Below are 57,671 nucleotides of genomic sequence, written 5' to 3'. Positions count from 1 at the left end.
GTCCTGCGCCAGCGAGATAGAACTGTTCGGCCGGGGGGAGAAGATCGTGGCCGACCTGGACTGCAGCCCCTGCTGGAAGAGATCCTGCGACAGCCTGGAATGCGTAAAAGATCTGGACCTGGGGGCCATTTTCAAGGCGGCCAAGAAGGGGTATAATCATCTTAAACAATCCAGGATTTAAGACCAAACATTATCACTGCGTCATCCTGAATCCGGCTTTTATCTTCCTGGTGAAGGATCTGTTCCCAAAGAGGATTCTTCATGGGCCAGGCAGGGTGCTCAGGCTCAGACGCCGTGCTGAGTATGGCTGATTTAGGGCTATCGAAGCAATGACGAAGGTAATTTAAAACATCACCGATTTGTCTGATAGAACATATAAAAACATACTGCTGGTAAGGACCGACCGGATCGGGGACGTGGTCCTGTCGCTGCCCGCCGCCGCTCTTTTAAAGGATCTTTATCCCGGCTGCCGGATAACCTTTCTGGCCCGGGAATATACCGCCCCGCTGATCGCGCTCTCAAGATCGGTCGATGAGGTGATCAATGACGATCCAGCCTTAAGCGCCCGGGGATTGGCCAAGATCCTCACGGCCCATGCTTTCGATGCGGCCATAGTGCTGCACCCCACCGGCCGGCTGGCCTGGGCCCTGCGGCTGGCCGGGATCCCGGTCAGGATCGGCACGGCCTACCGGTGGTACAGCCTGCTGTTCAATCGCCGGGTGAAACAGCACCGCAAATTCAGCCTGAAGCACGAGCTGGAGCATAATCTGGACCTGGTGAGAACCGGGCTGGGCTTGTCTTCCGGTGAGGGCAAAGAATATCTGCCGGAACTGGTCATCCCGCCGGACCTGAAGGAGCAGACGGCCAGGAAACTGTCCGGGATCCTCGACATCAACCGGCCGTTCATGGCCATACATCCCGGCAGCGGGGGGTCGGCCAGGGATTGGCCGCTCCAAAAGTTTGCCGAGCTTATTGATAAAATTAAAATTTCAAATCTCAAGGCTCAAAATTCAAATATAGTCGTTACCCTGGGGCCGGGGGAAGAACACCTCAAAGAAAAACTGCAGGCTCATCTTACGACCCAGCCAGCCTGGGTGGCGGGATTGTCCCTGCCGGAGCTGGCCGCCTTTCTGTCGCAGGCCGAATTGCTCATCGCCAACAGCACCGGGCCTCTCCATATTGCCACGGCGGTGAAGACCAGGGTGATCGGCCTCTACTGCCCGATGATCCCCTGCCATCCCAAACGCTGGGGGCCTTACGGCCCGGGGCATGAGACCCTGGTCCCGCCGGTTGAACTCTGCCGAAAATGCCTGGGCCGGAAATGCCCCCAATATGATTGCATGGAGAAGATAACGGTTGACGAGGTCTATTCGAAAATAAACCCGGTCATTGACCGAAAACGATAATAGAGAATAAGCGTTGCATTATGAGATCATCAAAAGGCATTGGTACTTTACTCTGTTTGATAACGTCCCTGGGCCTGTCAAATATAGCCTGGGCAGGCCTGCCGGTGGCGGATACCCTGAGATCCACCATCACCGGGAAAAAACTCAAGCGCGGCGAGAAGATGACCTTTTCCATCGAATGGAAGGGGGCCGGCATAACCTTCATCAAGGCCGGCACCTCATACATGAGGGTGGACAGCGAGCTGACCTGGGCCCGGGAGCGGAGGGCCTATCACATCGTCAACGAGACCTGGTCCAATCCCACCTTCTCGTTCTTCTACCGGGTGCACGACCGGATAGAATCGTTCGTGGACCATGAGAAGCTGTACTCCCTGCGTTACCAGAAGATGCTCAACGAGGGCGGCTATCACCATCAGGAATCGGTGGAGTTCGACCAGGAGAAAAGAAAGGCCGTTTACAGCACCGGCCAGGAGGTGGATCTGTTCCCGGAGGCCAAGGACATACTGATCTCCCTGTACTGGGCCCGGCTTTTCCCGCTGGAGGTGGGGAAGTCGATCTACATAGACAACCACACCGACAAGAAGAATTATCCCCTGGAGGTCAAGGTCTACAAAAAGGAGAAGATCAAGACCATCTTCGGCAAGGTGGAGTGCCTGCTGGTGGAGCCGGTCCTGAGGACCGCGGGGCTGTTCGAGAACCAGGGCCGGCTGCTGGTGTGGCTGACCAATGACGAGCGGAAGATCCCGGTGCTGATGAAGAGCAAGATCCTGATCGGCTCCATCAACGCGGTGCTCAAGGAATACAGTCCCGGCATCACCGAAAAATAATAATTATTTCAGGAACGATATGGGAAGATACCCCGAGGCCGACCTGACGAAGGTCAAGCGGTATTCCATTGCCAAGCGCAAAAGCAAGGTGGGCAAGGGCAATCTGGCCGGGGTGCCAGATCCCGCCAGGCCGCTGGAGGATTTCATCAAGGGCCTGCCCGATATCCTCAGGGCCCGCGACCTGCGGGAAATTGCGGCGGCCGTAAATACGGCCCGCCGCAAAAAGCGCCCGGTGATCCTGATGATGGGGGCCCACCCCATAAAATGCGGCCTGAACCCGGTGATCATCGACCTGATGAAAAGGGGCTTCATCACCGGCCTGGCCACCAACGGGGCCGGGGCCATCCACGATCTCGAGCTGGCCTGCTGGGGGCGGACCTCGGAGGATGTCCAAATAGGGCTGGAGGACGGGTCCTTCGGCATGGCCCGGGAGACGGCCGACCTGATCAACGGTGCGGTGATCCAGGGCGATGCCCAGGATCTGGGCTTCGGCGAGACCCTGGGGCTGATGCTGAACGAGGGGAGATTCCCTTTCATCAGCCACAGCCTGCTGGCCGAGGGCTACCGACTGAAAATACCGGTTACGGTCCATGTGGCGCTGGGCACCGACATCATCCACCAGCATCCCTCGGCCGACGGGGCCTCCATCGGCAGCGCCAGCCACCGTGATTTCCGGATACTGGCGGCAGAGGCCGGCAAACTGTCGGGGGGGGTGGTTCTCAATCTGGGTTCTTCAGTGATATTGCCGGAGGTGTTCTTAAAGGCCCTGACCGTGGCCCGAAACCTGGGGCATCCGGCCAAAAACATCACCACCGCCAACTTCGACATGATCCAGCATTACCGCCCCAACCTCAACGTGGTCCGCCGCCCGACCTCCTGCGGCGGGAAAGGATATTCCATCACCGGACATCACGAGATCATGCTGCCCCTGCTGGCGGCCATGATAAAGAGCCAACAAATCAGCGGAAAGGTAAAATGAGCAACATCTATGCCGTGGTCCTGGCCGGGGGCAAGGGAGAGAGATTCTGGCCCAAAAGCCGGGAGAACAAACCCAAACAGCTGCTGGCCCTGGCCGGCCAGAACAGCATGCTGCAGGAGACCCTGGACCGGGTGGAGCCGCTGACCAGCCGGGAGCGGCAGTGGGTGGTGACCAGCGCCGACCTGATCGATCCCATCAGGCAGAGCGGGATAAGGGAGGTCAGGCTGATCGGCGAGCCGATGGGGCGCAACACCGCCCCGGCCATCGCGGTGGCGGCGGCCGAGGTCTTCAAAGAAGACCCCTCCGGGGTGATGATGGTGCTGCCCTCGGACCACCACATAGGGGACCTGGAGATGTTCCGCCAGGTGCTGCTGCAGGGGGTGGAGCTGGCTGAAGAGGGCTTCCTGGTCACCATCGGGCTCAAGCCCGACCGGCCAGAGACCGGCTACGGATACATCGAACGGGGGGAGGTGCTGCCGAATTGCCGCATCCCCTGCTTCATGGTCAAAAGCTTCCGGGAGAAGCCGGATACCGAGACCGCCCGGAGATTCTACCGCAGCGGATATTTTTACTGGAACGGCGGGATCTTCATCTGGAGGGCGGCCGCCATCCTGCAGAGCTTCAAACAGCACATGCCCAAACTCCACGGGCAGCTGATGGAGTGGCAGGCCCAGGGCGGCCTGGCGGCCGGCCCGGAGAAGTTCGCCGAGTTCTACCAGGCGGTGGAGAAGATATCCATCGACTACGGTATCATGGAAAAGGCCGGCAAGGTGGCGGTGATCAAGGGCGACTTCGGCTGGGACGACCTGGGATCGTGGGAGGCCCTGGAGAGGTTCCATCCCCGGGATGATCAGGGCAACATAAAACTGGGCCAGGTGGAGATGCTGGATTGCCGGGACAATATCGCCCTGTGCGATGAGGGCCTGGTGGCGGCGGTGGGGGTCAACGACCTGATCATCGTCAAATCGGGGAACGCGGTGATGGTCTGCCCCCGGGCCCAGGCCCAGGAGGTGAGGAAACTGCTGGAGCAGGTAAGGGCCAACCAGGAACTTAAGGATTATCTATAAACAATTTTCAAGGGCGAAGGAGGCCAGAATGAAGTTCAAACATTTATCAATTGTCCTGATCCTGGCGGCGCTGGCAGGATGCTCCGCCCAAAAACCAGCGGTCCAGGAGCCGGTCAAGGAACCGGTGGTGCAGGAGCCGGCCAAAGAGCCGTTCACCGAGGTCACCCCAGCCGCACCGGCCCCGGAGGCCCCGGAGGGCCAGTATGTTGGCAGCAAGGGGGCGGTCCAGAGCGTCTGGGGTTGGAGGGTCCAGATATTCGCCTCGGCCACCCTGGAGAACGCCCGCAAGGTGGCCGAGGACGCCCGATGGAAGTTCGGCGACCAGCAGATCTACGTCTCCGAGGCCGAACCCTATTACAAGGTCCAGGTGGGAAACAACCTTACCCGCCAGGATGCCGATAATCTCAAGAGCCGGGCCAGGGCCCTGGGATATAAGGGGGTCTTTGTGATTGAGGTCAACCTGGCCCAGTGAGCCGGATCCCAAAAATACTGCTGTTGGGGCTGGCGGCAGGGCTTTTTTCGATGCCGCTGTGGGGGGCCGATCACCGCATCAGCAAGGCGGTGGACGCTCTGGGCAGCGATGTCTCCGGCGACCGCCAGGCGGTGACCATCGGGAAGCCGGCCGGCCATCCCCTGGTGGTCCAGATCACCGATGCCCGGGGCCGGCCGGTGGCCGGGGCCAGGGTGGTCTTCCTTCCGGTGGGGGAGGGCACCGCCCAGCTGGAACCCGATACGGCGGTCTCCGACCTCAAGGGCAATGCCATCTCCCGGATCGTACCCCAAAGGCAGCTGGGGAACATCTACGTTCAGGCGCAGCTGGCCGCCGACCCCAGAAAGGCGGTCACCTTTTCTTTCAACTCCTACCAGAACCACTGGTGGCTGATATCATTGCTGGGGGCCGTCGGCGGCCTGGTGCTCTTTCTGTTCGGCATCAGATTCTGCTCCCGGGGCCTGCAGAAGGCCGCCGGCACCAAACTGAAGCAGATGCTGTGGAGCCTGACCGACAACCGCTTTAAGGGCCTGGGGGTGGGGATACTGGTGACGGCCATCGTCCAGTCCTCCACCGCCACCACCGTGATGCTGGTATCCTTGACCAACGCCGGGTTGATATCCTTAAGCCAGGTGCTGGGTGTGATCCTGGGGGCCGATATCGGGACCACCATCACCGTTCAGCTGATCGCCTTCAAACTGTCCGACTACTGCCTGGCCCTGGTGGTGGCGGGATTCCTGGCCATGATGCTGGCCGGAAAGCGGCCCTGGAGATATTATCCCCAGATAGTGTTCGGCTTCGGCCTTATTTTCTTCGGCATGAAGCTGACCGCCGATTCGCTGCTCCCCCTGAAATCCATGCCCTGGTTCCTGGCCCTGTTCGCCGGGATGGGCTCCCTCCCGCTGCTGGGGGTGCTGATCGGGGTGATGTTCACCCTGCTGGTGAGATCCTCGGCCGTCACCATCGGGATAATGCTGACCCTGGCCTTCCAGGACCTGATAGCCCTGCCGGCCGCCATGCCCATAATCATCGGGGCCAACATCGGCACCTGCGGAGCGGCACTGATGGCGGCCTGGGGCGGCAATCAGGAATCGATCAAGGTGGCCTGGGGCCACACCATCTTCAAGGTCCTGGCCGGGATCGCGGCCCTGATCTTCATCGCTCCTTTTATAGCCCTGGTCCAGAGGTTCGGGGGCGATGCCGCCAGGCAGATAGCCAATGCCCACACCATTTTCAACGTCCTGGCTTCGCTGCTGTTTCTGCCCTGGCTTAAGCCCTTCGGAAAATTCCTCAACCGGATGATCCCGATGGTCTCACCCGAGCAAAAAACATTTGCCCCGAAATATCTTGACGACCGGGCCCTGGAGACGCCATCGCTGGCCATCGGCCAAGTATCCCAGGAGCTGCTGAGGATGGCCGACCTGGTCAGGGATATGCTGGTCCGCTCCTGTGAGGTTCTGGAGAAGAACGATATCAGCCTGAGAAACCAGCTGGTGGCCGACGACGACAAGGTGGACCTGCTGGAGGAGGCCATAACCCCCTTCGTGGTGAAGATAACCCAGGAGGACCTCTCCGGCGACCAGTCCAGCCGCGGGGTGGAGCTGCTGTATATCGTCAATGATATCGAGAACATCGGCGATGTCATCAGCAAGAACATCATGGGACACGCCGCCAAGAAGATCGAACAGCACCTGGCCTTTTCCGAGGAAGGGCTGGCTGAGATCAGATCGCTCTACCGGGAAACCCTGGCCACCCTGGACCTGGCCATAGGGGCTTTGGCCTCCGGAGACCTGGAGCTGGCCAGAAATGCCCATAACCGCAAGGATCAGGTGCTGGCCCTGGAAAAGGAGCTGTACAAAAAGCACCTGGGAAGGCTGCAGGCGGGATTCAAGGAATCCCGGGAGACCAGCACCATGCACCTGGACCTGCTGAGCGATTTCGAACGGATAAATTTTCATGCCAGCCAGATAGGGGCCGCCCTGCTGGGCCGGGCCAAATAAAAACAAAAGGAGAGACCGATGGCAAAGCTCACCAACTATACCGAAAAGCTGGTAAAAGAGGAGCTGAAAAATGTATTGCTGGCCCGGGGAGACCTTTGCCACTGCCGCACCTGCCAGCTGGATATAATGGCCTTCGCCCTTAATAAACTACCGCCCCACTATGTGGCCAGCGAGGGGGGGCATATACATACCATGGTCAATATGTCCACCTCCCAGTTGAAGGTGCAGGTCATTGCCGCCCTGGTCAACGCCATAGGCGCCGTGGCCAAGCATCCCCGCCACAACAGCAAGAAAGGGCTTAATACCGTATCCCGGCAGTAAAGCCTCAGTGATACCGGATCACGGCCAGGTTGACAATCGGCTGCTTTTCGGGTAACATTAGGCCAGCACCGTTCACATCATCGAGGATATAATGACCTATTTCAAAAGCTATAGCAGAAATACCATCGGTTTGGAGAAGGACTGGGGCGATCTGTTCGAACTGCTTTCCAGCCTGGACAGCTCCGAGATCGAGGCCTGGTTCGAGAGCCGTTCTCAGAGCGGGTTTGCCCTGGAGGAGTTCGTGCATTTTTTGAACAACCTGGAGCACGAGGAGGTTCAGGACTGGCTGTGGATGCACCGCCAGGAGTTTGCCTCGGTGCTGGCCCGCCCGTCGTTCAATTTTGACAACAGCCAGATCATCGATTCGGACGATCGCTGGCAGAAGGTGTTCTTCCTGTCGCCCAATAACCGGGGGGATATCAAGGAATGATCAAAAAGATCATCATAGTGACAAGCTTTATTTTGGCCGCCGCCCTGCCGGTCCGGGCCGAGGACAGCGGGTTCTTTTTCCTGCGGGTGCCGGTCAAGGCCCTGCCGGCCTCGCTGGGCGAGGCCACCGTGGCCATGGGGGGCGACGCCTCATGCATTTTGTACAATCCGGGGGCCCTGCCCTACTGCAATGCCCAAAAGATCTCGGCCGGATATGTCAATTACATCGCCGGCATCCAGATCGGCAATATAACCTATATCCATCCCTTAAGGGAGAGATCCACCGCCGGACTGTCATTGTCCTACCTGAACAGCGGGGATATCAAACAGACCACCCTTTTGGATCCCACCGGAGCCGGACTGGGAGATTTCAGCTACTCGTCCTTTGTCCTCCAGGCCAGTTATGGCCGGGAGCTGCTTAAGGATTTTTACGCCGGCGCCAGCCTCAAGGGCATCTACGACCGGACCCTGGATTATTCGGCGGCCGGCGGGGCGGTCGACCTGGGCTGCATCTACCAGCTGGACCCGGCCACGGTGGCCCAAAAGATTTTTATGGCCAAAAAGAAACGGAACTACGGGACCAGCCTGAAGCTGGGGTTGTCGGTCAACAACCTCGGAATGGCGGCCAAGGCTTTCGTCGCCACCAAGGAGAAGATGCCTTTGACGGTGCGGGCCGGAATGGAGTACCGGCCGTTCTCCGACCGGCTGGTCATTTTGCTGGCCGGCAACAAGGCCGTTGACAATCACTTTAAAATGAATTTCGGCACGGAGCTGAACTTTGTGAAACATCTGTCCCTCAGGCTGGGATACAACGGGAGCCTGGGGAACATCCAGAACGGGTCGGATCTGGACGACTTTGCCGGCCTGGGCGCCGGCTTCGGCATCAGATACAAAAAATATTCCATAGACTATGCCTATACGCCCTTCCCCGGCCTGGGCCATCCCATGAGGCTGGATCTGTCGCTGGAGATCTAGAAGGTCCTGATCACGGGGCGGCTTTGACCGCCCGTTTTTTATTTAAACTTAACAAGGGAAGATCAGGTCGCATGAATGTAGACCTCATCAACGATCAGCCGGAACACAGCGGAGCCGGGGTATATGCCTGGAATCTTTACCGGGCATTACAGGACCGAACCGGCCCAAGGTTCATCCATTACAATTACCAGGGCGGCTCCTGTGATCTTTACGGCAAAAACGGTCTGGACAGGAGGCTCAAGGTAGCCAAATCAATAGCCAAGCCCCTTTTCTGGAAAAATTGCAGCCGGGCCTATGCGCCCGGCGAAAATATCCATATCCTCAGCCAGAACCTGTCCTTTCTGAATACCGGCCAAAGACGTATAATAACCTGCCTGGACCTGATCCCGCTGATAATGCCGGGCTCGCCCTTGGAAAAATACTGGCGCCGGATATTATATTCCGGCCTGAAAAAAGCCGATCACATCATCTCCATCTCCCAGGCCACCAAGGATGACCTGGTCAGGATCTACCGGATAGATCCTGATAAGATCACCCCCGTCATGCTGGGGGTCTCCCCGGAATACCATCCCCGGGACAAGGCAGAATGCCGGCATAGGCTGGACCTTTCGGTCAAGGATAAAATCATCCTGCATGTCGGCACCCCGGCCCCCCGGAAGAATTTCATTACGGTATTGAAGGCCTTCGATCAAATGGTAAAAGACCGGCAGGATTTAATCCTGCTTAAGGTGGGCCGGATATCGAAATCGGATCAGGCCTACGTGTCATCGAATGATCTGTCCGCCAGGGTCCTGGTCAGGGATGATATCCCGGGAGAAGACCTGCCGCTTTATTACGCCGCCTCGGATATCCTGGCCTTCCCTTCGTTATACGAGGGATTCGGCCTGCCGGTGCTGGAGGCCATGGCCTCGGGCTGCCCAGTGATAACCTCCAACACCACCTCCCTGCCCGAAGTGGCCGGGGATGCCGGTTTGTTGATCGACCCTATCGACCATGTGGCCCTGAGGAATAAGATGGTGGAAGTGCTTGAGAGCGGCCAGTTGTCGGAAGAATTGACCCAAAAGGGACTGTCCCGGGCCCAAAGGTTCAGCTGGGGGAAAACCGCGGAAAATACTCTGGCGGTTTATAAAAAAGTCTTCGGATAAAAAAATATCTTTTTTGCTTGACAGAGGCTGTCATTAGGGGTATAGTTTCAATGTAAATGTCTATACTCGGGAAAATATTACTAGGAGCAAATCGATGAAAAAGATAGCAGTAATAATCATTATGGCCTGTCTTTTTGTAGCCGGGCAGAGTGTATGGGCCGGAACCTGGCGCGAGGCCAGCCAGGCCGATTTCGCCGATGGGGATTTCAATGCCAATGTTTTCACCTCCACCGACGGATCCGACAGCGGATGTTTGAAATCAAATCCCGGCGCGATATACGATCTGAATAAAGATGGACGCCCCGATTTGGTGATAAGCAATATGCACGATAATTCCACAAATTTTAACATCAATTCTTATGTTTATTGGGGGAAGCATGATTGGACATTTTCGGCCGACAGTTGTTTGCAGCTTCCAACGCACGGAGCTACGGGAAATTCCGTAGCCGATTTGAATAAAGACGGGAATTTGGATATAGTTTTTAGCAGCTATAATGATAATAGCAGTTGGAGCACAAATTCATTGATATATTGGGGCAGCAAAGACGGATTCCATCTGAACGATACTATGGATTTGCCGACCTTGGGTGCTCATGCAAATTGTGTGGTGGATTTGAATCACGATGGAGAACTGGATATCATTTTTGCCAACTACCGCGGGGACGATTATTCCAACAATGTCAATTCATATATTTACTGGGGTAGTAAGGATGGTTATAATGTGGGAAATCGAACAGATCTACCGACCATTGGTGCAACCGATATTGCCGTTGCTGATCTAAACAAAGATGGAAGGTTGGACATCGTTTTTACAAACAGACAGGGTGATTATGGTGGCAGTTTTACCTTCAATCTGCCATCTTACATTTATTACGGACAGGGAACAAGCAATATCACTTATGACACCAGCCATAGAGACCAATTGGAAACTCACGGTGCTTACGGTGTTTCGGTAGATGATCTAGATAACGATGGCTGGCTGGATATAGTATTCAGCAACTGCCATGATGGTGCAAGTTATAATATAAAATCATATATTTACTGGGGCTCTTCAACCGGGTTTACGACCCGGCCCCGTACGGAATTACCCACAAAATCCGCATATTGCAATGCGGTAGCCGATATAGACCATGACGGGCATAAGGACATTATCTTCGCAAACTGGTATGACCGTGACAGCTTGCCCTACACTGTTGATACCCACGATGTTCCTTCATATGTTTACTGGGGTCCCGATTTTATAAGCAAAACAGATTTACCTTCGCATGGAGCGGTAGGTGTAATAGTAGATAAGATGTCGCAAAATGGTACCAAGGATGTATTGATTACCAATGGTGTTCAGGGACCCGGTTTTTATGGTACGACTTTTAATACATGGAGTTACATTTATCATAATGTTGGCAAAACAGGCTATACCGGGTGCGATTCCATTCCATCTGTTTATGGTCATATTTCAACCAAGGACAATGGGAATGCCCATAATCGCTCAAAATCGGAAACCTATGGCTCCTCGGTTTTCGGGAATGGCACAGACATTTATGAGTGGGGTATCTGTTCCTGGGTGGCGGCTGTTCCTGAAAGCACCTCGGTAGAGGTATCAATGAGAACCGGCAGTACTGCTGTGCCCGATGATATCAATTGGTGCGGGTGGCTGCCGATAACCAAGTCCGGCTCAAAGGCCAGCGTCCCGTCAGCAAAATACGCCCAATATCAGCTGACGTATAATTCCAATAATTTCTTTGAAGCCCCGGTGATCGACGAGGTATCGCTTGATTATCAGGTGTCATCTGGGATTTCCGGAGATAAAATCACAGCTAACGATTTTGAGGTGAAAATCATATCCAGCGGCAATGGTATAAGGCTATCATATAGCTTGCCGAAGGAATCTCCTGTGGATATCGCTGTTTACAATATTGAAGGCCGGTTGGTCAGGATAATTTTCAACGGAGAGCAGAGGCCGGGGCAATATAATCTTTCATGGAACGGATTGAATGCAAATAACGCCAAGATATCCTCCGGCGTTTATCTCTGCCGGGCAAAATTCGGTTCAAAGATTTATAATAATAAGATCGTATTTGTCAAATAATAAACATTGACTTTTCTGAATATCGGGCATGTATAATACATGCCCGATATTTTGTTATTGACCTTCTTAATATATGCATGTTATACTAGCTGCAATATGTTATATAGGGAGCCGATAAATGGGTCATCCTGAGTGGGGAAAAGTATATGGCGCCAAACTGGAGCTGGGAGAGCTGATTGACCATGTATATTCCCATAAGCCGTATCTTCTGGAAATATGGAATAGCAATCCTGGGAAGATATTGGAGATCGGAGTGGGCGGCGGGTCAACCTCGATCTTCCTGTCGTATCTGGGGATAGAGACCCATGCCATAGACAACGACCCCGCCGTGATAAAAAAATCACAAAAAAACAACGAAAACCTTAAGGGCCGTTTGGAAATAAAGGAAGGGGATGCCTTTAAACTGCCTTATGAGAATGATAGTTTCGACGTCATCTGTCATCAGGGTTTTTTTGAACATTTTGAGAATAATGATATTCAGAAGCTTATAAAAGAACAATTGAGGGTTGCCCGAAGGATTGTTTTCAGCGTCCCGACCAAGTTCTACCTTTCCAATGCTCTGGGGGAAAGGCTGCTGACCAAGGGCCAATGGGAATCCATATTAAGGGATTTTAAGGTTTTAAAAAGCAGCTACTACGGACGTCCCCGCAATGAAACTTTTATAAAACGGGCAATGGCAGCCATAGGGTGGAAAAATATCTATTATTATGCTGTTATCGATAGATAAAACGGAAATGAGCAACAATATAAAGAAGATCATTAAGAATGTACTGGGAATAGCGATAATTCTGGGCATTGCCTTTTTTTTGACCAAGGTAATAGTGGTCAATTGGAATTCTTTGAAGCAGAGCCATTTGCAGTTGAATTACCGGATGTTGCTATTATCTTTGCTCCCTTTGTCCCTGTCTTTCTATCTGGGGATATCCGCCTGGAGAAACATTCTCAAAAGTCTGGGCCATGAAATAAAATGGACCAAAGCATTTTGGACCGTATCTGGCTCTCACCTGGCAAAATTCATCCCGGGACATGTCCTGGCCCTGGGAGGCAGGATCTGGCTTTGCCGCCGGGAAAAAATACCCGAATCAATCTCTGCCACCGGCATAATAATAGAAATGGTCGTTCAGCTGGCGGCATCCATTTTTGTCTTTTTCCTAAGCCTGTCATATTACAGGAGCCATCTTCCTCTGGTCATATTCTTGATAAGCGGGTTGATTTTTGTGCTGCTTATGGCTATAGTCCATCCCAAGGTACTGCCCCGGGTATGGAAGTATGTTCCCAAAATTGGGAGGTTGGCCCAACCCGATATTACATATAAATATCAAGGCATCTTTTCACTTTTATTTATTTACATTATTGCCTGGTCCCTCCAGGGAATAACTATATTCATTTTAACCAAATCACTTTATCCTGGAATAGGGACAAGCGGTTTGATGCCGGCTATCGGGGCTTACGGAGGGGCTTATGCCTTGGGCTTTGTGAGCATCATTACCCCCGGAGGGTTGGGTGTAAGGGAGGGGATATTAAGCTTTCTGCTTAAATTTTACATTCCGGCACCGGTGGCGGTCATAGTGGCAGTGCTTTCCCGACTTTGTTTCACATTATTTGATGTGCTGATGACATTATTTTCTTTGAAATTTAAAAATTCAGAGGCCAAAATTGAAGAGGATTAAAAAAACAACATCGGTTCTTATAAAAGACCAGGTGACGTTGGAAACGGGGAAGGATGTTTTTGCCAATAATAGACTGGTAATTGCAATCTACCTCATTCTGGGCCTGGTTGTGTTCAACAGATCTTTGTTTTCAGATTGCATGATATTCGGCTCGGATTTTGTTTCCGGCGCCTATATGACCTATAAATTCATCTTTGACAGCTTGAAAAACTACGGACAATTCCCATTGTGGTACCCTGGTCTTTACGGCGGGGCTCCGGTGGTTGACGCTGTGGTCTACGGACACTCATTTTACCCAATTTCCCTGATTTCCCAAAAAATGTTGGCACCGAATATCCTCAATGCCTGGTACTATTTCATCCATGTCTGCCTGGCCGGGTTCGGGACCTATCTATTCCTCCGCAATCTCAGGTTCTCCGGCACGGCCTCATTTTTGTCCGGCATCGCCTATATGTTCACCGGGGCCATGGTCAGCCTGATATATGCCGGGCATGACGGGAAGATAATCGTGTCCAGCCTGCTGCCCTGGCTGTTGCTTTTCATATACCGGGCAATAGAATCCGATGTCTGGAAAAAATGGCTGTTGTGGTCGCTGTGCTCGGCGCAGGTGATAGGATTGGCCCTGCTTTCCCCCCACGTCCAGATGACCTATTACCTGCTGATCACCGGGTTCTTCTTTGCCGTGGCCAGATTGTACTCCAGGCACCGGAACGGCCTGCCGTTTAAAAAAGTTTTATCATCCGGCCTGATCCGGGGCGCGATAATCCTTGGTTTTGGTTTTTCCCTGTATGCCGTGCAGGCCATCCCCCTGAACCATTACCTGAAATTCTCCCCCCGGGGACAGGACAAGGGATACCAATTCGCCACCTCATATTCCATGCCGCCGGAGGAGATAGTCAATATCGTCTGGCCGGAGTTCTCCGGCCTGATAGACAAGAACTCCGAACAGGGGCCCACCCATTGGTACTGGGGCAGAAGGGACCTCAAGCTTCATACCGAATTCCTCGGCGTCATTCCTTTCCTGCTGGCCCTGCTGGGATTGTTGTACAGCAGGAGAAAGAAACTTAAGATGTTCTTCCTGGGCCTGGGGGGCTTTGCCCTGATTGTTGCCTTTGGCGGATTCACTCCGCTGTATCATCTGATCTATTATCTTGTACCGGGCATGGCCAAATTCCGCAGTCCGGCCATGATATTCAATGTATTTTCCTTTGCCACCGTGGTCCTGATGGCAATGGGCATTCAGTCCCTGATCAACGGGGAATATAAGGAGAAAATGCATAATGGGCTGTTGATCTCCCTGGGAATGGTGCTGCTTTTCGGCATCATCTTCTCTGTGGCCAAGGACGGAATGACCTCAATGCTCTCCGCATTTGCCGCCAAGGGATGGGGCGCGCAGGCCCTGTGGCAGGGCTTTCCCGAGATGGTACGGGGCTTCTGGATCGCCTACGCCTTCCTGGCTGCCGGAGCTGTCCTGACGGCACTGCTGGCCAGGAAACGACTGCCCTTCAGGTGGTGGTCAATTGCAATGGCTGTGCTGGTCTTCCTCGAGTTGTGGCGGGTCGATGCCAAATTCATCAAGATAGTGGCCGGCCCGGAGGAATATTTTGTCAAGGACGAGGTGGTCCGGACCCTGGAGAAAGACGCCGGCATCCACCGGACCTGGCCCCTGCAGGTCCACCAGCAGGGCAACTACCTGTCGCTGTTCGGGGTGCAGACGGTGGGGGGGGAGCATCCCAACCCCCTGAAACGGTACAGCGAGTTCGTGGGAACGGATCCCAAAAGGCTGCTGCCGGACTTCCGCAATCTCTTCCAGGCGCCGGCATTCCTCAACATCCTGAACGTAAAATACCTGCTGATGCAGCAGCCGGTGAACCACCCCAGCTTCGTGCTGGCCGATTCCTGCTATAACGGCCGGGTGAAGATATTCAAAAATCAGGCCGTCCTCCCCCGGGCCTGGATAGTGGGACGGTATGAAAATATAGCCCAGGGCGACGGCATCCTGGAAAGAATGAGGCAACCGGATTTCGATCCCTCCAAATCGGTCATATTGGAGGAGGATCCGGCTGATTTTATTCCCTCGGAAAATTTAGTGGGCCAGGTAACCATCGATTCCTACCAGCCCAATCAAGTGCTGCTGACCGCCGAGGCCGACCAGCCCGGCATCCTGGTCTTCAGCGACAATCATTACCCGGCCTGGCAGGCCTTCATCGACGGGTCTCCGGCCAGGGTTTTCCGGGCCAATTACACCTTCCGGGCGGTCCCGGTCCCGGCGGGAAGGCACCGGATTGAATTCAAATACCATTCGAAATATTTCATATTAGGGTTAACAATCAGCATAATTTCTGCTATAATGATCCTTTCCGGGATAACCGCATTGGCGATCATTGGGAGAAAGAAATGAATTGTCTGGTGATCATTCCGACCTACAACGAAAAGGGGAACATCACCCCGATCATCGAGCAGATATTGTCGATCGATCCGATCATCAGCGTGCTGATCATTGACGACAATTCGCCGGACGGCACCGGCCAGATCGTCGATGATATCGCGGCCCGAAACCCCAGGGTCCAGGCGATCCACCGGTCTGGAAAGATGGGCCTGGGCACCGCCTACGTCACCGGTTTCAGGTGGGCGCTGGAGCACAAATTCGACCTGATCTGCGAGATGGACGCCGACTTCTCCCATCCGCCCAAGACCCTGGCGGTGTTCCTGGAGAAGATCAAGGAATACGACCTGGTGATCGGCTCCCGCTACCTGAACGGGGTGAACGTGGTCAACTGGCCGCTCAAGAGGCTGCTGCTGTCCTATTTCGCCAACATATACGCCCGGATCATAACCGGGGTGCCGGTGCGGGACCTGACCAGCGGATTCAAATGCTACCGCCGGCGGGTGCTGGAGGCCATCAACCTGGACCGGATAAAATCCAACGGTTATGCCTTCCAGATAGAGATGCATTTCAACGCCTATTACAGGAAATTCAAGGTGGTGGAGGTGCCCATCATCTTCGAGGAGCGCAAGGTGGGACAATCCAAGATGTCCAAGAAGATCATCTACGAGGCGGCCTGGATGGTATGGCGCCTGCAGCTGATCCGCCTGCTGGGCCGCTTATAACCAGCACAGCTTTCAGACAATATTTTAGAGACGGAAACATTCGTCTCTATTTTCTTTAGGGATGAAAAATGACCGAACTGAGCGTGATAATAGTCAACCGGAACGTCCGGGAGCTGCTGAAACAGTGCCTGCAGTCGGTCCGCTCCGAGTGGCCCTGGCCGGACAAGGGGCTGGAACTGATCGTGGTGGACAACGCCTCCTGCGACGGCAGCGCTGAAACGATATCGGCCGATTTCCCCGGGGTCAAATTGATCAAGAACCCCGATAATCCCGGCTTTGGGCGGGCCTGCAACCAGGGGATGGCGGTATCCTCCGGGCGTTACCTGATGATCCTCAATCCCGATACGGTCATAAGAAAGGGCCTGTTTCAATCTTTGATAGAATTCATGGATCACACCCCGCAGGCGGGACTGGCCGGCCCAAAGGTGCTGAACCGGGACGGCAGCCTTCAGCCCACCTATCGCCGGTTCCCCACCTATGCCAACATCATCTTCGCCCGTAAATCGCCCCTATCCAAGATCCTGCCGGGCAATCCCGGCTCAAAAAAATATCTGCAGAAGGAAATAGCTTTGGACCGGCCCCGCCGGGTGGAAGCCCTGGGGGGGGTCTGCATAATTCTGAGACGGGAGATGCTTGAGGAGGTCGGCAAATTCGACGAAAACATCTTCATGTATCTGGAGGATACCGATCTTTGCTACCGGGCCCATCTGCAGGGCTGGGAGAGCTGGGTGGTGCCGCAGGCCGAGCTGGTCCATCACTGGGGCAAGAGCACCGAACAGGAAAAGCGAAAAATGGCCGAGGAGCATCGCCGATCGGTATATTATTATTTCGGTAAACATTATGATCCGTCCTTCATTCAGAGGGCATATTTGAAGGCCGGGCTGTCCATACATAAACTTTTTGATTAAGAAAGGCGTCATTCCATGAGGCTCCAGGCTTTGGCTAAAAAATTCGACCCGGCGGAATATTTCCGGGAATTCGATTTCAGGGATTATCTGCGTTTTGACTTTTCCAATTTCAAAGGGGACCTGGCCGGCGGCCTGACCTCGGCCATCGTGGCCCTGCCCCTGGCCCTGGGGTTCGGCATCCTGGCCACCAACGGTGATCCCAGCGGCGCGGTGGCCGGGCTATACGGCGCGGTGTTCACCGGGATATTCGCCTCGCTGTTCGGCGGCACCCCCCAGCAGATCACCGGGCCCACCGGCGGGATGACGGTGATCCTGACCCAGATCTTCGTGCAGTTCCACGACGTCAACGCCCTGCTGCTGGCCTGCCTGATAGCCGGGATCCTGCAGATAGCGATGGGGCTGTTCAAGCTGGGCAAGTTCGTCAGCTTCATCCCCCAGCCGGTGATCTCGGGCTTCACCAACGGCATCGCCATCCTGATATTCAGCCAGCAGCTGAAGACCTTTTTCAGCGCCCCGCTGGTGGCCCTGATCACCATAGCATTCATAATAATCGTTCCCTTGATCAACCGATCGCTTCCCAAACTGTTTCTGGGCCTGCTGTTCGGGTCATTGATCACCTTTTTCCTGGGGGACCGGATGGGGGCCTTTTTGTACAGCTTCGACTGGAAAAGCCTGGCTTTTATGAGATCGCCGGCCATCGGCATCGTCGGCAGCATTCCCAACGTCCTGCAGCTTCCCGCCTGGCCCAACGCCAGCTGGGCCAGCTGGCACCGGGCCATTCCGGCCGGGTTCGCCATCGCCATGCTGGGGTACCTGGAGACCCTGCTGGCCAGTGTGGTGGTGGACAGCGTCACCAACACCGAGCATAACAGCAACCGGGAGCTGGTGGGGCAGGGCATCGGCAATTCGGCAGCCGCCCTGTTCGGCGGGATAGCCGGCACCGGGGCCATAGTCCGGACCATGATCAACATCCGTTCCGGGGGAAAGACCAAGCTGTCCGGAGTGATCTGCGGGCTGATCCTGGTGGTGGTCATACTGTCCCTGGCTCCCATTGCCGCCAGGATACCGCTGGCGGCCCTCAGCGGGGTGCTGATGATGGCGGCCATCGGCATGTTCGAATGGGAGCCGATAAAAATACTGCCCAAGACACCGCTGGCCGATTCCCTGGTCTTCGTGACCACCATGCTGGTGACGGTCTTTGCCGACCTGATCTCGGCCGTTCTGATCGGCATGCTGATGGCCACCTTCCTGTTCATCAACCGGGTGAGCCAGCTGGGCATAATCCCGGCGTTGGAACGGGACCTGTCATCCATCTCCGAGGGGACCAAAAAGATCATGCAGCGGCACAAGATCTCGGTGTTCGGGATCGAGGGCCCGCTGTTCTTCGGTGCGGTCCGAAGCTTTTCCAAAGCGATCACCAATGCCATGCCGGACACCCTGATCCTGGACATGAAGGGGGTCTCCATAGTGGACGCCTCAGGGGCCCAGGCGGTGGAGAGCATCATCCAGAAAATGAGGGCCAGAAAAAAAAGGGTGCTGATATCCGGGATGCGCCCCGAGGTCAGGAAGATCCTGCATGAGCTGGAGATCATCCAGCACATCGGCTCCGACAGTTTTCCCGACGATCTGGACAAGGCTATCGACTACGCAGTCTCCCTGGCCGAGAATCGCCAGCCGAACCTGGCCGACTATCTGAAGAACGACCTGATAATGCTGGAGGCCGAGGCTTCGGACAAGAAACAGCTGTTCGAAATGGCGGTCGATCTGGCGGTCGACGAGGGCTATGTTTTCGACCGGGAGGCCTTCCTGGAAAGCCTGTGGCACCGGGAGCAGGATTCGCCCACCACCCTGGGGCAGGGGGTCGCCATACCGCATTCCCGGTCCGGGGCGGCCACCGACGAGGTGGTGGTGATATATATATCGCTCAAGAAGCCCATACCGGGATATGTCTGCGACGACGGCCAGCCGGTCAAGATCGTTCTGATGATCTCGGCCGGGGAGAATATTCAGGGGTATCTGAAAGTGCTGAAGCTGATCGGACAGGCCATGGGCAGGGAATCGGTCCGGCAGCAGCTGAAACAGGCCGGAACGCCGGGCCAGGTGATGAATGTCTTTCACAGCGCGATGGAGTAGGGTATCTTCCAAAAGAATAGGGGAACGGCCATGACGCCGTTCCCCTTCTTATTTGCTTGCAAAATAGGCAAAAGTATGTTAAATTTGCTTGGATAAGTGTTTAAATTTTAAGAATGTTATAAGAAATCATGTTTGGCCAGATACTGACAAAAATATTCGGCAGTAAATACCAGCGGGATGCCAAAAAACTCCAGCCCAGGATCGATGAGATCAACCGGTATTTCGAGGAATATAAAGATCTCTCGGAGTCCGAGCTCCAGGGCAAGACCGCCCAGTTCAAGGCCAGGATCGTCCAGGAACGCCAGCAGGGGCGGGACGACCAGGAAATATTGGACGAGCTTCTGCCCGAGGCCTTTGCCGTGGTCAAGGAGGCCTGCCGCCGCCATACGGGAAAAAGCTGGACGGTGGTGGGCATGGAGCTTCCCTGGGAGATGGTGCCCTTCGACGTCCAGCTGCTGGGGGGCATAGTCCTGCACCAGGGCAAGATCGCGGAGATGGCCACCGGGGAGGGCAAGACCCTGGTGGCCACCATGCCGGTCTACCTGAACGCCCTAAGCGGGCGCGGGGTGCACCTGGTGACGGTCAACAACTACCTGGCCCGGCGCGACAGCCAGTGGATGGGCCAGATCTACCGGTACCTGGGCCTGACGGTGGGCTGCCTGGATGACACCGAGCCCGGCACCCAGGAGCGCCGGGATGCCTACCAGTGCGACATCGTCTACGGCACCAACAACGAATTCGGCTTTGATTACCTGCGGGACAACATGGCTGGCAGCCTGGAGCAGTGCGTCCAGCGGGAGCATTATTACGCCATCATCGACGAGGTGGATTCCATCCTGGTCGACGAGGCCCGCACCCCGCTGATCATCTCCGGGCCGGTGGAGCACTCCACCCACCGCTATGACCAGCTGAAGCGGCCGGTGGAACGACTGGTGGAGAGCCAGATCCTGCTGGTCAACCGGATCACCGCCGAGGCCGAGAAACTGCTGGCCGAGGGCGAGGAGTACCAGGCCGGCATCAAGCTGCTGCAGGCCTACCGGGGCGGGCCCAAGAACAAGAAGCTCTCCAAGCTGCTGCAGGACGGCAAGAACAAGCGGCTGATGCAGGAGGTGGAGAACGACTACATCCGGGACAAGAAGATGTGGGAGCTGGACGAGCCGCTGTTCTACTCCATCGACGAGAAATCGCACGTGGTGGACCTGACCGAGAAGGGGCGCCAGACCATTTCCCCCAAGGAGCCGGAGCTGTTCATCATCCCCGACATGTCCGAGGAGATGCACCGGATCAACAGCGACGAATCATTGAGCGAGGCCCAGAAGGCCGAGGCCCGGATCAAGCTGGAGCTGACCTTCTCCGAGCGGTCGGAGAAGAACCAGAACATCGGACAGCTGCTGCGGGCCTATTCCCTGTTCGAGAAGGACGTGGAATACGTGGTCAGCGACGGCAAGGTGCTGATAGTGGACGAGTTCACCGGGAGGATCCTGGCGGGCCGTAGATATTCCGACGGCCTGCACCAGGCCATCGAGGCCAAGGAGAACGTGGCCATCGAGCGGGAGACCCAGACCCTGGCCACCGTCACCATCCAGAACTATTTCCGGATGTATGCCAAGCTGGCCGGCATGACCGGCACCGCCGAGACCGAGGCCTCGGAGTTCTTCGAGATATACAAGCTGGATGTGGCGGTGGTGCCCACCAACAAGCCCATCCGGCGCTCCGATTACGACGACGTGATCTACCGGACCAGGCGCGAAAAATACAATGCCGTCATCGACGAGATCGAGCAGATGCACCTGGCCGGCCGTCCGGTGCTGGTGGGCACGGTGTCGGTGGAGGTCTCGGAGACCCTCTCCCGGATGCTGGCCCGCAAGGGCATCGATCACAAGGTGCTCAACGCCAAGCACCACCAGAAAGAGGCCGAGATCGTCACCAATGCCGGGCAGCCCAAGGCGGTGACCATCGCCACCAACATGGCCGGGCGGGGCACCGACATCAAGCTGGGCCCGGGGGTGGTCAAGAGCCCGCACTGCCGGCTGGTCAGCGATGACGGCTCCCCGGATCAGTGTCCGCACTATGAGACGCTGAAATGCCGGGAGAAGGTCCCCTGCGGACTGCACATCATCGGCACCGAACGGCACGAATCGCGCCGCATAGACCGGCAGCTGAGGGGCCGGGCCGGGCGGCAGGGCGATCCCGGATCGTCCCGCTTCTTCCTGTCGCTGGAGGACGACCTGATGCGGCTGTTCGGATCGGAGCGCATCGCCGGGGTGATGGAGAAGCTGGGGGCCGAAGAGGGCGAGGTGCTCACCCATCCCCTGCTGACCCGCCAGATCGGCACCGCCCAGAAACGGGTGGAGGGCCACAATTTCGACATCCGCAAGCACCTGCTGGAATACGACGACATCATGAACCGGCAGCGCGAGGCCATCTACCAGATAAGGCACGAGGCCCTGACCGACGAGAATCTCCAGGACAAGATCGCCGAGATGATGGACCGGGTGGTGGATGCCATCCTGGCCGCCGATACCGATGAAAAGGAATATCCCGAGAACTGGAACTGGGGCGGCATCAAGGACGAACTGCGCCGGCATTTTCTGATGGACCTCTCGGTCTCCCAGGACCAGTATCACGGGATGACCATAGATTCGCTGGAGAAATACCTCAAAGAAGCGGTCCGGGAGAGATACCGGCAGAAGGAGGAAAGTCTGGGGTCCGAACTGATGAGGCGGATCGAGCACTTTGCCCTGCTGCAGACCATAGACGAGAAGTGGCGGGAGCATCTGAGCAACCTGGACGCCATCAAGGAGGGCATCGGCCTGAGGGCCTACGGGCAGAAGGATCCCCTGATAGAGTACAAGAAGGAAAGCTATATCATGTTCATGGAGCTGAATAATACCATCGATTCGGCCACCATCGAACTGCTGTTCAAGGCCCACCCGGTGAACGTGGCACCGCCCCAGTCAAGGCCGATGGCCATGACCGCCTTCAAGCCGGAATTGGCCGCGCCAACGGCGGCCGGGCCGATCGAGGACGGCAGCCAGGCCCCGGCCGCCCGGAGAATGATCCCCCGCGACGAGGAGGGCCGGCCCAAACAGGCTCCGGTGGTCAAGTCCGGCCCGGACGTGGGGCGCAACGATCCCTGCCCCTGCGGCAGCGGAAAGAAGTACAAAAAGTGCTGCGGAGTGGGGAAATAGGACACGGATTCGACGGATAATTGCAGATTCACACGGATGGATATTCAAGAGGATCTAAAGTTTTTATAAACGAGATACCAAATCGGCAAATTTTGAAAGGTTAGATATATGGTACCACCGGAAGACAAACAAAAGGATGCGGGGCAGTTTAACGCCTGGCTTACTAATCTTGCTCCTAAGCCCGTAGCTAGGCCCGGCGCTCCGGGTCAAGCCCCGGCCGCCAGGACTCCGATAGGAAAGCCTGCCGGCATGCCCAGCGCCGGCGGACTGCTGGGCGCCGGTCTGGACGACGAACTGGATGATATCTTCGGCAAGATCGTGACCGATGAGGGTCCGGCCCCGGCCGCTCCGCCGCCCCAGGCTCCGGCCATGCCCAGAGCAGCTCCGCCGCCACCGCCGCAGCAAATGGCGCCCCGGCCGCCGGCACCTCCGGTCGCCAATATACCGCAACCGCCGCCGCTGCAAATGGCCCCCCGGCCGCCAGCGCCTCCGGCCGCCAATATACCGCAACCGCCGCCGCAGCAAATGGCGCCCCGGCCGCCAGCGCCCCCGGCCGCCAGCGCACCGCAGCCACCGCCCAGGATGCCCATTCAGGAAGCGCCGGCCCCGCCTCCCCTGCAAGCGGCTCCCAGGCCTGCTGCTCCGCCGGTTCAGCCGGTTGTGCCAGCCGCCCCGGCTGCGGTGCAGTCTACCTATAAGCAGATCGAAGCCGCGGTCAACGAGGTCCGCCAGGAGATGCAGGACCAGATCGATCAGCTGGAGCTTAAGCACCACAGCGAGATCCAGGGCGCGGTGGCCCGGACCCGTTCCGAGATGCAGGTTCAAATCCAGCAGATGCAGGCCCAGCGCCAGAACGATGTCCAGAACGCCATGGCCCAGGGGCGGGTGGAGGTGCAGGCCAAGATCCAGGAGATCCAGCTCAAGTACCAGGACCAGCGGCAGAAATGGGAGAAGGTCCTCAAGGACCTGAGGGACCGCAACGAGGAACTGACCGCCAGGAACCACGAGCTTGAGGAGCAGATGTCTCAGCTTCGGGAGCGCCAGCGGACGCTGATCCAGGAGTACGCCGGGATGAACGCCCCGCAGGCCCATCCCCCGGCGCAGATGGCCCCCATCCAGATAGATGAGCCCGGGGGTCCGGAGATAGTGTTCCCCTCCGAAATGAGCCAGCCGGAAACCGGCATCCCCGAAATAAAGATCGAGCTGCCTGAGTCCATTGCCGGAGAACAGGAGTCGGCCGAGGCTGACCAGGCCATCAGGGCCAGGAACGAGAATACCCTCAGCGAGGCCGATGACCTGCTGGCCGAGCTGGATGCCCTGGAGAACGATATGAAGAACCTGGGCGAGGACAGCTGAGGCCATGCCGGAACTGCCGGAGGTTGAAACGGTCCGCCGGGACCTGACCCGGAGCCTTGCCGGAAAGCGGATCGAACGGGTGGATATACTCAACGCCAGCTCGCTGAAGGGCGCAACTCCCAAAGGGTTTCTTGGCGGGATCTCGGGGAGAAGTTTCATCCGGTTCGACCGGAGGGGCAAATATCTGATCCTTCATCTGGACACCGGGAAGGTTTTGGTGGTCCACCTGAAAATGACCGGAGTGCTGCAATACCAGCAAAAAGGTGATTCTCTGCCCAGGGCGGCCAGAATCATCTTTTACTTTAGCGGCGGCAGGAGATTGGTGTTCTCCGACCAGCGCAAATTCGGATCCATCGAACTGGCCCGCGATGCCGGCAGCATCCCGTCGCTTCAAAAGATGGGGCCGGAGCCGCTGGAGAAAGATTTCACTCCCGAAGCGTTGAAGGAGCGCCTGGGCGGGCGCAGGGGGCCGATCAAGCCTCTGCTGCTGGACCAGGCCATCATCGCCGGGCTGGGCAACATCTATGCCGCGGAGGCCCTGCATCGGGCGGGCATCGCTCCCCAGCGTCCGGCCAACCAGCTGAGCGGGCCGGAAATAAAAAAACTCCATCATGCCATCTTTCAGGTCCTCGGGGAAGCCATCGCCGCCCGGGGGAGCTCGGTGGACACCTACCGCGATGGGCAGGGCAAGAAGGGCTGGTTCCAGGTCAAGCACCGGGTCTATGGCAAGCAGGGGACCAAATGCCGTCGCTGCGGCGGGACCATCGTCAAGGAGATATTCCGGGGCCGGGGGACGTATTGGTGCCCCAAATGCCAGAGATAGTCAATAGATTATAGTGAATAGATAACAGGGGAAGAAAGCTATGAAGATTGGTCTGATCTCCGATACCCACGATAACCTGGAGGCCTGCCAGAAGGCCTGCGAAGCCTTCTTCGACGAGGACGTTAAGATTGTCCTTCACGCCGGGGATTTCGTGGCCCCCTTCATCGTCCCGGTCTTTGCCAAGGCCAGGCTCAAACTAATAGCAGTTTACGGCAACAACGACGGGGAGAAGATATATCTCAAGGAACGCTTCGAGGAGGCGGGATTCGAACTGCATAGCGGCCCTTACGAGTTGAAGATCGGCGACCGGAGCATCTGCATGATGCACGAGCCACGCTGCCTGGAGAGCCTGATCAAGGCCGGGACCTACGACCTGATCCTCTACGGGCACACTCATAAAGTTGACATCTTCGAAGAAGGGACCCTGGTGGTCAACCCCGGCGAGGCCTGCGGCTATCTTACCGGCAAGCCGACCTGCGCGGTGGTGGAGCTGGACGACATGAGCGGCCGGATCATAGAGCTATGATTTATAGCTTATCCGCAAATACTCAGAAAAGATCATGGGTCTAAAGGACAAAGAGAAAAAGTTGTCATTCTTGCTCAAGGGGTACGGCAGTGTTTTGGTGGCTTATTCCGGCGGGATAGACAGCACATTCCTGGCGGCGATGGCCAAGAAGGTCATGGGTGAAGACCATCTGGCGGTGACGGCGGTCTCAGCCATACGCTCCGAAGACGAAATAATGACCGCCATAACCATTGCCAGAAAATTCAAACTAAATTTCCTGGCCATTAAAACAGGTGAATTAAAGGACAGAATATTTATATCAAATCCCCCCGATAGGTGCTATCACTGCAAGAGCCTGCTTTGGCGGGAGATGAAAAAGATCGCTAAAACAAAAGGGATATCAGTTATCATTGAAGGCAGCACCGCGGACGATCTAAAGGAATATCGCCCCGGAAAGGCGGCTTCCGTCAAATACGGCATCAAAAGCCCGCTGGCCGAGGCCGGACTGACCAAAGCAGAGATCAGGGCTCTGTCAAAAAAAATGGGCCTGCCCAACTGGAATGCCTCGTCGAATTCCTGCCTGGCCACCCGAATTCCCTATGGCCGGACAATAAAAGTTCCAGAACTTAGAAGGATCGGAAGTTCAGAGGCTTTTCTAAAGAAATTAGGTTTCAGCGATCTGCGGGTTAGACATCACGGAGATCTGGCCCGGATCGAGATCCCGGAGGTGCAATTCAATAAAGCGCTTAAATTAAAAAATAAAATCCTTGAATCCTTGCGTGAGGCAGGATATAAATTCGTGACCCTCGATCTGGCCGGTTATCAAAAGGGGTGTTACGATGACGGAAAGAAAAATGCAAAAAGAAAAACTTAACGAGTTGCTGCGAAAGTACAAGGCCGGAAAAATCTCCGAACCGGAGGTGCTGAAAACGCTGGCGGCCCTGCCCTACCAGGATATCGGCATCGCCAACATCGACACCCACCGGACCCTGCGCCGGGGGCTGCCGGAGGTGATATTCTGCCAGGGCAAGACCCCGGCTCAGGCGGCCCTGATCTTCCGGAAGATGCAGGGGCTGGTGATGGCCACCAGGGCCGATACAGCGCATTTCAAAGCGGTCAAAAAGCTGTGCCCCGGCGCGGTCTATCATCCCCAGGCCAGGATCATCACCAATGCCAGGGTCAAGAACAAAAAGAGCGGCGACTATGCCGCGGTCATCACCGCCGGGACCTCGGACATACCGGTGGCCGAGGAGGCGGCCCTGACCGCCGAGATCTTCGGGTTCCGGATGGTCAGGATGTGGGATGTGGGGGTGGCCGGGCTTCACCGCCTATTGGATAAGATCGATATACTGCGGGAGGCCAAGGTGATAGTCGCCGTGGCGGGAATGGAGGGCGCCCTGCCCAGCGTGGTGGGCGGCCTGGTGGCCTGCCCGGTGATCGCGGTGCCCACCAGCGTGGGCTACGGGGCCAGCTTCGGAGGGATCACCGCCCTGCTGGCCATGCTCAACAGCTGTTCGCCGGGGGTGTCGGTGGTCAACATCGACAACGGCTTCGGGGCCGGATACCTGGCGGCCACCATCCTGAAAGGCGGCAAGAAATGAAAACGATATTCTTCGACTGCCCCACCGGGGTCTCGGGCAACATGATCCTGGCGGCATTGATCGACGCCGGAGCCGGCAGGAATAAGATCCTCCGGGAACTGAAAAAGATCCCGGTCTCCGGCTGGGATATCCGGCTCAAACAGGTGGCCAAACAGGGGGTGGGCGGACTTCATCTGGAGGTAAGATACCGGGAACAGCCGGAGCGCAACCTTTCCCAGATCACCGCCCTGATCAAAAAAGCAAAGTTCAAACCGACGGTCGAAAAGCGGATCATCGAAGCCTTCACCACATTGGCCCGGGCCGAGGCCGGGGTGCACCGGACCGCGGTCGATAAGATACACTTCCATGAAGTGGGGGCCATCGACAGCATCATCGACATCGCCGGGACCATGCTGGCCCTGGACGATCTGGACATTGAAAAAATATATTGCTCTCCGCTCAACATAGGGAAGGGGACGGTCAAATGCCGCCACGGCCTCCTGCCGGTGCCGGCCCCGGCCACCGCTCTGCTGTTGAAGAAGGCCAAAATATACCAGAACGAACTGTCCGGCGAACTGACCACCCCCACCGGCGCACTTTTGATGACATATCTGGCCGATTCCTTCGGGCCGATGCCCCCGATGTCACTGACAGCAGTCGGCCAAGGGGCCGGCACCATGGACCTGCCGGTGCCCAATATCCTGCGGGCGATGGTGGGGGAATCTTATGCCGAGGGCAAAGATCTGGAACAAATGGTGCTTCTGGAGACCAACATCGACGACATGAATCCCCAGATCTGCGGTTATGTGATGGATCTGCTTTTCCGGGCCGGGGCCGCCGACGTCTATTTTACGCCCATCCAGATGAAGAAGAACCGCCCGGCGGTGATGCTTTCGGCCCTGGTCGACCCGTCCCAGGAAAAGAAGGCGGTGGACATCATCATGCGGGAGACCACCACTTTGGGCCTCCGCCGGATGCCGCTTGACCGTTATGTCATTTCCCGGAAGGCGGTCAAGGTCAGGACGGAATACGGCATCATTGAGGGCAAGGTGGCGGAACTGCCGGGGGGAGAGAAAAAGTTCCAGCCGGAATACGATTCCTGCCTTTCGGCGGCCCATAAGTTTAAAGCGCCCCTGCGAAAAATATTCAGCGCCGCGATGGCGGCCTACCGGAAATCAGAAAAGTAAGATCTGCCATGGATATAAACATAAAACGGATAATAGTGAAGCCCCGGCTGCCCAAGGTCATCTGGGATTTCTTCATGATAACCCTGGGGGCGGCCTTCATGGCCCTGTCCTACGACCTGTTCCTGGTGCCGCACAAGATCGTGGCCGGCGGGGCGGCCGGACTGGCGTTGATCTTCCACTACCTGTTCAAACTGCCGGTGGGCACCATGATCTTCGTGATCAACATCCCGCTGTTCGTCTGGGGGCTGATGGAATTCGGCAAGAAGTTCGGGTTCCGCACCATCTATGCGGTGTTAATGACCTCGTTTCTGACGGACTTCCTTCAGGCCACCTTCCACCTGAAGGCCGCCACCCAGAACACCATTCTGGCCTCCATCTACGGGGCGGTGCTGCTGGGCGTGGGGCTGGGTCTGGCCTTCCGGCACCAGGCCACCACCGGCGGCTCGGACATCGTGGCCCAGATCCTGGCCAAGCACACCAACTTCACCCCGGGCATGGGGATCATGATGGTGGATTTCTTCATCATCGCCCTGGCCGGTCTGACCTTCCGGCAGGTGGACCTGGCCCTGCTGGGATTCACCACCCTGTATATCTCGGGCCGGATCCTGGATGTCATATTAGAAGGCCCTTCTTATAACAAGGCGGCCTATATCATCTCCGACCACTACGAACTGATCCGGGGCGAGGTGGTGCTGGGAATGGACCGGGGCGGCACCATGTGGGTGGGCAGGGGATTCTACAAGGGCACCGAGAGGACCATCCTGTTCTGCGTGGTCAGCCGCCGGGAGCTGGCCCAGCTCCGGGAGATCGTGAAGGCCCTGGATCCCAAGGCCTTCATGGTGGTGACCGACGCCAAGGAGGTGCTGGGGCACGGCTTCACGCCCTGGAGCAAGGTGGAAAGCGCCGGAGGCTGAGGATAAATAACCGCGAAGACGCAAAGTACGCAAAGAAAATTTACTTGGAAAGAGAGGGACATACCATGAAAAAGAAAAAATATTTCGAGATAAAGGACGTCCGGTTCCGCCAGGCCAAACCTTCGGACAAGGCCACGGTGCTGGACTTCTGCCAGAAGACCTTCGGGCGGTGGGGCGATTACATCCCCGAGGTGTGGGACCAGTGGATCAAGGACAGGAAAGGGATGTTCTTTGTGGCCGATCTGCACGGCACCGCCATCGGGCTGGGCAAGATCACCGAGCACCGGCCGGGCGAGCTGTGGCTGGAGGGGCTGCGGGTGGATCCCACCTTCCGGGGCCACGGCATCGGCCGGGCCATCCAGGATTTCACCTGGGTCAAGGCCCTGTCGTTCAAGCCCAAATACATCCGCTACGCCACCGGCTCCTACAACAAGATCTCCATCCACCTGGGAAAGTCCAAGGGCATGAAGATCGTCAACACCTACGACGAGATGTGGTGCAAGGCCCCCCAGGCCAACGAGACCAAGCTGGTCCCGGCCCGGCCGTCGGAGGCCGGTGAGATAATGGCCCTGCTGAAAAAAGACAGCCGCTACAAACTCTGGAAGGGATTCTATCTGGAGGGCTGGAAGGCCATGACCCTGGACGAAAGCTTGCTGCTGAGGCTGATAAAGGAGAAACGGGTCTATGTCTATTTCGACCGGCAGGGCCTGTCCGGGGTGACCATGCTGATCCAGTCCAAGGACAAGAAATACGTGACCTTCGGCAACACCGTGGCCCGGGACATAAAAACTCTGCAGTTGGTCCTAAAGGAGGCCCGCAAGCTGGCCGGGATGCTGGAGGGGCAGAAGCTGGAGATGGTGTTCCCGCGGAACCCCTGGTACAAGAAGGTGATCAAGGGCACCGGCTGGCGGCACGACCTGCCGATCTGGATGGTGCTGCTGGAGTGGAAAAAGAGATAGCATTACCACCCCTTGATCCCCTCCTTGATCAAGGAGGGGATGTGGGGAGGTCTATAAATGGATTCCCGACTTCTCGGGAATGACAAATAAGATAATAAATGTGGATAATATAAAGGACAGAATTAAATGAAAACAATATTGACCGGGGACCGGCCCACCGGCCCCCTGCACATAGGGCATTATTTCGGGTCATTGAAGGAACGGGTGGCCCTGCAGGAGCAGTATCGCACTTTCATCCTGATCGCCGATGCCCAGGCTTTGACCGACAATTTCGAAAACCCCCAAAAGGTGCACGATAACATCATCGAGGTTACTTTGGACTATCTGGCGGCGGGGATAGACCCGGAAAAGGCCACCATCGTCATCCAGTCCAAGATTCCGGCCATCGCCGACCTGACCATATTTTTCATGAACCTGGTGACGGTGGCCAGGGTGGGGCGTAACCCCACCGTCAAGGAGGAGATCAAGCAGAAGGGTTTCGGGGAATCCCTGCCGTTCGGCTTTTACGCCTATCCCGTCTCCCAGGCGGCCGATATCCTGGCCTTCAACGCCGACCTGGTGCCGGTGGGGGAAGATCAGGTGCCGATGATCGAGATGACCCGGGAGATCGCCCGCGATTTCAACCGGATATACGGGCCGGTGTTCGTGGAGCCGGAGGCCAAGGTGGGTTCCTTCGGGCGGATCAAGGGTTTTGACGGCAACGCCAAGATGAGCAAGTCGCTGAACAACGCCATAGACATCAAAGATACAGCAGATGAGACGGCCAAGAAGATCATGAGCGCCTACACCGACCCCGCCAAGGCCCGCAAGGACGATCCAGGTCACCCCGATGGCTGCATGGTCTACGCCTATCACCAGATATTCACCCCCGACCATGCCGTGATCAAAGAAGAGTGTTTGAAGGGCGGACGGGGCTGCGTGGTCTGCAAGAAGGAGCTGATCGCCAACATGAACGGCTATTTTGCCCCCATCCGGCAGAAGCGCCTAGAGCTGGGGAATGATTTGGGTTATGTGAAGGATGTCCTGCGGAAGGGGATCGTAAAGGGCCAGGAGGTTTCCGGCGAGGTGCTGGACCGGGCCAAGACCGCCATGAAGATAGATTATCGGGATATATTGGGGTAACGGTTCATTGGGTTTAAATTATTAGTGAAGGGCGTATGTCAAGTATTTTGGAACCAAAAGAATGGCTATCTTTTATTGAACAAAAGAAGCATGAATATGACAGATATTTAAATCTAACATATATAAAAAGAGGGTTTGCCTATACCGTTGCTTTGTTTTCTTTAGGTTACTTGTATAAATTATTAATAAATATTATAGATGACTTTAGCTATATCTACGCTTTGGTGATTCTTCAGGTCATTTATATTATCATTAAAAGGATATTTATACAAATTAGTGATATTGATGATAGTCCATTAACACTACCAAATATACCACATTCAAAAAACATTGAGATAACTAGATTAGAAACTATTTCTAAATTATTTATGGAGTTTATATGTTTATTATGCGCTCTGTTTATCTATTATTATTCAAATATACTTGGGTTTTCCAATATTGCGACTATTAGTATGCTCATAATATTATGGCAAATAATTATTCTTATTTCTGGGATTGCAGCATTGTATTTTATGGGTCCCAAACTACTATTTTACGTTATGACTTATCAAAAGAATAGTTTTTATAAATCACTCAATTTAAGCAAAGTGTTTGTCTTTATTCCGGCAATTGTTTTTTTTATACTTAGTATGCATATGTTTAAAGTCAAACAAATATTCCAAATTAATACTTTATTGTGCTTCCAGATTGTAATAGTTTTAAATATTACAATCTGGGCAATACAGGCAATATATTTAAGTTATCTACAAGAAAGAAATGTGCCTGACTTTAAAAACCTTGAACAAAGGATTTTAAGGGGTGTTTTAAAAAATGCTGATGAAATATTGGATCAATACGAAAATATTATATATGGCCCCAAACCAATATCATGGGTGGATGAAAAAATATCAATGGTTGTTAATCAATTAGATATTGTGAAACATGAAACATTAAATTTCATATTAACATGTAAAAACAATGGTACCGGCGAAGTAGGTTTTAAAAAAATAAAAACCCATCAACGGAATAAGAATAAAATATTAGATAAAATAGAGACATTTATGCAAGATATTTCAAGAGCAACAAATAGTGGGTGTTTCGATAGTGAAGAGATGGACGTTATTGATTTCAAATTTATCAAAATAAAAAATCAGATAAAACGACTAAAATTATTGACACGCCAAGAAGAGAAAATAGTTAATAAAGCAAAAGGAAATATTGTTAATGAAAGACCTAGCGCAACACGCCCTTAACGTGGCCGAGCTGGCTGGGGCCAGCTACGCCGACATCCGCATCATCAACGAGGACTCCGAGCGGGTGGAGGTCAAGGACGGCCAGGTGGGCAGCATCAACCGGCGGACCTCCGGCGGCTTCGGCATCCGGGTGATCGCCAACGGGGCCTGGGGCTTCGCCTCCAGCCCCAAGACAGACAAGGCCGAGATCGAGCGGGTGGCCAAGCAGGCGGTCAAGGTGGCCCGGGCCAGCGCCCGGCTCAAGATCCGCGACCTGGAAATGGCCCCGGTGGAAAAATACATAGATAAATACGTCACTCAGCACCAGAAGAACCCGCTGGAGGTGCCCATCGAGGACAAGATCGCCCTGCTGCTGAAGACCGACCAGATCATGCGGAAGGTCAAGGGGGTCAACATCACCGAATCACAGATCGCGGCCTGGGTGGAGGACCAGCTGTTCGCCTCCACCGTCGGCTCCTTCATCGAACAGCGGATCGTCCAGTGCGGCGGGGGATACACCGCCACCGCCATCAAAGACGGAGATGTGCAGCACCGCTCCTATCCCTGCTCCCACGACGGGCAGTGGGAATCAAACGGCTACGAGATGATCGAGGCCCTGGACTTTCCCGGCCACGCCCAGCAGGCGGCCGAGGAGGCGGTGGCCCTGCTGTCGGCCGAGCAGTGCCCCAGCGGTGAGAAGGACATCATCCTGGAGGGCTCCCAGCTGTCCCTGCAGATCCACGAATCGGTCGGCCACCCCCTGGAACTGGACCGGGTGTTCGGCAGCGAGGCCAACTTCGCCGGCACCAGCTTTGCCACCACCGACAATCTGGACAAGCTTAAATACGGCTCGGATATCGTCAACATCACCAGCGATCCCACCTGTCCCATGGGGCTGGGCAGCTTCGGCTACGACGACGAGGGGGTCAAGGCCCAGAAGCATGACCTGATCAGGAAGGGCCTGCTGGTCAACTACCTGTCCTCCCGGGAGACCGCCCACAAGATCGGCAAGATTTCCACCGGGGCCATGAGGGCCGACGGCTGGGACAACATGCCGCTGGTCAGGATGACCGGCATCAACCTGGAGCCGGGAACCAAATCAACCGAGCAGATCATCTCCGAGACTGAGGACGGCATCTACATGGCCACCAACAAGAGCTTCTCCATCGACGACCGGCGCTCCAACTTCCAGTTCGGCACCGAGATCGCCTGGGAGATCAAGCAGGGCAAGCTGGGCCGGATGATCAAGAACGCCACCTACACCGGGTTCACCCCCCAGTTCTGGAACGCCTGCGACGCCATCGCCGGGCCGGGGGACTGGAAGATCTGGGGGACGGCCAACTGCGGCAAGGGCGAACCCTCCCAGACCGCCCGCACCGCCCAGGGCTGCTCGCCGGCCCGCTTCCGCAAGATCAAGGTGGGTGTGGTGCCGGGAAAGAAATGATATTTTCATTTAGGACGCTGATTAACGCTGATTTTATTAAGATCAGTTTCTTAACTCAACCAAGTGAACGGATATAAAATGATGATAGACAAGAACCAGGCCCAGGAGATCTGCCAAAAGGCCATGTCCTTCGTGAAAGAGGGGCAGGCCGAGGTGAACCTGGTCCAGACGGTCAGCCCGCTGACCCGGATCGCCAACAACACCATCCACCAGAACGTGGAGACCTCGGACATCAGCCTCTCCCTGCGGGTGGATATCGACGGCCGATCGGGGCGGGCCGCCACCAACCAGTTCGACGACGAATCGCTCAAGAGAGCTGCCGGACAGGCGACGGAGGCGGCCCGGGCCATCACCGGCCAGCAGGAGCTGCCCCCGTTGATGGGGCCGCAAAAATACAGGGATATCCCGGCCTTCGACCAAAGCTCGGCCTTCATGGAGCCGGAGCAAAGGGCGGAGATGGTGCTGAAGGCCGTCAACCTGGCCAAACAGGAGAAGGTGGAGCTGGCCGGGCTGGTCAGCAACCTGCTCTACGTGAACGCCCTGGCCAACAGCAACGGGCTGTTCGCCTACCACCGGATGAGCCAGCTGACCATGGAGATCACCGCCCGTTCCGGGATCACCGCCGGCCGCCATGCCCAAACGGTCCGCCAGGCCGGCGACCTGGACCCGGAGAAGGTGGCGTCCATCGCCATAAAAAAATGCCTGGGCGGGCTCAATGCCAAGGCCCTGGAGCCCGGGGAATACACGGTCATTTTGGAGCCGGAGGCGGTGACCACCCCGCTGATGTTCCTGTCCTTTCTTTCATTCGGCGCCCAGGCGGTCCAGGAGAACCTCAGCTGCCTGTCCGGCAAGCTGGGACAGAAGCTGATGGGGGACAACATCACCATCACCGACGATGCCTATCATCCGCTGGCCATCTGGGCCGAACCGTTCGATTCCGAGGGCATGCCCAAGAAGAAGGTAAGCATCATCGAAAAGGGCGTGGCCAAGGGGCCGGTCTACGACCTTAAGACCGCGGCCAAGGACCAGACCGAGACCACCGGCCACGGTCTGCCCCAGCCCAATACCTACGGGCCGATGCCCCGTAATATCATCCTGGAGGGCGGAAACTCCACCCTGGAGGACATGATCAAGTCCACCCAGCGCGGGGTGCTGGTGACCAGGTTCTGGTACAACCGGGTGGTGGATCGCAAGGTCCCCATCATCACCGGGATGACCCGGGACGGCACCTTCCTGATCGAGGACGGCAGGATATCAACCGGGGTCAAGAACATGCGCTTCAACCAGGACCTGGTGGAGTTCTTCAACAACGTGGAGACGCTGGGCGTACCGGAGAGCCAGGAGAACATGGTGGTCCCGCCGCTGAAGGTCAATAATTTCCACTTCACCGGGCTGACCGAGGCGTAGAGATAATGAAGGCCCTGCCCGCAGGGCCTTTGTTTGACCCCTCTCCATGCCTCTCCCCGTTGCGGAGAGGGGCCTATGCGCAGTCATTGCGAGAAGACATCAATGCCTGGCAACTGAAGCAATCCACGATATCCTGAATAATCTCCGTGCTTCCTTCGACACCGCTCAGGGCAAGTCTCAGAAAACGTAAGCAATGTGATAACATAAATTGTCACCCTGAGAGGATTTTTCATCTGACAAGATGAGTGGGTGACGGTCATCCCTCAAATTGTTCTGCTTCGATGTGCCCTCGGGATGACAAATGGTTTTATAAAATATCCTTGGTGCTCCCTTAGACAAGCTTTGTGTTCTTATTGGTTAAACTGTAAATAAAAATCTGCGTTAATCCATGTCCAAAAATAAATGAACCAGTTCAAACTAGTCTCCTCCTAATAAACCCACCGGCGATCAGGTAAAACTTAAACCTTAGGAGATAAGGAAATGGCTATACGTAAGAATGGTATTTTAATGGTGTATGTTGTGACTTTGCTAGCCAACCTGACAGTATTGTACGCCCAAAATGTGCCAGCTAATAAAAAGGCAGAGTTTGACAGTGTGTTTTACAATTCAATAATTGAGAACGGATTTCCGGTAAAAATAAACCAAGTGAGCGGCTATTTTACGGTTCGATCCCAATGCACGGTTGTCGGTGATATCAAAGGTGATGGTCGGAAGGAGATTCTCGTAAGCGGGTTGTGTTCCGGTCCGCTGTATTGCATCGGATCAGACGGCTTGGTGTTGGCTGGGTGGCCAGTGACGACTGCCAATGGAGGCGCCGCATATCCTGCCGTGAGCGGGCGAAATATTGTGCTTGGCACTGCCAATGGGGATATTGCTATGGTAGATTCGATGGGGCAATTCGTGTGGCAGTTGACGGCCGGCAATTGCGTCTCGGGACCTCCGTCGGTTGCTTATATACCATCTCAATCGATGGAATGCCTTTTTATTGGCGAGGAAGATTGGAAAATTCATGGCCGCCTTTCGTCTAGCGGGGCGGAATATTCCAGTTGGCCGTTTTATTTCCTGCAAAGCCAGGAATGGCAAACGCCTGCAGTCTGTGATATTGACCATGACGGCCAAATAGAGGTCCTTTCTATAAGCGGTACCGCAAATAGTATTTCTAAAATTATGCTGTTAAATGAAAACGGGGTGCCCGAGCCCGGTTGGGACAGCATCGAATACCATCTTGCCGATGTGGCTTTCCCGGCCATCGGTGATATCGATGGCGATGGAACGGAGGAAATAATTATACATTCAGTCGATTCAATAATGCCTTCGGTGTATTGGACCCGTATCCTAACTCCCTCAGGTATTGAGAAGCGCCAGTGGATATTGCATGGAAATATATATAACAGAATCAGCCCTGCTGTCGCTGACATGAATGGTGATGATATCCCAGATATCATTATCCAGGGTAATGATTCACTTTGCGTTACTGATGGCTTTGGGTCGGCGCTTCCTGGCTGGCCGATCCCGTTTGCAACCGAATACACCGGCAACTCCGCACCTGCAGTTGGTGATGTGGACGGTGATAGCCTCCCGGAGATAGTAGTGACAACAAATTACTCGAATTTTGGGCGCGTCCACGTTCTTAATCACGATGGATCCTATGTGAACGGTTTCCCAATGGAATTGACAATAGGTGCGGGTACTGTACCTGTCATAAGCGATCTGGACCTTGATGGACATAATGAAATTATTATTACTAGCACATTAAGTGCGGACACAAGCGGAGTTCTAGACAAAGTCTGGGTCTTCGATTTGGACCGGGACTCGGTGGGCGTGAGTCATGGTAAGATCGAGTGGGGCCAGTTCATGCACGATGAGCGGCATTCCGGCTACTATGGGGCGCCGACAACCGGGGTGACCGGGGATAAAAAGCCCTTTCCCGCGCCTGGGCTTTCGCTCGTTTGTTGGCCTAATCCCTTTATAACTTCAGCTACCATTAGATATAATTGCACCACATCCACTAAAACTGTGGTCGGGATCTATGACATCGCCGGTCGGTTGGTGGAAAGGCTCTTTGAGGGCCGACTGGAGCCGGGGATGCATACTTGGAAATGGAACGGGCAGTTACACAACACGGGTGTTTACTTCTGCAGGATATCGGCCGGGAACAGTTCTTCGGTAATAAAACTCATTCGCTTAAAATAACTATAATATCAATCTGCGACAATCTGCGTCCAAAATAAATGAACCAATTCAAATTAGCATCTGATTATAAACCCACCGGCGACCAGCCGCAGGCCATCGAGCAATTGGTGGACGGGCTGAACCGGGGCATCAATCACCAGGTCCTGCTGGGCGTCACCGGGTCGGGCAAGACCTTCACCATGGCCAATGTCATCGAGAGGATCAACCGTCCCACCCTGATCATGTCCCACAACAAGACCCTGGCCGCCCAGCTGTACGGCGAGTTCAAGGGATTCTTCCCCCAAAACGCGGTGGAGTATTTCATCTCCTATTACGACTACTACCAGCCCGAGGCCTACATCCCGTCCTCCGACACCTACATCGAAAAGGATTCCTCCCGCAACGACGACATCGAACGGCTGCGCCTGCGGGCCACTTCGGCCCTGTTGGAGCGGCGGGACGTGATCATCGTGGCCTCGGTGTCCTGCATCTATTCGCTGGGCTCGCCGGACGAATGGAAGGAGTTCGTCCTGATGCTGGAGACCGGACAGACGGCCGACCGCGAGGCGGTGATGAAACAGCTGGTGGGCATCCAGTACCAGCGCAACGACGTCAGCTTCGACCGGGGCACCTTCCGGGTGCGGGGCGGGGTGATCGAGGTCCACCCCGGAGACGAGAACATCGGCCTGCGCATCGAACTGGAGGAAGACAAGGTGGCCCGGCTGTCGGTCTTCGAGCCGCTGACCGGCAAGGTCACCGAGGTCAAGGAAAAGATCGCCATCTATCCCACCAAGCATTTTTTGGTCTCCAACCCCCGGCTGGAGCAGGCCCTCAAGGACATCGAGGAGGAGGCCAAGTGGCGGGTGGCCGAGCTGACCAATGCCGGGAAACTGCTGGAGGCCCAGCGCATCCAGCAGCGCACCAAGTACGATCTGGAGATGATCAAGGAGCTGGGCTACTGTTCCGGCATCGAGAATTACTCCCGCCACCTGGCCGGCAGAAAGCCCGGCGAGCGGCCCTTCTGCCTGATAGATTTTTTCCCCCAGGATTACCTGCTGATCATCGACGAATCGCACGTCAGCGTGCCGCAGATCGGGGCCATGTATGCCGGGGACCGCTCCCGCAAGGAGACCCTGGTGGACTTCGGCTTCCGCCTGCCCTCGGCATTGGACAACCGGCCGCTGAAATTCGATGAATTCGAATCGCTGGCCAACCAGGTGATATATACCTCGGCCACGCCCTCCGATTACGAGCTCAAAAAATCCGCCGGGGTGGTGGTGGATCAGATCGTCCGGCCTACCGGACTGGTGGATCCCGAGGTGGTGATCAAGCCCATCGCCGGCCAGGTGGACGACCTGATGGAGGAGATCCAACAGCGGGTGGAGCGCCAAGAGCGGACACTGGTGACCACTTTGACCAAAAGGATGTCCGAGGACCTGGCCGACTTCCTGGCGGCCGGCGGGATCAAGGTGCGCTACCTGCATTCCGAGATCGACGCCATCGAGCGGATCGAAATATTAAGGGGCCTGCGTCTGGGCGAGTTCGACGTGCTGGTGGGGATCAATCTGCTGCGCGAGGGACTGGACCTGCCGGAGGTCTCGCTGGTCGCGATATTGGACGCCGACAAGGAGGGCTTTCTGCGCTCCGAGCGCTCGCTGATCCAGGTCTCGGGCCGGGCGGCCCGCCACCTGTCCGGCAAGGTGATAATGTACGCCGACCGGGTCACCGATTCCATGAAGCGGGCCCTGGCCGAGATGGAGCGGCGGAGAAAGATCCAGCTGGCCTACAATGAGAAGCACGGCATCACTCCGCAGTCCATCATCAAGTCCATCGAGCAGGTGATGCTGTCCACCTCGGTGGCCGATTCCCGGCAGGAGCTGGTCAAGGAGGAGATGGAGGCCTATATCGTCTCGGGCCTGTCCCAGGAGGAGATCATCGTCCAGCTGGAGAAGCAGATGTTCGACGCCGCCTCGGCCATGGAGTACGAGAAGGCCGCCGCCATCCGGGACGAGATCCGCAAGCTGCAGGGCCAGGAGCCTTTGGCCAAGCCGTTCGGGGGAAAGCGGTCGAAGAAGAAGACCGGCCAGCCGGACATGGGAGTAACTTATACCAGGAAGAGGGGTAGGAAAAGCTAGTTAATAGTTATTAGTTATTGGTTATTAGGGGTACGGCGAATTCGTCATTCTGAGAAACACTTTTTATTGGACAAGCGAAGTATCTCTTGACAACAAAGTGCACAAAGAACACAGAGTTAAATATTTAATATAAACGGAGTTTCATCCCATGATCAACGCCCACCAGGTTCTCAAGGAGCTCAACTTCGAGCGGCTGACCGGCTCGGCCGGGGAGAAGAAGGCCATCACTGTCATCGCCAAATACCTAAAACAACTCAAGGTCAAACATCACCTGGAGCCTTTCGCGGTCAACTCCTTCGACACCGGCACCGCCTCCATCAAGGCAAAAAATCAGACCTTCAAGGCCCATCCCTTCGGGCTGTCCCACGACCACAAGATCTCCGGGGAGATGGTCTTTCTGGAGGATGCCGACATTCTGATGCGGAACAAGGGTGCCTACCAGGGCAAGATACTTTTGACCTATACCTTCTCCCGCAAGATAGCCGAGCATTTCAAACCGGCCGGGATAAAAGCCTGCATCGCCATCGGCAGCCCGCTGCGTCAGGCCCCCAGCTGGTCCTACCGCCAGAAGATGTACGCCCAGGGCTACGTTCCCTCGGTCACCGTCACCTATGAGGATGGCCTGAAGCTGTCGGCCCTGTCCGGCAGCAAAATAGAATTGGCCATCAAGCAAAGTTCCGGGAAGCGCACCGGCCACAACATCGTCATCGACATCAAGGGCCGGGGATACGACGACAACCTGACCCTGGCGGTGGGGCACTACGACAGCGTGGCCCGCTCGCCCGGCTCCACCGACAACGCCGGAGGGATCGTCACCCTGCTCAAGGCGGCCGAGCATTTCGCCAAAAACAGGCCGCAGCGGGACCTGCGGATCGTCATGTTCTCCGGCGAGGAGCTGGGACTGCGGGGCAGTTTTGCCTACGCCGAGAAACACCAGAAGGAGGTCAAGGAGCGGCTGGGACTGGTGGTCAACGTGGACGTGGCCGGCGACGAACTGGGCAAGAACGAACTGATCGTGCTGGGCACCCCGCAGCTGCAGGGCTACGCCGACGGCATCACCAAGGAGACCGGACATTATTTCCATACCGAGCTGGACATCTACAGCAGCGACTGCATGCCGTTCGCGGTGCACGAGGTGCCGGCCGTCAATATCTGCCGCTTTGGGGGACAGGCCTCGGACATGATCCACACCCCGGGCGACGACGTCAAGCATACCTCCCAGCGGGGCCTGGAGCCCACCATCGTCGCGGCTATCAATCTTCTAGATCGAGTGCTTAACTCGAAGATATATCCGGTCAACAGGGAGATCGACAAATCGCTGAGGGAAAAGATCGAAAAATATTTGTGGGGCTCGCTGATGGAGCCGCCCAAGCTGGAATGGACGCCGGAGTACAAGAAATAGTCAACATGTCATCCTGAGCTTGGCAGCTATGCTTGTCAAGCGAAGGATCTATTCACCACAAAGGGCACAAACAGCACAGAATTATCCTAATACTTTTCAGAAAGATAGAGCGGGATGAAACTCAGTATTGCCAAGGTCCGGCCCCTGATAAAGCAGGCGCTGAAAGAGGACATCGGGAAGGGCGACATCACCAGCCGATACACCATCGATCCGCAGGCCAAAGGGCTGGCCCTGATCATGGCCAAGCAGGAGGGGGTGCTGGCCGGGATCGACATCTGCCGGGAGGTCTTTCTGCAGACGGATCCCGAACTGGCCATCGAGGTCAATACCAATGATTCCCAGCCGGTCGACCTGGGCCAGGTGGTTATGAACATCCAGGGTCGGGCCCAGAGCATCCTGGCGGCCGAGCGTACCGCCTTGAATTTTCTGCAGCACCTTTCCGGGATCGCTTCGCTTACCGCCCGGTTCGTCGAAGCGGTTAACGGCACCAAGGCCAGGATCCTGGACACCCGCAAGACCACTCCCGGACTTCGGCTGTTGGAAAAATACGCCGTGGCCTGCGGCGGGGGACAGAATCACCGGATGGGACTCTACGACATGGTGCTGATCAAGGACAACCATATCGAGACGGCCGGCGGGGTCTCGGCGGCCATCCAGCTGGTACGTGACGGGGTCAAGAAGAACATCAAGATAGAGGTAGAGGTTCAGAACCTTTCCCAATTGGAAGAGGCCATCGCCCTGGCCCCGGACGTGGTGATGCTGGACAACATGAAGCCCGAGATGATGGCCGAGGCCTGCCGGATGGTGTGGTCGTCGCCGGCCCGGGACCAGGGCCGGCTCAAGATCGAGGCCTCCGGGAACGTCAGCATAGACAATGTCAGAAAAATAGCCGAATGCGGGGTGGATTACATCTCCATCGGGGCGCTGACCCATTCGGCCCCGGCCCTGGATTTTTCCCTCCGGCTTAAGGCCCTGGGTTAGATTGCCAATTTATAAACCACGGAATCACGGAAATAATGATTCTATTATTTGAGTTTTCAAGAGTTCAGTGTTTCCGTGGAAAGAAAAGTTAATTATGAATGTCGCTATTCTGGGCGCCAGCGCCAAAAAAGACCGCTACAGCTATCGGGCCCTGAGATCTTTGATCGATAAGGGGCATAAGGTATTTCCCGTCAACCCCAATCTGGCGGAAATTGAAGGCCTGAAAGTGTATCCTTCTTTGGGCTCTTTGCCCGAGAAGGCGGATACCATTACCGTCTATCTGGCGCCGTATCGGTCCGAGCCATTGACAGAAGATATCATTTCAGCCAAACCGCGGAGGGTGATCTTCAACCCTGGGGCAGAGAACCCCGGCCTGATGGAAAGGCTGGAGGTAAATGGCATCAAGGGGGTTACGGCCTGCACCTTGGTGATGCTGTCGCTGGGTAATTTTGACGATAAATTAACTTGAAAAAAAACGGGAAAAGTTGTATACTTATCAGTTAAATAATTATGTAACCATAGACTCTCAGTAATTTGGTGCCAAAACAGCGGGGTATCAAGGAATTCTGGGAGTATATTTTATTTATCTAAACTCAATTGAGGTTTCATAAAAAGATCATGTCCAACTTGGAAATCGCGCTTTTGGTGGTCTATGGTCTGTTGATGGGAGTGCTGTCGATCTATTCCTTCCATGCCTACCTGATGGTGTATCTTTACCGGAAGAACCGGGGATCTCGTCAAAAGCACCAACAAATATATTCGGAGTGGCCCCGGGTCACAGTCCAGCTGCCGATCTTCAACGAACAGTACGTGGTGGAGAGGCTGATCAAGTCTGCCTGCAGCATTGATTATCCCCGCGACAGGTTTGAAGTGCAGGTGCTGGACGATTCCACCGACGAAACCCAGGGATTGTGCCGCCGGCTGGTGGATGACTACCGAAAGCAGGGGGTGGAGGTGGTATATATCCACCGCGATGACCGGACCGGCTTCAAGGCCGGGGCTCTGCGGGCGGGCCTGGCTGTCGCCCGGGGAGAGTTTCTGGCCATATTCGACGCGGATTTCATCCCCCCGGCCGATTTTTTGAAAAAGATGATGCCCTATTTTTCCCACCACCGGGTCGGCGTGGTGCAGTCCCGCTGGGGGCATACCAATGGCAACTGTTCCTGGCTGACCAAAGGGCAGGCCATCGGGCTGGATGCCCATTTCGTGATCGAACACGGGGCCCGCAACTCTTCGGGCATATTCATGAACTTCAACGGCACCGCCGGCATCTGGCGCAAGGCTTCCATCATCGATGCCGGGAACTGGCAGGACGACACCCTGACCGAGGATATGGATATATCATACCGGGCCCAGCTGGCCGGCTGGAAGTTCGTCTATGTCAATGATGTGGTCTGCCCGGCCGAGGTGCCGGTCGACGTCCATGGCTTCAAGAGCCAGCAGTACCGCTGGGCCAAGGGGGCCATTCAGACCGCCAAAAAACTCCTGCCCAGGATATGGAAGGACCGGACCCTTCCTCTGCTGGTCAAATGGGAAGCCACGGTCCATCTGACCAACCATATCGTCTTTCCCCTGATGCTGCTGCTTTCGATCCTGTCCTGGCCGATGCTGGTGATCAAGGTTACCGAATCGACCTCCCGGGGGTTCTTCATCGGGGCCACTGCCTTCACCGTCTGCGCCTTCAGCTACCCCCTGTTCTACATCTACGCCCAGAAGGAAATATATCCCGATTGGAAACGACGGGTGATGTCCCTGCCGATACTGATGGCCGGAGCGGTGGGTCTTTCGGTGATAAACACCAAGGCGGTCTTCGGAGCGCTTTTCAACCGCCAGAGCGGATTCGTCAGGACCCCGAAGTACAATCTGAACGGCAAGAGCCGAAGCTGGCAGCAGAAAAAATACCGGGTAAAATTTGAACTGACCGTGATCCTGGAGATCATGCTGGCGGTCTACACCACCTTCGCCCTGTGGTACGCCATCGACCATGCCCAGCTGGCCACCATCCCCTTCATGCTGCTGTACTGGTTCGGATTCCTGTTCATAGCAGGACTGTCGTTGGTACATGCGGTGAAAAACTGATCTTAGCTTGATATTTGGGCTTGAGCGATCAAGCCCTTTTTAATTTATCAAGGCAGCAGTATCTTCAAATTTCGGGGTATTGATTTGAGCCGACACTTGAAACACATGGCCGGAATGTCCCTGGGGACACTATTCTCCAGACTCACCGGATTTGTGAAGTGGGCCTTTATGGGCGCAGTGCTGGGCTTTAGCCCCATAGCCGACGCCTATAACCTGGCCCATATCCTGCCCACCATGATCTACGAACTGATACTGGGAGGGATCCTTTCGGCGGTCTTCATCCCGGTGGTGGTGGAGCAACTGTCGTCCCCGGACAAAGAACAGGCCTGGAAAAACATCAGCCAGATCGTCAATGCCGCCTTGATAGCCCTGGGAGCGACCACCCTGCTTTGCTGGATAGGGTCCCCGCTATTGGTCTACCTCCAGACGCTCAAGGCCGGTCCGGAGCTGCGCCGCCAGGTGCTGTTCTTCTTCATCTTCTTTGTTCCCCAGATCATTTTATACGGGCTTTCCGCCCTGGCCGGCGGCATCCTGAATGCCCGGGACAGGTTTGTGGTGGTGGCCTTGGCCCCGGTGGTGAACAATGTCATAGCCATCATGACCCTGGCGGCCTACCGCTGGGTGCCCGGGTTTGGGATAGTGGGGCTGGCCCTGGGGACAACCCTGGGCGTTTTGGGCCAGGCCCTGGTCCAGTACCCCGGTCTGAAAAAGGCCGGATGGCGCTACCATTTCAGCATCAATTTCAAGCATCCGGCGGTCATAAAAATAGTCAAGCTGTCGCTGCCGGTGCTGGCCTATGTCATATTGAACCAGATAAATCTGACAGTCCAGAACAACCTGGCCATCAACTTCCAGGGCGGGGTGTCGGCCCTGCAGTACGCCTTTGCCTTTTATGTGCTGCCCCACGGACTTTTTGCGGTGTCCATAGGGACGGTGCTGCTTCCCGGACTTTCGGAGCTGGCGGTCAAAAAGGACTGGCCGAGGTTCGCCGGCACAGTGGAGAAGGGGATCATCTGGAGCGCCATCGTCATCATCCCCGCCCTGGTCATCTACCTGACCCTGAGCCTGCCTATCGTCCAGGTGCTGATGCAGCGGGGCCGTTTCACCCTGCAGGATACCCGGCTGATGGCCACCGTCCTGTCATGCTATTCCCTGGGACTGTTCTCCTTTACCATATACCTCTTTCTGAACCGGGTCTTCTACTCCCTGCAGGATACCGTCACCCCGCTGGCGCTGAACTTCGTCGGCAACGCCTCCAACACCATCATCAATTTTGCCCTGGTCGGGCTGCTGGGGATCCCCGGCCTGGCTTTGGGACATGCTGCGGCCTATACCATTATCGCCGGGATCAGCCTGTGGCTCATCAAAAAGCGCCTGCCCGATATCCGGCTGGGCCTTGTTTCCCGTTCCCTGATAAAAATAACCGCGGCCTCGCTGCTGACCGGGGCTGGGGCCTTTTTCCTGAATGACCTTTGGCTCCGGCAGATGGGTTCGCTGGGGCTGTGGCCCAAGGCCGGTATTTTGACCGGGTTCCTTTCGCTTTTGATCCTGCTCTACCTTGCGGCCGCCAAGTTTTTCGGGCTGACCGAGACCAATGAGGTCGTTCTGGCGATAAAAAGGAAAATGGCCCCGGGAAGCAGCCAGAAATGACCGGAAGCCGGAAATGCCCGGCTTTGATTTTAATACCGATAAAGCGGATACCATGGACAAAAGATACCTTCCCGATTACAGCGGCGGCAGCATCGTCAACCTGATGGCCAGCATTGCCGGAAGGTTCGGGCATAGGACCGGGTATGCCCAGCTGAGGCAGCTGCCGGCCAGCGCCCTCAAGCCGTACAAAAAGATCATCCTGCTGGTGCTGGACGGAATGGGGTACCATTTTCTGCAGAAGCAGGGGGAGGACAGCTGGCTGAAGGAGAATCTGCATGCCAGGATGACCTCGGTGTTTCCCTCGACCACCGCCAGCGGCATCACCAGTTTTGCCACCGGCCTTCCGCCCGACCGGCATGCCATAACCGGATGGTTCGTCTATCTGAAAGAGCTGGGGGTGGTGTCCAAGGTGCTGTTCTGCCAGCCGCGTTATGGCGGCGACAAATTCCCCCAGGCTGGAGTTGACATCAAAAGCCTCATCGGAGGGGATCCCATATTTGACAGGTTAAAGGCTCAAAGCTTTATGGTCACCCCCGGCTTCATAGCCGACGGGCCTTTTTCAAAAGCCACCCGGGGCCGGGCTGTTCCGGTGCCATATCAGGACCTATCCGGCCTGTTTGCCGGGATGAGATCGGCCCTTAAAAGATCCAGGGGGCAGGCTTTCATCTCCGCCTATTGGCCGGAGATAGACCATCTGTGCCATCTGCACGGGACGGAGAGCCCTAAAGCAAAGGCACACTTCCGCCGCCTGGATAAAAAGATCGCCTCCTTTTGGCGGTCGGTCAAAAGGGAGGATGTGCTGCTGCTGATCACGGCCGATCACGGCCTGACAGACACCCCCCAGCAAAAAGTCATCGAGCTTAAGGACCATCCGGATTTGAATCAATGCCTGAGCCTTCCCCTGTGCGGGGAGCCGCGGGTGGCCTACTGTTATATTCACCCCGACAGGGAAAAGCAGTTTAAACAATATGTATCCTCTCGCCTGGGAAAGGCCGGTAAATTATATTCAAGGGGCCAGGTGATCCAAAAGGGCTTTTACGGCCCGGGTTCGGCCGATCCCCGTCTGGCCGAAAGGATCGGCGACTTTGTGCTGATAATGGAAGACGGGTGGTGCCTGAAGGATTTTCTTTTAGGCGAGGAAAAGGTGTACTTGAAGGCCCAACACGGCGGAACCACCTTCCAGGAGATGCTGGTGCCGCTGGTCAAGGCTAGATGAAAATAAATGAGATCCCCCCTTGAAAAACATGACAAATAGGGCTATCATATCCCTGTACTGAAAACGGTCGTTCATTTAAATAATTGCGCCAGTGGCTGACAGTTAAATAAAAACTGTTTGGAAGGAGGGTAGATAGATGAGGAGGATATTCCCCTGCTTATTGGCCTGGTCTTTGCTGGCAACAACAGCCGGCTGCCGAGGCGGCGGGCAGTATTTGGCTGCCACCAAGCCCTTGGTGGAGCAGTATCAGCAAGCGCTGGGACGTTTAGCGGAGTTTGAAAAACAGCCCTATTCCACCCAACAGGCCACCCTGGATTTCTATCAAAAATATTCCCAGGATATGGCCCAGATCAAAACGGGGTTTTGCCTCCAAGCCAGCGGTGGGGATAAAAAGCTCAGCGCTTTTCATGCCGATCTCATCAGGCTGTTGAATATTGCCGATCTGATGGCCCAGTCCATCAGCAACGACCTGCTTCGTTACCAGACGATAATTGCCGGCACCAAATTCAAAAATGCCAGCCAACGCAGGGACGAGGTGCGGATGATCTCCGATAAATGGGAGAACAAAGCCATCGCCGCCAGGGAGGCTTACTCCGCCGAGCAGGACAGGCTGGCAGCGGCCGTCAGCGATAAATACCAGGTCAGGCTGGCTCCGGTCGGCAGCAACCCCTTGATCGCCGATCTCAAAAAAACCTTTAAATAGCGGCCGGGGTCGGGGGCAACGGGAAGAAAATCGTTCTTCCCGTTTTTCTTTTGACAAATGACTGCGGCATCGGTTAAAATGTGACTATGAGGAAATACCTGCTTCTGGTCCTGCTGTTCATAATCCCCGGCAGCCTTCCCTCCCAGGAGACGTCGGATGCGGTACAGCAGGCTATGATGCTGGGGGAGTGGCTGGAATACGGCAGGGCCCTGGATGTCTTAAAAGGCATCCCCGACGATTCCCTCTCGCAGCATAATAAAATCAGGCTGTTGATCCTGTCCGGCGATCATCACAGAGCCATCAAGGAGGCGGGCGACTTTTTACAGCGTTGGCCCGGCTCTCCCCGGGGGATCGATTGCAAATGGCAGAGAGCCTACAGCCTGAAGAAGATCGGGCTTTACCGTGATGCCCTGTATGATTTCCTGGACCTGGCCCGGCAGGATCCCCTGCTGGCGGATATCGCCTGGATGAACGCCGGGTTCTGCTATCAGCAGCAGGGGCAGTCCAAAACGGCCGGCAGGATCTTTGACAGCCTGGCTTCTGACGGAAGCAGCCAGGGGACCGACAGTCTGCTGATATCGCTATTGATGGCCCAGCCGGTGTCAGTCTCCGGCAGCGCCCCGCCGCCGGTCCGCCAGGGTACCATCTATAAAGCCAGCCGGCTGATCAGCCAAAAAAAGTATGAATCGGCCAGGAACCTGCTGACCAGGTTCGTCCGTTTCAACAAGGGCAGCAGCCTGCTGGGCCAGGCCCAGTACCTGATAGGCAAATGTTTGGAGCGGCAGGGCAAGCTGACCCTGGCCGCCCAGGCCTATCTGAAAGTGCCCGAGGTTCAGTCCGGCAGCAGTTGGGCTGACGAGGCTCTTTTCAGGGCCGGTTGGTGCCAGTATAAAATGAAAGCCTATGGCAGAGCCCTGAAACACTGGCGGGAGGCCCAGAGAAGATACCCCCAGAGCGATTTCGCAGAGGTGTCCGTTTTTTGGCAGGGAAAGGCCCTGGAGGAGAGGGGCGACAGCCTGGCCGCCCGGGGAAAATACCAGGAATTGGCTGCAAAATACGAATATACTTATTACGGCTGGAGGGCCAGGGAAAAATTGAAGGGATATTCCCCTTCCGGGGACAGCCTCTCTCCCGACAAGGTCGCCCAGCTGGCCTTTTTGGATTCCGCCGTGGCCGAGCCCCAGCTTGAGCCGGAAAGCTGGATCAAAAACCATCGGAGGTTCAGCCAGGCATCCCGGCTGGTGGATATGGGCCTGCTGGATGAGGCTGCCAAGCTGGCCGAAGCCATCAGGAAGATCAGCTGGAACGATCCGGCGGCCCTTCATTACCTGGCCCAGCTTTTCAGCCAGGCGGGGATGGACCCCCAGGCCATCTATTGCGCCAAGAGATCGTTTGACCTCTGGATGGGGCCCCGGCCCAGGGCTTTGATAGAGACCTTGTATCCCCAAAGGTATCTTCGCTCCATAGAAGCAGCCCTGGCGGAGAGCCCGGTAGAAACGGCCCTGGTGCTTTCGGTGATGAGGCAGGAGAGCAAATTCGTGGCTGCCGCCCGCTCCCGGGCCGGGGCCAGGGGCCTGATGCAGATCATGCCCAAGACCGGCCAGCGGCTGTCCGGCTTGAAAAAATTCAGGCCCGACACCTTGTATCACCCCGAAACCTCCATCGTTTACGGCACCAGATTTTTGTCCAGCCTGCTTAAGCAGTTCGACGGTTCAATCGTTCACACCCTGGCCGCCTATAATGCCGGGCCTTATCGGGTCAAGCAGTGGCTCAAATCGGAGCGCTGTCGGAATGATGACGACTATCTGATAGAGGAGATACCCTATCTGGAGACCAGGAATTATATAAAAAAGGTAATGGTCGGTTATTACGTATACCGTTGGTTATTGGAGGAGAAACTATGAGGCAAAACCGGATCTGTTCCACAGTGAAAAAACACTATTGGGCGGTGATCATTGTGCTGGCACTTTTCTGGAAGCCGGCGCCGGCCCAGGAATACCGGCCCAGCCTGCTGGTGCCGCCGCCCTATGGCCATTCCTATGGCTTTCACAAGGCCGGGAGATTCTACTTAAAAATTCTTCTCAGCCTGGGGGCCGGGTTCGATGATCCGCAGGGCATCGCCGCGGTAAAGTTAAAATCCACCGATGATCCCTCCACCATTGAAGATGATGACGAGCTGACGGTCTATGCCGCCAATTCAAACCGCCACCAGATAATCTATAACCGCGGATTGGCCGGTTTGTCGGCCTATGGCTCGCTGGGGTCCGGCAACGGGCAGTTCCATAACCCCCAGGGAGTGGCGGCCACCGAGGACGGCTTTGTCTACGTGGCCGATATGAACAACAACCGGGTGGTCTGTCTATACAACGAGAAAGGGAAGCTGGAATTCATCCGTAATATAGGGGAAGGCGAGCTGTCACATCCCATGGGCTGCGCAGTGGACGCCGCCGGAAATCTTTATGTGACCGATACCGATCATAACCGTATTGTGGTTTATGACAAGGTGGGCCGCCGGACCCGGATCATGGATGTCGGGGGAAGGCTGGACCGGCCATCGGCCATAGCGGTGGTCGATTTCGCCGACCGGTGGAATTTCCACCATCAGACGGTCATTGTTGTATCCGACTCGGTCAATGGCCGGGTCCGCAAGCTCGACCAGTTCGGCAAGATACAGGCCGAGATCACCGGCGGAGACATAGCCATGCCCGGGGCCTATTTTGCCTGGCTGGCCCTGGATTTCTATGGCAGCGTCTATGCCACCGATATGGTCAACCACCAGGTGCACAAGTTCGACCACGATCTCAAATATGTGTCCGGATTCGGCCGGCAGGGAAAGGGCGACAACGAGTTCGAATCGCCCCGGGGCATCGCCATCTGGAAGAGGTACGGCCAGGTTTTCGTCCTGGAGCGGGAATCGGTGCAGTATTACTGGGTGGGCGTAGACGGCTATATCGAGGGATTGTACCCCAAGAAACTGAGCAAAGACTTTCCCGGGCCCACCATATCGCTGATCCTTTACGAACCGGGGGATTTCAAGATCCAGGTCACCGACAGCGCCGGGAACCTGGTCAAAAACCTGGTCAACGAGTTCCGGGAGACCCTGGGGCTGAACAATATCGTCTGGGACGGCACCGACGAGAAGGGGGGGCTGGTCCCGCCCGGCGAATACATCATCAACGTGACCATCGAACCCACCTATTCTGCCAAGGGATATTTCAGCAAGAAGCTTACCGCCAGGATTGTGAAGGAATAACTGGCCTTTGACGGCAGCGGCAGGCTAAATAACATAAGGCCCCAAACCGGTTTTTAAGGGATATTTTCGTTCCGGGCAGAACTTACAGCGGGGCCTCAACCACTTATATGAGAGGAAGGCCCGGGAAAGCTTAAAATACAGAAATAAAAATAATTGCAAAATATATTGAATTATTTGTAAAAGGGTATTGACAACTGAACCCGTTTTGTGTATAATTACAAACCTTGGCCCGAAAGGGATTAAGTTCTTTGAAAATTGAATATGGTGCACAGTGTGTTTGTTATTGAGCTTTATGGATCTTCGAAAATTCTAGGTTTAAAATGATTAAACTTTCTTTATGGAGAGTTTGATCCTGGCTCAGGACTAACGCTGGCGGCGTGCCTAATACATGCAAGTCGAACGGTCATGCGTTTGTAGCAATATGAATGTATGATAGTGGCGAACGGGTGAGTAACACGTGGATAATCTACCTCTAAGTGGGGGATAACTCCGGGAAACTGGGGATAATACCGCATAATATTTCGACAGGGCATCTTGTTGAAATCAAAGGAGCAATTCGCTAAGAGATGAATCCGCGTCCCATCAGCTAGTTGGTAGGGTAATGGCCTACCAAGGCGACGACGGGTAGCCGGCTTGAGAGAGCGATCGGCCACAAGGGGACTGAGACACGGCCCCTACTCCTACGGGAGGCAGCAGTAGGGAATTTTGGTCAATGGGGGAAACCCTGAACCAGCGACGCCGCGTGGGTGATGAAATCTTTCGGGATGTAAAACCCTTTTCATTGGGACGAAATAAAAATGACGGTACCAGTGGAATAAGCCTCGGCTAACTCCGTGCCAGCAGCCGCGGTAAGACGGGGGAGGCAAGCGTTGTCCGGAATCACTGGGTGTAAAGGGCGTGTAGGCGGGCTTTTAAGTCGATTGTGAAATTTCTCGGCTCAACCGGGAAACTGCAGTCGATACTATTGGCCTTGAGTGCGGAAGGGGAGAATGGAATTCCTGGTGTAGCGGTGAAATGCGTAGATATCAGGAGGAACACCGGTGGCGAAGGCGGTTCTCTGGTCCTGCACTGACGCTAAGGCGCGAAAGCAAGGGGAGCAAACAGAATTAGATACTCTGGTAGTCCTTGCCCTAAACGATGGGTACTAGGTGTTCGTTCTTTTAAAGGATGAGTGCCGAAGCTAACGCATTAAGTACCCCACCTGGGGAGTACGATCGCAAGGTTGAAACTCAAAGGAATTGACGGGGACCCGCACAAGCGGTGGAGGATGTGGTTTAATTCGACGCAACGCGAAGAACCTTACCTAGGCTTGACATGCTGGTGAAAACCATGGAAACATGGTCCTCCCGTAAGGGACATCAGTACAGGTGGTGCATGGCTGTCGTCAGCTCGTGTCGTGAGATGTTGGGTTAAGTCCCGCAACGAGCGCAACCCTTATTCTCTGTTGGTCCGCAAGGATCTCTCTGAGGAAACTGCCAGCGATGAGCTGGAGGAAGGTGGGGATGACGTCAAGTCCGCATGCTCCTTACGTCTAGGGCTACACACGTCCTACAATGGGGTCGACAATGGGATGCAATATCGCAAGATGGAGCCAATCCCCAAACGGCCTCTCAGTTCGGATTGTAGTCTGCAACTCGACTACATGAAGTTGGAATCGCTAGTAATGGCAGATCAGCATGCTGCCGTGAATACGTTCCCGGGTCTTGTACACACCGCCCGTCACGTCATGGGAGCCGGTAATACCTAAAGTTGCTTGTTTAACCGCAAGGAGAACAGTACCTAAGGTAGGACTGGTGACTGGGACGAAGTCGTAACAAGGTAGCCGTACCGGAAGGTGTGGCTGGATCACCTCCTTTCTAGAGAACCGGTAGAACCATCTCTTTATTGAGATATGGGGTTCTGCATAAATCCAGAAGATATTATTGCGAGATAGCAAACCCTGTGCCACCCTATTCAGTTTCCTCATATTATGAAGGTTATGGGTTATAGGTATACAACTTATAATCTGTAACCTTTTTTTTGACCCCGCCCATCCCTCCCCCCTCGTAGTCACAATACAAGCGTGTCTCGGGGCGGGCTCTCGAGGGGAGGGAATGAGGGAGAGGTCTGGGCCCATAGCTCAGTTGGTTAGAGCGCGTCCCTGATAAGGACGAGGTCAGAAGTTCGACTCTTCTTGGGCCCACCATTTATTCTTCTTGCAGGGCGATAGTTCGCCGCAGGAGAGCACCACTTGGCTGGCCTTTTGGCCGGCCATTTTTTTATGGCTTTTATCCCTGTAATCTGATAAAATAATTCAGGTTTGGTTTTTCGGATAAACAGCCAAAAAATAACATGGGAGATAAAATGAAAAAAACATTCATATTGGCTTTTATCGCCGTAGGTCTGTTAGCAATGCCAGCCGGGGCCACCGAGACCAGGGTCTTGTCGCTGTCCGGGGCATCGGATTATGTCTGGGACAACAGCAATGTCTTCACCTATCCCAGCGTTGGGCCGCTTTATTACCGCTCGATGGTGGCCGAACTGGGAGATGAGGGCAGTGATGTGGCTTCCCAGAGCTCGGTCTGGCTGCTGTATGCCGACCAGGAGCAGAGCTTTGGGGTGGCCGGCCTGGCGATAAACCGTCATTCGGCCGGATACGGCCAGCTGCTGGATCACCTGCTTCCGGTTCAAAACGATTCCTTCAGCGTCGATATCATCACCCGTCTGCAGGACCGCGGCCTGGGGCAGCGCCTTACGGTGATCGAGGAGCCCAAAGCGTCCTACGATCTGTTATACTCCAGGAGATTTGATAAGATCACCGGAGGTATTTTATTGGGCCGTTCGGCCTGGTCGGGACTTGACAGCTATTCCGGCGAGGAAAGAAAGGCCGATGCCGGGATCACCGAGCTGGGTTTGGGGGTCGGTTATGAGCCCGGGGAAAATTTGAGGGCCGATGCCACGGTTTCCTACAACCACTTTTCCTTCGGCAGCAGCTATTCATATTCCGGACAGGATTCGGCCCAGGAGTTCAGATCCGACGGATCCCAGCGGCTGGCCTTTGACGGCAGGATCTTCTACGCCCTGAACGAGGACATGGTGATCGTCCCCCTGGTAAAGGCCGGGTATACCGATCTGGCCTATCGTTACACCCAGAACGGCGACACCAATTCTGCGGCCGGCAGCAACGAAACCACCCAGTTCCTTCTGGGCTGCGGCTGGAACTACCAGTTCCGTAATCATCTTAAGCTGATCGCCGGGGCGGATTTGGGTTATTCCAAGTCGCTGATAGAGGATTCCCTGATCGTCGGCTCCCCGGGCGAGATAAAGGAAGTCATCACCGAATGGACCTTTCCGGCCTTTCACTTGGGGCTGGAAGCCAATCTGGCCGACTGGATCACTGTCCGGCTGGGTGCCACCCAGAGTGTGGTTTCGGTCAAACATAGCATCGATTTTGCCGACGGGACTTCCAGCCGCTCCGAATCTTCGGAACAACCGTATCAACTAAATCTGGGACTGACCTTGAAGACCGGCAACCTTAACCTGGACCTGCTGGTCAACCCAGAGTTGCTGTATTCCGGCGGGAATATCGCCAGCGGGAGCAAGACCTGGCCAGCCACCTCGGCGGCTTTAAGTTACAGATTTTAACTATTGACTTTTAACCGATTTTTGTGATATCTTTATCATTGAGCACGCCGGAAAACAACCATTCAACCAACTAAGGAGGCCACTTAATGAGGAAGTCATTAGCCATTCTATCGGCATTGGTGATGCTTATCGGCATTGCCAACGTGACATTTGCCACCCAGGCCAGGGTCAACTCTTTGGGCAAGGCATGGATGTACGACGGGGACTTTGAGGACATCTATTTCTATCCCAATTCAGTAGCCAGTTACCCCAGAATGATAGTCACCGAATTAGGCACATATCCGGCAGGTTTTTCCTATAACGGCTCCGCCGCCATCACCTTTGCCAACGAAGAGCAGACCTGGGGCGTGGCCGGTTTGGACATCAATCATGCGTTAACCGGAGAAGATGGTTTTAAACAAACCATCACAGATATTAATACAGCTTTTGGCCCGGTACCTGTAATCGGTGGCGATGTGCTACCGCACATTGACAACAAGTGGCATTTATTCTATGCCAGAGACCTGGGCGGGCTGTCTGCCGGTCTGCACATTGCCAGGGCAGCTGCAGCCAGAACCTATAAAGACAGTGATACCATAACCGGAAACGCAGAATATGAATATGAAAATTCCGCCGGCATCTGGGATTTCAATGTTGGGCTCGGCTATTCACCAATGGAGAATATGGAAGCCAGTTTTGGTTTTTCCTTTAAAACATACTCATTCTCCGGCGAATACAACGAAACCTATCCTGGTTCCTCACCTGCCATCACAGCCTTCAATTCTCAGATAGAGTCTGATGGTGGTTCTGGTATTGATGCCGCTCTTCAGATTCAATATGGAATGAGCGACAACTTCAAACTGGTGCCCACCGCTGGCATATCAATGGGTTCTATCGGTTATAAAACCAGTTACAGCGACACCACCATACATCCCTTTGGCGGTGAAATGTCCACCTTCGATTTCTGGGCCGGGTTTGGCGCCAACTACACACCGATGGAGAATGTCCGGGTGCTTGGCGGATTGGACTTCGGCATCTCCAGTGAAACAATTGAGGATACCATGGCCATTTTAGGCGCTGGTTACGCTGAAGAAAAAACATCCACCTTCCTGTTCCCGGGCTTCAGCGCAGCCGTGGAAGCCGACGTGCTGAAATGGCTGACCCTCAGGATCGGCGCCAGCAAGGATATCGCCAAGACCACTGAAACAACCACTACTACTGCAAACGCTGAAACTGAAGAGAGCTATACCAGTGCCAGCTATCTTTTCGGTTTTGGTCTGGGCTTCAAGTTCAACAAGCTGTGCATCGATGTCAAACTGAACGACGACGCGCCCTATACCGCCGGCTACATGTTCAGCGGCATTCCGGGCGAACCGTTCACCCAGGTCTCCGCCACCTACAAGTTCTAATATTTCTAACAGATCCAAGGGCGAGTTCAACAGACAGAACTCGCCCTTTTGTTACTCTGGCAATTAGATAGCGTAATGTGTCATTTCCATCCCTATCATTCCAGCGCAGGCTGGAATCCAGGGGTAGCAGGGCTTGCTTGCCTTACTCAGGGCAGGCTTCCAGCGGGAATCCAGGCCCTGGATGCCTGTTTTCATGCCTGCGCGCTGAAGCGCCATGACGCGCAAGCAGGGGCATGACAACAAGGATGTTCAAAAACGGCTAAATATCAATTTATTTGCCGAAGTAATGATTGCCAAAAAACTTTTAAGAGAATACGTATGAGAAAAGCCTTTTTAAGGCTTGCCTCCTTGGCGTTGCTGCTTTCAGGGGGAGCGTCTTTTGCCACCCAAAGCGCCCGGTCCGCGCTGGGCCCGGCGGCCATATTTACCACCGATCCCGGCGATATCTGGCTTTTCCCGGCCGAATTGAACAACTATCCCCGCTTGTTATCGCTGGAGTTGGATTCGTTTCCCTTTGACAGGAACCGGATGTCATTTTTGGGGACCTGGTCGGATGATGAACAGAAGCTGGGCACCTTTGGGGCGGGTTTCGGCGACCTGTTTAGTGAAATAAACATTGAGGCCTTGATCCCGGCCCTGAACGCCGCCATCGCCAATAATCCCCTGATGTCGCCCCGCAACAACATACCGTTACCCGGCAATAAATTTCACTTATTCTATGCCCGGGATCTGGGGCTGGTGGTGGCCGGACTGCACATCGCCCAGGCTTCGGGGGACAAAAGTTATGCTTTCAGCGATACCATCCCGGCGGATGCGGTAAAACGCCAGGCGCATTCCGGCATCTGGAGCTTTGACGCCGGCGCATCCCGGATTTTTGGCGACAATATCTATCTGCAGACCGGCCTGGGCCTTCAGACGATCTCATTCTCTTCGGAATTCGAGCTGAGCGGAGCCGATCCCCTATACTGGGAAAAGGTGGAAATCCGGGAGGGCGGCGGCAAAAAACTTGATGTCAGGCTGTTCTACGGGGTGACCCCGGCAATCAAAATAGTGCCGGCCCTGTCATTCAATTCGTTTACCCTGGGGTATGCCGCCAGCTATGCCGATACCATGCACCTGCCGGGCTCCAGGTATGACAAAACCGGGGGGAAGTATTCCCAAAGCGGGTTTGTTATTTCCCTGGGAGCCGAGTATTGTCCCAACCCTGGGGTTAAGCTTTTAGCCGGCCTTTCCCTGGAAGGTTCCGGCATAGATATATCCGACTCCAATAATATCTGGCTGGTTTCAGCAGTACCTTCACAAAAATATATCAGCCGGGAGACCGGCGCTATCGTATTGCCCGGTCTTCAGGCCGGGATCGAGGCCGATCTTTTGAAGTGGCTGACGCTTCGGCTGGGTGCCAGCCAGAGGACCGTTTGGATCAACAATAAAACCAGGTTTGCCGATAATGCGGCTATTGCAGAGGAGGCCTTCAGCGAATCGGATTTTAACATTTGCTTCGGGCTGGGTTTTGAATTCGGCCGGCTCACTATGGATGCCCAGTTGAATGATGATCAACCTTTCAATGCCGGCTATCTTTTGAGCGGAAATCCTGATGCGCCGTTTGCTAAAATATCTCTGAAATACCGCTATTGATACCCTTTCCCCTTGCATATCAGAATATTTTATTGTATAATCCACCTTGGTTTTTAGGATTTAGTTATTGGTTGTTAGAGTTTAAGTTAAGTGGGGCTGTAGCTCCCTTCGACATCGTCCATCGACCGGCTCAGGACACCGCTCAGGGCGAGGCGCAGGGGTGCAAAGCACAAAATCGGGATAAGCG

45 protein-coding genes, 1 tRNA gene and 1 rRNA gene (1 of these 47 cut by a window edge) are annotated in these 57,671 nt (G+C 55.4%); all 47 read left to right on the top strand.

Annotated features, from left to right (window positions below; all coding sequences use genetic code 11):
- Window positions 1–181: the 3' end of a glycosyltransferase family 9 protein gene (locus tag RDU76_07730; protein ID MDQ7798814.1), read on the top strand. Its footprint begins 944 nt before the window's first position; the window shows 181 of its 1,125 coding nt (coding positions 945–1,125); its start codon lies off the left edge, out of view; its stop codon occupies window positions 179–181.
- 178 nt (window positions 182–359) lie between these two features.
- Entirely contained in the window at window positions 360–1,406 is a 1,047-nt protein-coding gene (locus RDU76_07725; protein ID MDQ7798813.1) for a glycosyltransferase family 9 protein, read from the top strand.
- 20 nt (window positions 1,407–1,426) lie between these two features.
- Window positions 1,427–2,233, top strand: a complete 807-nt coding sequence (locus RDU76_07720; GenBank protein MDQ7798812.1) for a DUF3108 domain-containing protein — start codon at window positions 1,427–1,429, stop codon at window positions 2,231–2,233.
- 19 nt (window positions 2,234–2,252) lie between these two features.
- A complete protein-coding gene (locus tag RDU76_07715; GenBank protein MDQ7798811.1) occupies window positions 2,253–3,212 on the top strand; it encodes a hypothetical protein in 960 nt (319 codons plus the stop codon).
- Window positions 3,209–4,279: a mannose-1-phosphate guanylyltransferase gene (locus RDU76_07710; GenBank protein ID MDQ7798810.1), complete on the top strand. Its 1,071-nt coding sequence runs from the start codon at window positions 3,209–3,211 to the stop codon at window positions 4,277–4,279. Before RDU76_07715 ends, RDU76_07710 begins: the two co-directional genes overlap by 4 nt.
- 28 nt (window positions 4,280–4,307) lie before the next feature.
- Window positions 4,308–4,751, top strand: a complete 444-nt coding sequence (locus RDU76_07705) for an SPOR domain-containing protein (GenBank protein ID MDQ7798809.1) — start codon at window positions 4,308–4,310, stop codon at window positions 4,749–4,751.
- Window positions 4,748–6,769 carry a Na/Pi cotransporter family protein gene (locus RDU76_07700; protein MDQ7798808.1) on the top strand — a complete coding sequence of 674 codons (2,022 nt, stop codon included), beginning with the start codon at window positions 4,748–4,750 and terminating at the stop codon, window positions 6,767–6,769. Before RDU76_07705 ends, RDU76_07700 begins: the two co-directional genes overlap by 4 nt.
- 18 nt (window positions 6,770–6,787) lie before the next feature.
- Entirely contained in the window at window positions 6,788–7,090 is a 303-nt protein-coding gene (locus tag RDU76_07695; protein MDQ7798807.1) for a late competence development ComFB family protein, read from the top strand.
- 91 nt (window positions 7,091–7,181) lie between these two features.
- On the top strand, window positions 7,182–7,520 hold the full coding sequence (locus RDU76_07690) for a hypothetical protein (protein ID MDQ7798806.1): 339 nt from the start codon (window positions 7,182–7,184) through the stop codon (window positions 7,518–7,520).
- Window positions 7,517–8,494 carry a PorV/PorQ family protein gene (locus tag RDU76_07685; protein MDQ7798805.1) on the top strand — a complete coding sequence of 326 codons (978 nt, stop codon included), beginning with the start codon at window positions 7,517–7,519 and terminating at the stop codon, window positions 8,492–8,494. Before RDU76_07690 ends, RDU76_07685 begins: the two co-directional genes overlap by 4 nt.
- Before the next feature lie 71 nt (window positions 8,495–8,565).
- Entirely contained in the window at window positions 8,566–9,639 is a 1,074-nt protein-coding gene (locus RDU76_07680) for a glycosyltransferase family 1 protein (protein ID MDQ7798804.1), read from the top strand.
- Between the two features lie 94 nt (window positions 9,640–9,733).
- On the top strand, window positions 9,734–11,725 hold the full coding sequence (locus RDU76_07675) for an FG-GAP-like repeat-containing protein (GenBank protein ID MDQ7798803.1): 1,992 nt from the start codon (window positions 9,734–9,736) through the stop codon (window positions 11,723–11,725).
- A gap of 118 nt (window positions 11,726–11,843) precedes the next feature.
- Window positions 11,844–12,452, top strand: coding sequence for a class I SAM-dependent methyltransferase (locus tag RDU76_07670; GenBank protein MDQ7798802.1), 609 nt, complete (start codon window positions 11,844–11,846; stop codon window positions 12,450–12,452).
- Window positions 12,453–12,459: 7 nt separating this feature from the next.
- On the top strand, window positions 12,460–13,395 hold the full coding sequence (locus RDU76_07665) for a lysylphosphatidylglycerol synthase transmembrane domain-containing protein (protein MDQ7798801.1): 936 nt from the start codon (window positions 12,460–12,462) through the stop codon (window positions 13,393–13,395).
- A gap of 175 nt (window positions 13,396–13,570) precedes the next feature.
- The gene (locus RDU76_07660) at window positions 13,571–15,796 is read left to right on the top strand and encodes a YfhO family protein (GenBank protein MDQ7798800.1); all 2,226 of its coding nucleotides are present in this window, start codon (window positions 13,571–13,573) and stop codon (window positions 15,794–15,796) included.
- Window positions 15,793–16,506: a polyprenol monophosphomannose synthase gene (locus tag RDU76_07655; GenBank protein ID MDQ7798799.1), complete on the top strand. Its 714-nt coding sequence runs from the start codon at window positions 15,793–15,795 to the stop codon at window positions 16,504–16,506. The genes RDU76_07660 and RDU76_07655 overlap by 4 nt, the downstream gene beginning before the upstream one ends.
- 68 nt (window positions 16,507–16,574) lie before the next feature.
- Window positions 16,575–17,414 carry a glycosyltransferase family 2 protein gene (locus tag RDU76_07650; GenBank protein MDQ7798798.1) on the top strand — a complete coding sequence of 280 codons (840 nt, stop codon included), beginning with the start codon at window positions 16,575–16,577 and terminating at the stop codon, window positions 17,412–17,414.
- A gap of 15 nt (window positions 17,415–17,429) precedes the next feature.
- A complete protein-coding gene (locus RDU76_07645; protein MDQ7798797.1) occupies window positions 17,430–19,547 on the top strand; it encodes a SulP family inorganic anion transporter in 2,118 nt (705 codons plus the stop codon).
- 128 nt (window positions 19,548–19,675) lie between these two features.
- Window positions 19,676–22,738, top strand: a complete 3,063-nt coding sequence (gene secA / locus RDU76_07640) for a preprotein translocase subunit SecA (protein MDQ7798796.1) — start codon at window positions 19,676–19,678, stop codon at window positions 22,736–22,738.
- Between the two features lie 249 nt (window positions 22,739–22,987).
- Complete coding sequence (locus tag RDU76_07635) at window positions 22,988–24,094, top strand: hypothetical protein (protein ID MDQ7798795.1); 1,107 nt, start codon at window positions 22,988–22,990, stop codon at window positions 24,092–24,094.
- A 4-nt stretch (window positions 24,095–24,098) separates the two neighbouring features.
- Window positions 24,099–24,917, top strand: a complete 819-nt coding sequence (gene mutM / locus RDU76_07630) for a bifunctional DNA-formamidopyrimidine glycosylase/DNA-(apurinic or apyrimidinic site) lyase (protein ID MDQ7798794.1) — start codon at window positions 24,099–24,101, stop codon at window positions 24,915–24,917.
- A 40-nt stretch (window positions 24,918–24,957) separates the two neighbouring features.
- Window positions 24,958–25,443: a metallophosphoesterase gene (locus RDU76_07625; GenBank protein ID MDQ7798793.1), complete on the top strand. Its 486-nt coding sequence runs from the start codon at window positions 24,958–24,960 to the stop codon at window positions 25,441–25,443.
- Window positions 25,444–25,477: 34 nt separating this feature from the next.
- A complete protein-coding gene (gene larE, locus RDU76_07620) occupies window positions 25,478–26,296 on the top strand; it encodes an ATP-dependent sacrificial sulfur transferase LarE (GenBank protein MDQ7798792.1) in 819 nt (272 codons plus the stop codon).
- Complete coding sequence (larB, locus tag RDU76_07615; GenBank protein MDQ7798791.1) at window positions 26,277–27,023, top strand: nickel pincer cofactor biosynthesis protein LarB; 747 nt, start codon at window positions 26,277–26,279, stop codon at window positions 27,021–27,023. Before larE ends, larB begins: the two co-directional genes overlap by 20 nt.
- Window positions 27,020–28,189: a nickel pincer cofactor biosynthesis protein LarC gene (gene larC, locus RDU76_07610; protein MDQ7798790.1), complete on the top strand. Its 1,170-nt coding sequence runs from the start codon at window positions 27,020–27,022 to the stop codon at window positions 28,187–28,189. Before larB ends, larC begins: the two co-directional genes overlap by 4 nt.
- 8 nt (window positions 28,190–28,197) lie before the next feature.
- Complete coding sequence (locus tag RDU76_07605; GenBank protein MDQ7798789.1) at window positions 28,198–29,103, top strand: YitT family protein; 906 nt, start codon at window positions 28,198–28,200, stop codon at window positions 29,101–29,103.
- 65 nt (window positions 29,104–29,168) lie between these two features.
- On the top strand, window positions 29,169–30,062 hold the full coding sequence (locus RDU76_07600) for a GNAT family N-acetyltransferase (GenBank protein ID MDQ7798788.1): 894 nt from the start codon (window positions 29,169–29,171) through the stop codon (window positions 30,060–30,062).
- 126 nt (window positions 30,063–30,188) lie between these two features.
- Complete coding sequence (gene trpS, locus RDU76_07595; protein MDQ7798787.1) at window positions 30,189–31,184, top strand: tryptophan--tRNA ligase; 996 nt, start codon at window positions 30,189–30,191, stop codon at window positions 31,182–31,184.
- A gap of 35 nt (window positions 31,185–31,219) precedes the next feature.
- Complete coding sequence (locus RDU76_07590; protein MDQ7798786.1) at window positions 31,220–32,416, top strand: hypothetical protein; 1,197 nt, start codon at window positions 31,220–31,222, stop codon at window positions 32,414–32,416.
- Complete coding sequence (locus RDU76_07585; GenBank protein MDQ7798785.1) at window positions 32,388–33,839, top strand: TldD/PmbA family protein; 1,452 nt, start codon at window positions 32,388–32,390, stop codon at window positions 33,837–33,839. Before RDU76_07590 ends, RDU76_07585 begins: the two co-directional genes overlap by 29 nt.
- A gap of 78 nt (window positions 33,840–33,917) precedes the next feature.
- A complete protein-coding gene (locus tag RDU76_07580) occupies window positions 33,918–35,246 on the top strand; it encodes a TldD/PmbA family protein (protein MDQ7798784.1) in 1,329 nt (442 codons plus the stop codon).
- A gap of 480 nt (window positions 35,247–35,726) precedes the next feature.
- Window positions 35,727–37,439, top strand: a complete 1,713-nt coding sequence (locus RDU76_07575) for a T9SS type A sorting domain-containing protein (GenBank protein ID MDQ7798783.1) — start codon at window positions 35,727–35,729, stop codon at window positions 37,437–37,439.
- Window positions 37,440–37,477: 38 nt separating this feature from the next.
- Window positions 37,478–39,553: an excinuclease ABC subunit UvrB gene (gene uvrB, locus RDU76_07570; GenBank protein ID MDQ7798782.1), complete on the top strand. Its 2,076-nt coding sequence runs from the start codon at window positions 37,478–37,480 to the stop codon at window positions 39,551–39,553.
- A gap of 148 nt (window positions 39,554–39,701) precedes the next feature.
- Complete coding sequence (locus RDU76_07565; GenBank protein ID MDQ7798781.1) at window positions 39,702–40,955, top strand: M20/M25/M40 family metallo-hydrolase; 1,254 nt, start codon at window positions 39,702–39,704, stop codon at window positions 40,953–40,955.
- Between the two features lie 114 nt (window positions 40,956–41,069).
- The gene (gene nadC, locus RDU76_07560) at window positions 41,070–41,936 is read left to right on the top strand and encodes a carboxylating nicotinate-nucleotide diphosphorylase (protein MDQ7798780.1); all 867 of its coding nucleotides are present in this window, start codon (window positions 41,070–41,072) and stop codon (window positions 41,934–41,936) included.
- A 94-nt stretch (window positions 41,937–42,030) separates the two neighbouring features.
- Entirely contained in the window at window positions 42,031–42,405 is a 375-nt protein-coding gene (locus tag RDU76_07555; GenBank protein ID MDQ7798779.1) for a CoA-binding protein, read from the top strand.
- 149 nt (window positions 42,406–42,554) lie between these two features.
- The gene (locus RDU76_07550; protein ID MDQ7798778.1) at window positions 42,555–44,015 is read left to right on the top strand and encodes a glycosyltransferase family 2 protein; all 1,461 of its coding nucleotides are present in this window, start codon (window positions 42,555–42,557) and stop codon (window positions 44,013–44,015) included.
- An 84-nt stretch (window positions 44,016–44,099) separates the two neighbouring features.
- Window positions 44,100–45,665, top strand: a complete 1,566-nt coding sequence (murJ, locus tag RDU76_07545; GenBank protein MDQ7798777.1) for a murein biosynthesis integral membrane protein MurJ — start codon at window positions 44,100–44,102, stop codon at window positions 45,663–45,665.
- Between the two features lie 52 nt (window positions 45,666–45,717).
- Complete coding sequence (locus tag RDU76_07540; GenBank protein ID MDQ7798776.1) at window positions 45,718–46,881, top strand: alkaline phosphatase family protein; 1,164 nt, start codon at window positions 45,718–45,720, stop codon at window positions 46,879–46,881.
- A gap of 136 nt (window positions 46,882–47,017) precedes the next feature.
- Complete coding sequence (locus tag RDU76_07535; protein ID MDQ7798775.1) at window positions 47,018–47,584, top strand: hypothetical protein; 567 nt, start codon at window positions 47,018–47,020, stop codon at window positions 47,582–47,584.
- Window positions 47,585–47,670: 86 nt separating this feature from the next.
- The gene (locus RDU76_07530; GenBank protein MDQ7798774.1) at window positions 47,671–49,488 is read left to right on the top strand and encodes a transglycosylase SLT domain-containing protein; all 1,818 of its coding nucleotides are present in this window, start codon (window positions 47,671–47,673) and stop codon (window positions 49,486–49,488) included.
- A complete protein-coding gene (locus tag RDU76_07525) occupies window positions 49,485–50,837 on the top strand; it encodes a FlgD immunoglobulin-like domain containing protein (GenBank protein ID MDQ7798773.1) in 1,353 nt (450 codons plus the stop codon). The genes RDU76_07530 and RDU76_07525 overlap by 4 nt, the downstream gene beginning before the upstream one ends.
- 334 nt (window positions 50,838–51,171) lie before the next feature.
- Window positions 51,172–52,693: ribosomal RNA gene (locus RDU76_07520) — 16S ribosomal RNA — on the top strand.
- Between the two features lie 252 nt (window positions 52,694–52,945).
- Window positions 52,946–53,022: transfer RNA gene (locus RDU76_07515), tRNA-Ile, on the top strand.
- A 158-nt stretch (window positions 53,023–53,180) separates the two neighbouring features.
- On the top strand, window positions 53,181–54,461 hold the full coding sequence (locus RDU76_07510) for a hypothetical protein (protein MDQ7798772.1): 1,281 nt from the start codon (window positions 53,181–53,183) through the stop codon (window positions 54,459–54,461).
- An 86-nt stretch (window positions 54,462–54,547) separates the two neighbouring features.
- Window positions 54,548–55,849, top strand: coding sequence for a hypothetical protein (locus tag RDU76_07505; GenBank protein MDQ7798771.1), 1,302 nt, complete (start codon window positions 54,548–54,550; stop codon window positions 55,847–55,849).
- Window positions 55,850–56,167: 318 nt separating this feature from the next.
- Window positions 56,168–57,484, top strand: coding sequence for a hypothetical protein (locus RDU76_07500; GenBank protein MDQ7798770.1), 1,317 nt, complete (start codon window positions 56,168–56,170; stop codon window positions 57,482–57,484).
- Window positions 57,485–57,671: the final 187 nt, after the last annotated feature.

The organism is Candidatus Edwardsbacteria bacterium (assembly GCA_031082425.1).
Taxonomy (GTDB): domain Bacteria; phylum Edwardsbacteria; class AC1; order AC1; family EtOH8; genus UBA2226.
This window is presented reverse-complemented; position numbering and strand designations above follow the sequence as displayed.

What these genes read in the sequence shown, in the direction of transcription:
- RDU76_07600 (MDQ7798788.1), top strand. Translation starts at nt 29,169, where the DNA reads ATGAAAAAGAAAAAATATTTCGAGATAAAGGACGTCCGGTTCCGCCAG.
- RDU76_07540 (MDQ7798776.1), top strand. Translation starts at nt 45,718, where the DNA reads ATGGACAAAAGATACCTTCCCGATTACAGCGGCGGCAGCATCGTCAAC.
- RDU76_07685 (MDQ7798805.1), top strand. Translation starts at nt 7,517, where the DNA reads ATGATCAAAAAGATCATCATAGTGACAAGCTTTATTTTGGCCGCCGCC.
- RDU76_07715 (MDQ7798811.1), top strand. Translation starts at nt 2,253, where the DNA reads ATGGGAAGATACCCCGAGGCCGACCTGACGAAGGTCAAGCGGTATTCC.
- RDU76_07655 (MDQ7798799.1), top strand. Translation starts at nt 15,793, where the DNA reads ATGAATTGTCTGGTGATCATTCCGACCTACAACGAAAAGGGGAACATC.
- RDU76_07625 (MDQ7798793.1), top strand. Translation starts at nt 24,958, where the DNA reads ATGAAGATTGGTCTGATCTCCGATACCCACGATAACCTGGAGGCCTGC.
- RDU76_07645 (MDQ7798797.1), top strand. Translation starts at nt 17,430, where the DNA reads ATGAGGCTCCAGGCTTTGGCTAAAAAATTCGACCCGGCGGAATATTTC.
- RDU76_07535 (MDQ7798775.1), top strand. Translation starts at nt 47,018, where the DNA reads ATGAGGAGGATATTCCCCTGCTTATTGGCCTGGTCTTTGCTGGCAACA.
- secA (MDQ7798796.1), top strand. Translation starts at nt 19,676, where the DNA reads ATGTTTGGCCAGATACTGACAAAAATATTCGGCAGTAAATACCAGCGG.
- RDU76_07565 (MDQ7798781.1), top strand. Translation starts at nt 39,702, where the DNA reads ATGATCAACGCCCACCAGGTTCTCAAGGAGCTCAACTTCGAGCGGCTG.
- RDU76_07590 (MDQ7798786.1), top strand. Translation starts at nt 31,220, where the DNA reads ATGTCAAGTATTTTGGAACCAAAAGAATGGCTATCTTTTATTGAACAA.
- RDU76_07525 (MDQ7798773.1), top strand. Translation starts at nt 49,485, where the DNA reads ATGAGGCAAAACCGGATCTGTTCCACAGTGAAAAAACACTATTGGGCG.
- RDU76_07660 (MDQ7798800.1), top strand. Translation starts at nt 13,571, where the DNA reads ATGACCTATAAATTCATCTTTGACAGCTTGAAAAACTACGGACAATTC.
- RDU76_07510 (MDQ7798772.1), top strand. Translation starts at nt 53,181, where the DNA reads ATGAAAAAAACATTCATATTGGCTTTTATCGCCGTAGGTCTGTTAGCA.
- RDU76_07665 (MDQ7798801.1), top strand. Translation starts at nt 12,460, where the DNA reads ATGAGCAACAATATAAAGAAGATCATTAAGAATGTACTGGGAATAGCG.
- RDU76_07675 (MDQ7798803.1), top strand. Translation starts at nt 9,734, where the DNA reads ATGAAAAAGATAGCAGTAATAATCATTATGGCCTGTCTTTTTGTAGCC.
- RDU76_07650 (MDQ7798798.1), top strand. Translation starts at nt 16,575, where the DNA reads ATGACCGAACTGAGCGTGATAATAGTCAACCGGAACGTCCGGGAGCTG.
- RDU76_07555 (MDQ7798779.1), top strand. Translation starts at nt 42,031, where the DNA reads ATGAATGTCGCTATTCTGGGCGCCAGCGCCAAAAAAGACCGCTACAGC.
- RDU76_07635 (MDQ7798795.1), top strand. Translation starts at nt 22,988, where the DNA reads ATGCCCAGCGCCGGCGGACTGCTGGGCGCCGGTCTGGACGACGAACTG.
- uvrB (MDQ7798782.1), top strand. Translation starts at nt 37,478, where the DNA reads ATGAACCAATTCAAATTAGCATCTGATTATAAACCCACCGGCGACCAG.
- RDU76_07670 (MDQ7798802.1), top strand. Translation starts at nt 11,844, where the DNA reads ATGGGTCATCCTGAGTGGGGAAAAGTATATGGCGCCAAACTGGAGCTG.
- RDU76_07605 (MDQ7798789.1), top strand. Translation starts at nt 28,198, where the DNA reads ATGGATATAAACATAAAACGGATAATAGTGAAGCCCCGGCTGCCCAAG.
- RDU76_07695 (MDQ7798807.1), top strand. Translation starts at nt 6,788, where the DNA reads ATGGCAAAGCTCACCAACTATACCGAAAAGCTGGTAAAAGAGGAGCTG.
- RDU76_07680 (MDQ7798804.1), top strand. Translation starts at nt 8,566, where the DNA reads ATGAATGTAGACCTCATCAACGATCAGCCGGAACACAGCGGAGCCGGG.
- larB (MDQ7798791.1), top strand. Translation starts at nt 26,277, where the DNA reads ATGCAAAAAGAAAAACTTAACGAGTTGCTGCGAAAGTACAAGGCCGGA.
- RDU76_07710 (MDQ7798810.1), top strand. Translation starts at nt 3,209, where the DNA reads ATGAGCAACATCTATGCCGTGGTCCTGGCCGGGGGCAAGGGAGAGAGA.
- RDU76_07720 (MDQ7798812.1), top strand. Translation starts at nt 1,427, where the DNA reads ATGAGATCATCAAAAGGCATTGGTACTTTACTCTGTTTGATAACGTCC.
- RDU76_07580 (MDQ7798784.1), top strand. Translation starts at nt 33,918, where the DNA reads ATGATGATAGACAAGAACCAGGCCCAGGAGATCTGCCAAAAGGCCATG.
- RDU76_07575 (MDQ7798783.1), top strand. Translation starts at nt 35,727, where the DNA reads ATGGCTATACGTAAGAATGGTATTTTAATGGTGTATGTTGTGACTTTG.
- RDU76_07500 (MDQ7798770.1), top strand. Translation starts at nt 56,168, where the DNA reads ATGAGAAAAGCCTTTTTAAGGCTTGCCTCCTTGGCGTTGCTGCTTTCA.
- mutM (MDQ7798794.1), top strand. Translation starts at nt 24,099, where the DNA reads ATGCCGGAACTGCCGGAGGTTGAAACGGTCCGCCGGGACCTGACCCGG.
- larC (MDQ7798790.1), top strand. Translation starts at nt 27,020, where the DNA reads ATGAAAACGATATTCTTCGACTGCCCCACCGGGGTCTCGGGCAACATG.
- RDU76_07505 (MDQ7798771.1), top strand. Translation starts at nt 54,548, where the DNA reads ATGAGGAAGTCATTAGCCATTCTATCGGCATTGGTGATGCTTATCGGC.
- nadC (MDQ7798780.1), top strand. Translation starts at nt 41,070, where the DNA reads ATGAAACTCAGTATTGCCAAGGTCCGGCCCCTGATAAAGCAGGCGCTG.
- RDU76_07585 (MDQ7798785.1), top strand. Translation starts at nt 32,388, where the DNA reads ATGAAAGACCTAGCGCAACACGCCCTTAACGTGGCCGAGCTGGCTGGG.
- RDU76_07705 (MDQ7798809.1), top strand. Translation starts at nt 4,308, where the DNA reads ATGAAGTTCAAACATTTATCAATTGTCCTGATCCTGGCGGCGCTGGCA.
- RDU76_07550 (MDQ7798778.1), top strand. Translation starts at nt 42,555, where the DNA reads ATGTCCAACTTGGAAATCGCGCTTTTGGTGGTCTATGGTCTGTTGATG.
- RDU76_07690 (MDQ7798806.1), top strand. Translation starts at nt 7,182, where the DNA reads ATGACCTATTTCAAAAGCTATAGCAGAAATACCATCGGTTTGGAGAAG.
- trpS (MDQ7798787.1), top strand. Translation starts at nt 30,189, where the DNA reads ATGAAAACAATATTGACCGGGGACCGGCCCACCGGCCCCCTGCACATA.
- larE (MDQ7798792.1), top strand. Translation starts at nt 25,478, where the DNA reads ATGGGTCTAAAGGACAAAGAGAAAAAGTTGTCATTCTTGCTCAAGGGG.
- RDU76_07530 (MDQ7798774.1), top strand. Translation starts at nt 47,671, where the DNA reads ATGAGGAAATACCTGCTTCTGGTCCTGCTGTTCATAATCCCCGGCAGC.